Genomic DNA, 43,587 nt, shown 5'->3' on the forward strand with positions numbered 1-43,587 from the left:
GCCCGTTAAAAAGCAATAGCTGCCTTGTAACTGCAAACCATAACTGCTGAGATCTTGGTTAAGTTGTACAAGCTTAAAATCATCAAAACGCAGTTGATACAAATACTGCTCAGCCAGCAAATGCTGACAGTCGATATAGTCTAGGGAGCTGCTTGCGTCTGCATGGGCTGCGCACACTTGCTCTAATAATTGCACAGGATAAAAAAGACTTTGCCCTTGCATTTGAAAGGTTCTGATCAAGGTCGCAAAGGCTTGGTATTGCAAGTCGGCGGGTAATTGTAAAAATCTGCTTAAATCAAAAGGTAAAAACAGAATTTCAAGCAGGATGAGATTTTGTGCATGATCAACAACTTGTGGGTTTTTATTAAACTCAAAGGCCGCAGCAAACTTGTCAGTAAAGTTCAAAAAATACAGATCGCGAATGACTCTGTGCCTATCGACCACTTTGTTTTGCCAATTATAACTATTCACCACCGGCACAACCTGTTCGGCGGCTTTGATAATCTCGATAAAGGTCGACGGGGTTTTACTCTGCCTTGCTAGGGCAAATAAATGAGAGTATTGCTCAATCTCTGCGCTTAGACGGTTTGCCAGTAACTTATTGAGTTGCAAACCTTCTCGGTTAGGGATCAATAAGGCGTGTTTGGTGAGTTTTTCCTTGCACGCTTTAGTGAGTAAAAAGTCCTTTTTTCCCCCAATTAAAAAGCCTCTACTGGCTAAATTATCGATAAGCAGATCTAACTTTAATTGCCCAATAGGTTTGTACACCACAGCCAATATAATTAAGGTCGTTTGTTCAGCTTCAGTAAGTGTTGAAAAAACCTGATATAAAGAGTCAATTTGTTGATTGATGGTTGGCTGAATTAAAGCGGCAAGTTTCATTCTGATTTGATTCTTAATACATAGCGTTTTTTAAGGAATGGAAATTACCAAAAATGCCGTAGCGAAACAATTAATCTCAACAATACAAAATAAGTCTTTTTGACTTAAGATTGGGAATTTAATCTAAACACTAACCCCGCTTTCACCGCTAACCACTCACTGTTAATAATGGAAAACACCACGGTATCTCGATAACTGCCATCGGCCATCACTTGATGATTACGCAATATGCCATCTTGTTTCGCGCCTAAACGGGCAATGGCATTACGTGAATTTTGATTATGCCAATGAGTCCGAAACTCTACCGCTATGGCTTGTAGCGCTTCAAATGCATAACTCAACAGCAGGTGTTTACATTCAGTATTAACCACCGTTTTTTGAAAGCTTTTGGCGTACCAGGTATAACCAATTTCGACTCTTCTATTGGCGGGATCCGCATTACAAAAACGTGTCGAACCAATGATTTTTTGACTGGCATTTTCAATCACTACAAAGGCAAGTGCCCTACCTAAGTTTTGTTGCGCTAGGGCAAACTCAATATAGCTTTTAACTGAGTTTTCCCTTGGCACACTGGTATACCATAAATTCCATAACTCGCCATCAGACGCGGCGTCGACTAAGGCTGCAGCGTGGTCGCTTGTGAGTGGAACTAGCGTGACATTTTTTCCCTGTAGTTCAACAGCAGCAAGCCATGGTTGAGCATTCATACTAATTTCCCTTTTTTATAGTTTACTTTTATTAACTAAGCATGAGCTTAATTCGAGTTTGTTATATTTCCATATTTCCAACTCATCGCAAAGAGGTAATCTATGTTTGCCTATTAGGACGAAAATGGGAGTTGAATTTATTATCGAGATAATGCCCCTTCCCTATTCGATAATGAGCAAAATAAATCTTCTTTTTTGCCAAGTGTATTACTACATGCAGGGTGTAGCAGCCAAAGTTGAGCTCAATTTATGACTTAAAGCAGCTACAAAAAAATAAGCTAATGTTATAACAATATAATATTTACTTGAAAGCGTCGCCTACTTGATTTGTAATGGTCTTACTAAAAAGATAACAACTGGGGATAAACCACGTGATTTCACTGTTAAATTTAAGCTTTGCACTTATTGATCTGTGTTTATTAGTGTATTTGTTAAAAATGCCACTGCCCAAACAAGCCATCATACAACTGCCTCGCGTATTTATCTGTGCTCTGCTGTGTGGCATGACCTACGACAACCTCGTGGTCGCAAGCGGTTATTGGTTTATACAAGAAAGCTGGTTTGCCACCATTAATATTCCACGTTTTTATCTACATGTATTAGTGCTGCCGTTTTTGAGTTTATTTACCTACGCGATTATTCGCCAAAGTGGCATCGCACTTGGAAAAAGCCCCCTGTTTTTTGCTTTTTGTCTGCTCGTCACCATTAGCGCTTTGGCGTATGGCATCAGTCATGAACTCGTCAACTTACAACTAGTGGAAAAAAGCGCCTTTGGCATCACTCGTATGTCTAATGCCAATTCATCTGCGCCTATGGCTACCATAGTCACGAATATAGTGACTTTGATACTGGCAGGATATTTATGGCGAAAAAGTGGCTGGAAAATACTGTTTTTAGGCGCGCTGTTTATTTTTGTGGTCAATGGCGCATCGGCCACCCAAGCCTGGGGATTTCTTGCTGGTAACTTTGCTGAAATCATCTTTGTTTTGAGCCTGATAACAACACTTAAGCATTTTTCGACGAGCACAACAGGAGCGACACAAGAGGCTACAAAATGAGAGCCAGGCAGATTATTACCTTTCCTTTAAAGCTGCTAGCCATCGTCGTTGTTGTCTATGTTTTATGGGTATTGATTGTTTACCGTGATATTCCTGTTGACGAACTTGAACGTCGTTATGGCGGTGATAACTTGCAAACCGTTGATATCGACGGGGTAAAACTACGTTATAAAGTTGAGGGGCAAGGCCCTGTCTTAGTCTTGATCCACTCCCACTTTTATACCATGCGCCAATGGCAACCTTGGGTTGATGTACTCAAACATGATTTCACTGTTGTGCGTTTTGATTTGACTAGTCATGGTCTGACGGGACCTGATCCCAGTCATGACTATTCTCGGCAGCGTAGTAGTGATTTAGTCGCTGGTTTGTTGGATCACTTAACCATTCAACAAGCCAGTATAGTGGGCTCATCGACCGGCGCAGGGATAGCTTACACCTTTGCGGCAGCCCATCCTGAACGTATACAAAGCCTAGTATTAATGAATGCACCGGGCATGCCTAAAACCTCTAATAAATACATGGATCGTACCTTACCCAGTTGGGGTGGTTTTATTTTCTATTTATTGCCAGAGGGACTATTTGAAGCATTTCTTAAAGCTCCCATTATCGACGATAGCTTAGTCACCCCAGAGCTACTGACTGAATTTTTTGATATGTATCGCCGCGACGGTAATCGTATGGCTGAGTATGAACGCATGAGTAGTTACGATAAAAATGACATTACACCTTTGTTGGCGCAAATAACGGCACCCACGCTAGTGATGTGGGGTGAAGAAAACCCACAATTACCGGTTGAGCATGTTGCGCTGTTTATGAAAAAACTCACTGCTAGTCCTTCAGTACAAAAGATTATTTATCCCAATATTGGCCATGTCATCCCGCTAGAAATCCCTGTGCAAGGCGCGCTGGATCTCGCCACATTTGTACAAGCTCAAACAGGTAATAGTCATCCATAAGGCACTAACTCCATGTTAAAAACTGCAATAAAAACGAGTGTCGCCCTATTCATTACTTGCTTAATTGTGGCTTGTAGTGAGCCCGTATTGCCAAGCGCACAAGCTCTAGACGCAGACCAAAAACAACTGGCTCTCATTCCTCATATAGAGGTTGGCCCTTTAACTGTGGTTACCGGGCGATCACTGTTGTTTTCTGTGCCTGAATCTAAAAGTGATAATGAACGCGAACTTGAACTTAGTGTGTTTTTTCCTGAGCAAGGGCAAGATTACCCTGTCTTGTTTTTCTCTCACGGCAATTGGTCAACTAAAGATAAATACGATCAATTGATCACTTTTTGGGTGAGTCATGGTTATGTGGTTATCGCGCCAAATCATCGAGATTGCTGCTCAATGGCCAGTGGTATTTTTAATAGTTTACGTTATGGCAACTTTGCTTTGATTGAACACAGAGTCAAAGATTTTACCTTTTTAATCGACCATTACACTCAGCTTGAAACTAGCTATCCTAAGCTCAAGGGCAAAGGTGACATTAACAACATCGCGCTAGTAGGCCATTCCTTTGGTGCCTTTACCGCCCAACAGTTTGGTGGCGCTGGCACCTACAATACCGATGATAAACTCTATCATTTTTATGGTGACGACAGAGTCAAGGCCATAGTGGCGATTTCTCCGCCTGGCCCTATGTTTGAAGAAATTACCGCACAAAGTTGGCAGAACTTAAGTACGCCAACTTTTGTATCTACCGGCACCTGGGACGTGGATAGCCATTTTTTTACTGAATGGCAATTACACCTGATGTCCTTTGAAACTGCCCTGCCCCACGATAAATATGCTTTAGTCACCCAAGGTGCTGATCATTATTTGGGGAATTTGATCTGTCGTCCTGAACGGGATGTCGCCCCTCAACAAGACGCATTAACCATGTTAAATGCCAGCTCAACTACCTTTTTGGATGCTTATTTAAAAGGTGATGACAAAGCCAAAAGCTTTTTGCAAAGTGCACAACTTGAGCAGCTCACTGGCGGTTTTTCGGTGCTTAGATACAAATAACGCAGCGACAAGCTAACTAGCTTAACAAAAACGCCACAATATGATGTGGCGTTTTGTTTTTAACAATGATCTATTAGGCTCAGTTCATTATGGTAGGACAGAGTTTTTCAAGTTGGACTTTGGCGCTTACTTGATCGCCCGTTAATGCAAAACCTAAAACTTGCTCTCCTTGTCGGTAAACCGCTTTAATACCCCGTTCAGACTGCTGCTCTATTACCCAAGTTCCAGCCACCAAACTGCCGTCGCTTTGTCTGGCAGGTGGATTAACCACCACCGGAAATAGCGTGGTTTTTACCATCACCGGCATGGCGGGATAACTCACTAGAGTTTTTTCACCCGCTAAGGTTTTAGCTAAGGCACGCACCTGAGCCATTAAGGGCAAGATGTAAAACAACACGTGATTTTCAACTTGGGCACAATCACCAATGGCATAGACGTCGGTAACACTGGTTTGCAAGCTTTTATCGGTCACAATGCCACGTTCTACGCGAATGTTAGCCGCTTTTGCTAGGCTGATATTAGGCCTTACACCGATGGCGGATAACACCAGATCAGCTTGAATTTGGGTATTGTTTTCTAATGTGGCGATGATGCCGGATTGGTGTTGCTCAATTTGCTTAACTACGGTACCAAAATGGAAATTGGCGCCCGCTTTACGTAAGGCATTTTCAACCGATAGTGAGGCCTGCTGGGGCAATAAACTTGTTAATACGCTTGGCATAGGATCAACCACATCAATCTGATAACCCGCTTGCAGCAAGTCGTTGGCGTATTCACTGCCAATTAAACCTGCACCAATGATCAGGATCTTTTTCTTATGTTTAGCAATAGTTCTAAATTTTGCGTAATCCAATAAATTGTTAACGCTATAAACATGCTGCAAGCCATTGCCTGTTAGTGGTGGCTGAATACAACTTGCCCCAGTGGCAAACACGAGTTTGCTATAGGCTTGTGAGCCATTTTGCCCCACAGTAATGGACTTGTTTGTGGTATCAACCGCAGTCACTTGGCTGAAAATATGAATTTGCACTTTGTACTGCTCAGCCATGTGTTCGGCGCTTTGACTGGCAAGTTCAGCGGCTGTCTTGTTTTTAGCAAAACCGGTAGATAACAAAGGCTTAGAATAAAAGCTGCCGTCATCGATGGTATACAAGTAAATCGCGGTGTTTAGCTCAGTTTTACGGATCTCTTTAACCAAGTTATAGGCCGCGAGTCCACTACCAATAATTACAATAGGCGCTTGTGATGGATCAAAAGCGTTTAACTCTGACTCAGCGCTAACGGCGACTTCAACTGTGGAAACTGAAGAGGCAGCGTGTTCAGTTGTGACTTGCACCCGTTTAGTTTCGAGCATTTCAAAATCTGATTTTTCAACCCCACACTCCGGGCAGACCCAGTCTGCTGGAATATCTTGCCACTTAGTACCAGGAGCAATGCCATCTGCTGGCCAGCCTAATGATTCATCATAAATCCAAGCACAAACCTGACATTCCCAAATACTGTATTCATACACCTCATTGGTTGCAGTCACAGGGTTTTTAACTATAGAACTTGCTGGAATGGCGTCACTGATTGCTATCATCTCAAAATCGCTTTTAGCGACACCACATTCAGGGCAAACCCAATCATTAGGGATGTCTTCCCATCGAGTACCAGATGCTAAGCCTTCTGCTGGACAGCCTTTGGCTTCATCGTAGATCCAAGCACAAACCTGACATTCCCAAATTTTATATTGTGACATTACTACCTCAGTCTAATTATCGCTGTTCAGTTTTTATCGCCATACACTGTGAGATAAGCTTGGGCGAAGTACTGCAAAATTTTATATTGTGTTAAACAGAGTGCGGGATAATACCCAAGCCATCGGCATAAAACAAATGACATATAATTATATCATTGCATTCATAATGAAAAACAGCTTCACTTGTTTTAACAAGCAGTCTAGCCAGATAATTCTGCCAAATGTTTTGCTAAACCCGGCTCAAATGATATATTATTATGACATTACATCTAATTACTTGTAACTAGCTAACTATCACTTAAGATAAATGAGCTTACGAAGATAGTTTGTACAAAATTAATATTTATAAAAAGTGCTAAATCATTAACACATATGTATACAGAGATTTAAGTCATTATAATTAAAATTTACGTATTACGAGCCACCTACTGTGGCAAAACGTAGGATACAAAAAACTTAATAATTAAGGGGATAGCGACCATGTTAATGAACTTGTGGTACGTTGCAGAATGGTCAGAAACGGTTAAAGACAAACCCGTAAAAACCAAATTAGTGGGGCAAAATCTGGTTTTATTCCGTGATCTAGAAGGCAAAGTAAAATGCATGGCCGATGTTTGTTTGCACCGCGGCGGCTCCCTCTCTGGTGGTTGGGTTAATGAAAAACGCGACTGTGTGGTATGTCCTTATCATGGCTGGGAATATAACGGCTCAGGCAAATGCCAAAAAATCCCTTCTGAAGGTGACGAGTTCCAAGTACCTAAACGATTCAAAGTAGATGCCTACGACGTAGAAGAAAAATACGGCATGATTTGGGTATTTATGGGCGACTTACCCGCTGAAGAGCGCTTCCCTATTCCACCCTTACCAGAATTTGGTGATGAAAATTGGCGCGGACTAAAAACTGAATTTAGCTGGAAAGCCGAAGCCTCTCGTGTGGTTGAAAACGGGATTGATATCGCCCATGCCTCTTTTGTACACCCAGTATTTGGTTACCCAAGTACCGCTGAAGACAACTTTATTGAAGATGTGGAAAAACATGAATGGTGGGGAAAATCCACTAACGTTATGTATCCGCCACAATTAAAAGGTGGCTTTTTAGGCTGGCGTAATTTTTTACGTAAAGACAAACAAGAAACCAAAGTTCATCCCGAATGGCATTTGCCCGGCATGATAGTCAGAATACAAATTGATATCCGACCTGGTTGGCACATTGTTATGTTTGATGCCAATACCCCAGTTGATGAACATACCACCCGTACTTTTGCGTGGCAATTCAGAAGTTTCTTTAAATCAAGATTGTTTGACAAAGGTTCATTAAAACGTCTAAAAACCATCTTGTTAGAAGATGCCACCATAGTGCAAGACTCTCAGCCCTATTATTTACCGGAAACCTTGGCCAACGAGGTATCAGTGAAGTCAGATAAATTTATGAGTACCTTCCGTATGGCGCGACGTAAATTGATCGAAGAAAAAGGTTGGCAAATTGATACTAAAGCTCGTGACGAACATCAGGGCAAAAAAGTGTTAACCATTGCCTCTCCGGGCAGACGACAAGCCCTAATTGACGGTGATGGTTGGGTATTTGAGCAAATGCCTACGGTTGCACCAATCAAAAAAGCCAGTGTTAAAAATGAATTTGAACAACAGGTTGATACCTTAACCACCGACTCGGTTAATTCAAAAGACGTGATTATTGCCTAATTAAACAGGTATATAACACCATATTAAAAGCACAAAAAAACGCGATTTAGTCGCGTTTTTTTATGCTCTATCTAATGGTTAAACCAAGTGTTGCCAAATACTGGCTTGAAACTGCGCTTCATGTACATCGCCCACTAGCCCTCTGGGATCTAATTCATGGCGCTTAGTACAGCTGGGCGACAAACGCACCCCTTTCGCTGTCAGCGTCCGTGTAGCTTGGCCATTGCGATATAACACAGTATGGCGAGTACGATGGCCAGGTGCGGTTACTATAATAAAGTCAGGCTCCATATAGACATTAGTTGCCTGATTTAGCTGTCTGGCAGTAAAGGTTAAAATTCCCGGCCCGCCAGACATACCGACATTCTCATAACTACCCGGCCCCATAGGATCAAAGACTAATAATCCATCGACTAACTTACCGGTAAAAGTCTTGGCTAGCGCCGGACGTCCACGAAAATGCACATTAGTGATTTTAAAATTTAAACCATCAAAGTCGATGTACACAATATTATCAAAAGGCGACAAACCTGGTGTGCCACTACCCGCTTGGGTATCGTCAATTAAGGGTGAGCCGTCTAAATTAAACAACTCAACACTATCGTGCCAAGTACCGCGTAATTGCATTAGGGTGTGAGCCACACTGCCCACTGGAAAAACAGTTGTCATTAGTTGTCCTATGGAAAATTTACACTATCACCAAGCTTACATTTGTATTAAAGTTATAACAATAAGTATCTTACTGGCACTGGTACCAATGTATTGTGCCTAAACTTTTTACGGAGCAAAAATGAAAACAGTCATTATAACAGGTAGTACCCGTGGCATTGGCCGAGGTTTAGCTGAGAATTTTTTGAAACGCGGCTGCAAGGTTGTGATCACTGCTCGTAAGCAAGATCAAGTTGATGCTGTCGTCGCTGATTTAGCTAGCCAATATGGCCAAACTAACGTCACTGGCATTGCCTGTGATGTTCAGCAACATGAGCATTTAGAGGCACTGTGGCAACATGCCGTGAAAACCTATACTAGTATCGATATTTGGATAAATAATGCTGGTATGAGCTTGCCACGTAAGCCTTTGGAACAGCAAGCCGTCAGCGACATCAGTAATATTATTAATACTAATTTAACTGGCGTGATCCTCGCCACCAGTGTGGCACTTAAAGGCATGAAAGCCCAAAATCATGGTCAAATATGGAATATGGAAGGTTTTGGCAGTAACGGCGCCACTCAACCAGGTATGGCGATTTATGGTGCCACTAAACGCGCGGTCACTTACTTAAATAAATCCCTGCAAAAAGAAGTAAAAGGCACTCAAGTGCAAGTCAACACCTTAAGCCCAGGCATAGTGGTAACCGACTTGCTGATCGGTGATTACGACACCGCATCGCCAGAATGGTTAAAAGTGAAAAAGATATTTAATATCCTCGGTGACAAGGTTGAAACCGTAACACCATGGTTAGTAAACGGCATTCTTGCAGCCAACAAATCTGGTGCAACAGTAGCGTGGTTAACGGGGGGCAAAGCCTTCTGGCGTTTTATGACAGCAGCATTTAACAAACGTGATTTGTTTGCTGATGTAGGCTGAGGTATTGGTTGGAAATCAAGTTTATAGGCTGCTTAATGCATTTGCCGCTCTACTTGTGACAGTTGCCAAACGATCCCAATTAGTATGAAGGAGACGTTCAACCTGGAACAATAGCAAGTTTGAGCGTTAAGTTGTGGTTCAAGTATGGTTAGGTTGGATGTTTCCTAAAAAAACGACATTTTATAAATTTCTGAAAATTAATGAACTACCTGCAGTGTATGGTTACATAAGGTCAACACTAATAAAGGAAATTTAAGATGAAATTATATTGTGTAGCCATATTAACAAGTATTTTGACAATGAATTCACTACCAACTTTAGCTAATGAAGTTTTACCTGAAGGCTGGTTTAAGGCAGGGAGTGCTCCGACTGACTACAAAATGGGTGTAGATGTAAATATTACTTTTGATGGTGGTAAATCAGCATTTATTGAGTCTGATAACGCCGAATCAAACGGTTTCGGTACGTTAATGCAAAATTCTAGTGTTGAAGATTATTTGGGTAAACGTGTTCAATTAACGATTTATATAAAAACTCAGGATGTCACTGGATGGACAGGAGGCTGGTTTAGAATCGATGGAGAACAAACTACTACACCATTAGCTTTTGACAACATGAACAATAGAGCAATTAAAGACACCACAGATTGGTCAAAATACTCTTTGGTTCTCGACATACCTACCAACGCTAAAAATATGGCTTATGGTGTATTACTTAATGGGAACGGCAAAGTTTGGTTCGACAATCTAAGTTTTGAAATTGTTGATAAGAACACCCCTTTAACTGATCTTTACGCATCGAAAAATCAAAAAAAAACTAAAAACTTGAGTTTCGAGAACGAATAATGAATTCAGTGTTTAAAAGGGAGGTTGATAACACTTTAAAAGTAACACCATTAGCAACTCAAATTTCGTCTGAGCCATCAGACGAAATGCTCATTTCTCAATTTGTTAAGGGTTCAAAGAGTTCTTATGAACTTCTTGTACAGAGATATAAAAAAAGGGTTTTTGAATTTATCTATTTTCAGATAAAACAACATCGTCATGATGCAGAAGATTTAACTCAGGATGTATTTGTTGAGCTTTACAAAAAAGTTGAAAATTTTCGACATGAATCAAAATTTTCGACATATTTATTTTCAATAGCAAAGAACATTGTGCTTAATTATTTTCGCTCAAATAGTCGGTTCTTTTCTTTCTCTCAGTTGTTAAATAAATCGGAAGATGTAGAGATTATTAATTTGCATGACCAATTGAGCAATGAGGCTGAACAAAAACAGATTCTGCTTGCTATCAATAGTCTAAGCGCGGATGAGAGGCAAATAATCTACTTATGTGATAAAGAAAATTTCAGTTATTTGCAAGTGAGTGAAATTTTAAACATTAAATTAGGTACGGTCCGTTCTCGACTAAGTACAGCAAGACAAAAAGTCATTAGCGCTTTAAGAGATAATTGAGATGAAATGTAACGATATCCAGATAAATTTAGGTGAATTCATGGATAACGAAATGAACCATGAAAAAAGCTTAATGATTAAAAAACATGTACAAGAATGTAAGCAGTGTTTTAATCAAACACAAAATATTCTCTTTTTAAAACAGCAGCTTGAAAGTCTGAAGGGGCCATCATTAAACAGTGACTTCGAAATAAAGCTGCAAGAGCGTATAAAAAAATCAAATACTAAAAGTAATTATAGTAAGTTTTTAGCACTTGCTGCATCAATAGCATTGATAGCTCCTTTAGTTCACTATTTAACATTTCAGCCACAATTAAATGTGCAGAAACAATTTATAATTGAACTTGAATCAATAGGAAAAACTGCATTTGATGAGTACGAAAGTTTCCATAAATGGACTCAAGTAGTGAGTTCGGAAGAAAGCTTGGTTTGTGGTGACGCTATGTCAAAAAGGTATTGTTCTCTAGATAAACAATATCTATCTAGAATATAAAACTCTGGACTTAACGATAATTATCCAAAACACAGTTTAAATTCTATATGTTGACTGAGCGCTTTTCTTAGTAAACCAACTATTGCCGTGAAAGTAGTCGACTGTCTCCTGATGGCTCTTAAATGACAGGGATAATAGCTCACAACCCTTGAGTTCAAAGCGTAAATCGGATTTGACCTACGACAACAAAACAAATTCTCCAACTCAACGCTCAGCTAAAAACCCAAGCCCTGCAAAAACCCTAGGCTATGACTAAAAACTTGCTCGGCTTGTACGTCAGGGCTGAGCAAACCTTGTTGTTTGGTATTGTCGGCTGAATAAGAGCCAAACTGCCAGTGGTTAGCATTTTCGATAACAACGTATTCTGTTGTTGCAGGTAACTTGGGGGCATTCGCTGAAATTTTTGCCGGAGTTGATTGCAGATCTTTGGCGCCAGAAATGGACATTACGGCAACATTTAAGCCGCTAATATCACTGGCCGGATAAGAAGCCAATAACAGTAAACCTTTTACCTTGGTTAAATCAGCGCCTTTTATGTATTCAGTTGCACCTACCCCACCTAAGGAATGGCCAGCGATAACCCATTGTTTGACTGCAGGGTAAGCTGCCATCACATCGTCTGCTTTATTAATACCTAAAAAGGCGGTTTTAAGAGGCATAGGGGCAATAACGGCTAGATAATCTTGTTCGGCAAAACGACGCATAAAAGGAGCAAAAGTCGCAGCACTGGTTTTACCGCCAGGATAAAAAATAATGCCACTTTGTGGAATATTTTGCGCCGGGCTAAAAACGAGAAAGTCACCCTGACTGACGGTAACGGTAGCAGAGGAGATTAAAGCGTCACTGGTTTGTTGTTGGTTGTAAGAAAACGGAATACTCATCCATACAGCCGTAGCGCCAACCACTAATACGATCAGGGCCACAAAGCCCAACAACACCTTTTTCAACATAAAATAATCCTCTGTTAACGCAACATTTTAAACCCGCACTTAGATAATATTTGTCTCAGTCGAAAAACTCTAAACCCATACACCTAACACTTAATCGTGTGAATAGAACTGACCATTACGTTCTTCGCCAGCCAATATTCTGACTAGTCGATCAGCTGCTTCCTGCCCCACTAAACGTGCGGCTATGGGGTTGGCTGGATCTAAATAAACGATATTTTTACGTTGTTGGTAATCACGATGACGACGTTTAGCGCACTCGGCAGCATCGCTGTCTAGCTTGGCATTTTTTACCAAATTAACCCAATACTCCACCATGGCCATAATTTTGTCTTCAGCGTGTTGTTTATAAAAGGCTAAAGGCCCTACTCCACAAATACCACAAGGACTAATACTACTGCGGATAAAGGGCATGGCAGCATGAAAAGGTTTAACCCCTTCTTGATACAAAGCAGTCAAATGTTCCATGGCCAGTTGATTCACTGGTGCATAGTATTTTTCAACGTGCTCTGGATGGCAGACTAATTCGTAACGTGGCATGAGATCGGCGTAATAAAAGGCTTCTGGCAGCGTACCAAAGGCTAGGCCTAAATGGGGGATGTCGGTATTGTCTTTCATCCAAAAGGTTAAATGGATATTGGTAAAGGTATTTTCTGGAGAACCAATATTCGAATGGATAACCCAATCCACAGGATTATCACCTTGGCCGCTAAAATTGCGCATACGGCCTAGTGGATTACCACTGAGATCAGAAAATTCATGGATATCAGCACAGCCTAAATCCTCAGTAAAACTGAGCTGTGATTGCACATAATCCCAAATACGATCGCGCAGCGCCAATACCTCATGATAGGTTTCACTGGTGTCTATTTTTTGGCCGCTATCTAAATGGCGGGCAAACTCAGCTGTCATCGTGGGTTTAGTTTCAATAGGCATTTGTGTCATGATTTTACCTTGTGTAATTACACTTATTGTTCTGTTGATTTTAAATTTGATAGGCGCCTTGATAAGATCAGACTCCAAACAAAAACGACTAAATTCAGTACGCCAAATAATACAAATGGACTTGATGGCGATACATGTCCAAACAAATAACCTCCGCCCGTAGTGGCAAGTAAAATACCTACGGCGCCGGCAACCCCAAATAAACCTATCACTGCACCTTTGCGATCTTTGGGCGCTTGCTCACCCACTAGCGCCTGACTGGCTACAAAAGCACTGATTTCAGCTATGCCCATGACAAACAACAAAGGAAATACCCAACTGGCGGTCGGATCACTAACAAAATACATGGCGCTATAAACACAGCCAGCTAAGCCCGAGGCTATTGACACAGCGGAGATACGGGTAACCTTATCACTGATATATCCGGTTAATATGGAGCCCACTAAAGCCCCTCCAACCACCATTAATATGGCTGGCACGGCCAATTGCGCCATGGCATCGCTGGTCGACAACTGCAAGGTCCCGGTGCCAAATTGGACCAACCACAAACCCATAAAAGCGCCAGTTACCGCTAAATCACCACGAGAAATAAAAGCAGCGCCATAGGACAAAGCAATGGCTGGATTTTTTGCCGCCTTGGCGCCTTTACTTAACATCACCAACAAAGGCTCTTTGGTGCTTTGCACCACAGTACCAATCATTTTTGATAAACCAATAAAGGCCACTACGGCAGCCACTGCGCCTAGTGCACCCGCTATGGCAAAGGTGGCTTGTTGAGCCGTGGCTTCTGAGTAGCCGGACGTCACAAAGCCTTTGGGCAAAGCTGCCAATATGGGCGGAATAAATGCGCCAAAGGTTGCAACTGCTCCTTGCATGCCATTGGCTTTGCCACGGGTAGTATTGTGTGAATAATCGGCCACCACAGTCACCATCATGCCCACTATGGCGGCGGAGCCAAAAGCGACAATCACCCTATACAAAATCAGTTCTTCAACCGAAGTTGCCGAGCCATATAAAGTGAAACCAATGGCGGTTAGGGCCAAACCAAACACGTATACCACTCGCCTACCAAAAAGGTCAGCCAATACACCGTAAAGGCCCATCATTACTATAAAAATGGCTTCTTGTAGGCCACCTAACATACCGGTTAAGGTGGCTTGCTCTGCATACGGAATACCAATAACTTGCAACAAACCAGGTTGTAATATGGATAAGGCTCCGGCATAACCCGACGAAATAAATACAGCGAATAAATAAGCCAGCCAATTCCGTCGTTTTAAACCATCAACCAGTTTTACACCCAAAAATGTTACTTGTGGCATATGCTTAAACTCTTAGTGTTTTCATTGTTTTAGTAATTAATAGTCAAATATAAGTGCGACTATACATACTTTTTATTGGCATCAATTTGTTGTTTACCCATACGCATTTCGATCATTTTTTCTACTTCGTCTTGACCAAAAACATTGGCGGCTAACTTGTTCATGGGATCACGGCGATAGCCCATTTCACGAATAATATGGTCGCTGCGTTGCAGCTCTGCGCGCTCTGATTCAGGCACAGGCGTGGCCTTGTCTAACCAAGATAACCAGCGGTCAACCATTTCATGTAGGTAGGTTTCAAAAATACTGATGTTTTGATCATTTAACTCGCCCATCAAACTTTGGGTGGCAGGATTAATTAAGGCACGCATATAGTTGCCGTGGCTTACCGACCAATGAAAATTAGGGTGTGAGCGCAATTTCATATACCAATCGTTAACTTCTTGACCGTAATATTTGTCGAGATAATCTACATTGGTTAACAGGTTTTTGCGGGGCGTGTAATCGCAATAACAGAATAATTGCGGCACAGTACCAAACACGATCACTAAGTGTGGTACGTCGGTTTCTTGCCCTAAAAATGCCGTGGTATTCATATCCAAAATACTGGCTTTACGATTACCTATCCACGAATTAACCAGCCATTCAACACCGTTGCCTGTCCAAGCAGCATAAGAGCCCTCAAATTCGCCATTGGGTGAGGTGTAATACTCACGATCAAAGGTCGATGGATGCTGGTCTAAATGAGGAAATTTAGTGGTAATTTTGTTTTTAAGGGCGGTTAAAATCCCCCAGCAACGTTCCCAATAACGACTCACATCCACATTGGGGTTTTCCGCTAGAAATTCGTCTAAGGTTTTGGTTTCTTTATTTTTAGTCACTGACATCTTATTTCTCTTTTATTGACTGTTGTATTAGAAATAGCTGAGTTACAAACCAAAGCGGGCAAATTTATCCGCAGGCTTACGCCACATTGAAATCAACATGCGACCACTCATTTTTAAGGGATTTAACCAACGAATTTTTGCGCCAGTTTTATTAAAGGCTAAAATTTCTTTAACGAGGAAAGGCGCCACGGTTTCCACGTGATCACACAAGACGTTGGCGATTTTTCGGCGTTTTTGAAAGTTGTCCCAATCTTCTTTGGCTTCACGGATCACCCCCTCGGTAATGATCATGCCCGGGCGAATTTTGCCCACTAAGATGTTGTCGCTTTTTAGTTCTTTGCTTAGTGCATCGGTGAAATAATTAAGGGCGCGTTTGGTGGTACCATAAATACCCATGCCCGCAAAATACTCACCGTCACTGCCGCCGCCTAACATATTAAATATCTTAGGTTTATCGTTTGAACGGCGCGTGCTTGCGGCGAGTTGCATACCACGAGCAGCCACTTTGCAACCATTGATCGTGCCCAAAACATTGGTACTAACCATTTTTTGAATTTCACCATCTGGGGTATCTAAAATTGACCATACCGTACGAGCTAAACCTGCATTATTGAGCCAAATATCCACCTGGCCAAAGTGCTGGATAGCAAACTGCCATAAAGCTTCTACTTGGCTTTTATCTGTCGTGTCACAGGCCAAACCAATCACTTGCTCTGCTGGATAGGCAAGTTCACTAATGGCGTTATCAATATCACTTTGCTGGCGCCCGCTAATAACAACCTTGTGGCCTAAACGCGCAAATTCATTAGCCAAGCCCTTGCCTATGCCTTTGGTACTGCCGGTGATAACAATATTAGCCATGTGCCTCCCCCTTAAACCGAGACTCTGGCAACAACATCAGCATTTGGATCAGGATGTTTGACCTGATAGCCAGTAGCATAAATTTTAGCGGCCGATATTTTGCGTTTCGGGGCTTTGATTTGATCTAAAAACTCCAAACGTGGCCACGCATTTTCATCACAGATAGCATCAAATACACGTTTATTGGTGGCGGGCACATTATCGTTATCACAAACATTAAAAACCCCGGTAAGTTGGGCGCTGATCACGTGGTGAACAGCATTAACCACATCTTCAAAATGAATGGCATACAAAGGGGCATCAGCACTAAAGATGGCTTTACCTGCAAAGTAATCCATGGCCATCTTTACCCGTTGGGGAAAACTAAAATCACCCGGTGCACCATACATATCAGGAAAACGTAATACACAGCCCTGAGCTGACTTAAGTACTTGCTGCTCGGCTAGTTGATAGTATTTAGAAGAAGGCTCTTGGTGGTTAGCGGTAGGGGTATTTTCATCAATGGCTGCACTGCCCTCGCCGCCATCGCCATAAACTGAAAATGACGACAAAAAGATCACTCGTGGGCAAGCCATGTTGGCGCTTGCACAACTACGTACTAATACCTGCTCATAATGAATTTCGCGTTCTTCTTTGGTACGTGTGTTTCTAACATTGGGCGCGACAGTCACTATGATGGCGTCACAACCTTGCGCGGCAGCCACTACTTTTTCGCTCTCTTCACCTTTTAAAACATGTACTGAATCAACTAGTTTTTCCAGCTCTGCTACTTTTTCAAGGGTAGTCGTACTGCCAGACACACTATGGCCATCTGCTTTGAGTTTTGATGCTAATGCTTTACCTACATGGCCTAAACCGAGAATAAACAATTTCATTTAATGCCTTTTGTATTGTAAAAAGAATGTCATATAGACATAATGTATTAATATTATATCATTTAGTCAAACATAAGATATAAAAAGCCTTTTAACAAACAAAAACAGCAAGTAGATAAGATAAAGATAGGAAGAGCTTGAGTGACTAAGTAACAGACTTTTAGCACCACACAATAATCGGCAAAGACCAAGGTAAAACAATGAATGGAATAAAACAAAGCTTAGCAGAACACATTATTGGCTTTCAGCATGTGGGGCATATTGTGGCTGATTTGGCAGCCAGTATTGCGGCCTTTAAAAATCTGTATGGCATCAGCGACGACAACATCAAGGTTATACCACCCTTTACCCAAACCGAAAATGTGCCGACTCGCTTTGCCTTGATCCAAGTACAAGATACCGAGTTTGAATTGATTGAGCCTATTTCAGAGCACTTTAAACAACTACTAGTAACACCCGGTGCCAGTGGTAGTGCAGGTATTAACCATGTGGCCTGGCGTGTAAAAGATATTGATGGTGCCATGATAATACTTGCAAAAAACGGCATTAAAGCAGGCCACGTAACACCGAACGGCGTCATCACTATGACTAAAACCTCAAGCACCGCTAAAAAGATGGTTTATCTCGATCCGGCTACCACAGGTGGTATTTTGATCGAGCTCATAGAAGTCATTGATCATGGCTGAGCAACAACAGCGCTTACATAAGCTACTGCTACCACCACTGCCTACTGGCTTCAACATAATTGAAAGTGGCCACTATGTTTATTGGCTTAATGGAACTGCGGCAAAAGTCGTAGAGCCGTGGTGTAAAGCGCAAAATAGCCAGGGACAGGTACTTGTGCATTGCGCCCGTTTTGCTGATGACTATGGCATTACAATTTTGGTCAAGCATCACACTAGCCCAGCAGCTAAGGGCAACAATGACTTTTCGACTCACATTAGTTGGCAGCAGCAAGCTCAGTCAGATATTTGTGCCCAGTATGTTTATAACGCTGAGCAACAACAATTTAGCAGCAACCTTACCTGTGATGGACAGCAACTCATTAACAGCCAACAACGTGTTGATAAATTCCTATTTTTCCCTTTAATGCGGGTCTTTAGTGGCGACATTATCCAAGAGCTGACGCTGCAAGGGCCACTACTTACTGTGGTGCCTGACATTCAAACACCGCAGTTACGCACATCCCTTTTGCACCCTACAGAAAGTATACGCAGTGCCAAAAAGTTTGGCGATGAGCAAATATTCATAGCTGGAAAACAATATGACACTAGTCGATATGCCTATTTGTCTGAGCGTTATCAAAGTGAAGATGAGGCGGTGTTCTGGCTTAATTCACAGGGTTTATTGCTCAAATATTGTTGGCAACAAAGCCCGGCCCAACATTGGCAAATAGAACTGCATAATTACCAACAATTTTCTCCAATAGATCGCTAGCAGCAGGACACCCTATGTTAAACATTTTTATTGTCATACTTGTCGACATGATAGGTTTTGGCATCATGATCCCCATTTTTGCCTACTATGTAATGCAATTAGGCGGCGGCCCAGAAACAGCCACTTTGCTGATGGGTTTATATTCGTTGGCGATGTTTATCTCTGCGCCATTACTGGGGCGTTTAAGCGATTATTATGGCCGTAAACCCATATTGATGTTGAGCATGTTTGGTGCTTGCCTTGGCTATATATTATTAGCCTTTGCCGATACCTTGTGGATGATTGCTTTGTCGCGTTTACTCAGTGGTTGTATGGCCGGTAATATCGCTGCAGCACAAGCTTATATCGCTGACATTACCGACGATAGTAACCGTGCAAAAGGCATGGGCATGATAGGCGCCGCTTTTGGTTTAGGTTTTGTTATTGGCCCTGCGGTTGGCAGCATTATGGCAGGTGATGACTTTGCTAACGCCAACTTCTTTTTACCGGCATTAAGCTCTGCCGCCCTGTCATTAATATCATTTTTAGGCATCGTCTTTTTCTTAAAAGAAAGCCTGAGCAAAGAAGACCTCGCAAGCTCAAAACTAAAAACCAGAGTCACCCAATGGTCAGCCATTAAAACCATTTTATCACGCCGTATTTTATTACTTATTATTGGTTGCGGGGTGTTATTCAACTTGGCTGCAGGTTTGTTTGAAGCCATATTCCCCATCTGGACCAGAGACTTAGGGCTTATTTCTGGGCCCCAAGGGCTCGCTCCTATGTTGCTGGTATCAGGTTTAACCCTAGCCGCAGTACAAGGTGGTTTAGTAGGTAAACTAAGCAAAAAATTTGGCGAACATAAGCTGCTCAAATTCAGTTCGTGGCTGTACGCAGTGTCTATGCTGTTGATGATCTATACAGGCTCCAAGCAAATTTATTGGGCGGTGTTAGTGGCGATGTCCATGCAAGCCGCATCGACAGGTTTGATGACTACCTGTATTCAAAGTCTTATTTCGCAAAAAGCCGGTGCCAATGAAAAAGGCAGTGTGATGGGCGTATTTTCATCACTAGGCACTTTGGCTCGTACTATTGCGACCTTTTCAACGGGTTTTATCTATGTGGGATTTGGCATGCAGAGCCCCTTGATACTGGCTATTTGTAGCATCATTGCGTTGTTTTTTGTGGCATTGGCCATCCAACGTCAATGGTTTGCCAGCAATATGCAAAATTCAAGTCTCTAAGATGCAAACAAATCTACTATTGCTTTGTTAAAACAACACTATAAGATAATGATATAGCATTAATACAAATATAGAATAACGGGAAAAACTTATGTCACAAGACTACTATGGTTATCGTAAAAAATTCGCACTTTTAGTGCCTTCTACTAATACCGCAGTTGAGACGGAATACCACAAAATGTGCCCAGTAGGTGTGGTACTCGCCACTCGAGGTTGTGTGATCCCGCCCTTTAAAGTGACTAACGAAAAAGAATTTGTGGAAATGGTCCAAGCCATAGGTAATGCCACTGAACAAGGTTTGCTTGACTCACTTACCTGTCGCCCTGATCACGTCATTTTTGGTTATTCCGCCGAAACCTTTTGGGATGGCAAAGGCCGCTCCGATCGTGAATTTAATAAGTACAATGACATCGCCCAAGCCAAAGGTAAGTGCAATATTACCTTTGGTGCGCAAGCTATTGTGGATGCACTGAAGTGCTACCCCAAAGTAAAAAAAATCGGAGTAGTTACACCCTATATGCCAGTGGGTGATAAACAGGTGGTTAAGTTTATGTCCGACATTGGATATGAAGTGGTCCGTATTGCTGGCCATTGTTCACAAGGGCCAGTGGAGATAGCTAACGAAAGTTTTGCCAAAACTCGCCAACTGGTAGACGAAGTCAATGGTGATGACGTTGATTTGATCCTACAAGCAGGCACCAATTTGTATTTTGTCGAACTTGCCGCCCAGCTTGAAAAAGAACTAGGTAAACCTGTGTTGGCCATTAACGCTCTGACCTTTTGGCATGCGCTACGCAGCAATGGTATCCAGGATCGCATCCAAGGCTTTGGCTCTTTATTGGCCGAACATATTTCCATTCCAGAGTAACGATAAAATTTTATGTTAAAACACTCGATACAATTACAACAGGCGCTGGCTAAACCCGGCATCATTAAAGCGCCAGGTATTTTTGATGGTTTATCTGCTCGCTTAGTTGAACAAGCGGGTTTTGATGTTGGTTTTGTATCGGGTGCAGGCATCGCTTTTTCTCGTTTTGGTGTGCCAGACATTGGTTTAGTCACCATGACTGAAGTCGCCAATACCATTGAGTTAATTCGAGAAATCACAGAGTTACCCTTGATCGTTGATATTGATACCGGTTTTGGCAATGCGCTAAATACTCAACGTACGGTTAAAGTACTGGAGCGTGCGGGTGCCAGCGCCATGCAGATGGAAGATCAGGTCATGCCTAAACGCTGTGGCCATATGCGCGGTAAAAACGTAGTACCTGCTGCCGAAATGGTCGGCAAGATCCATAGCTTTTTAGACGCCAGAGAAAGCGAAAGTACCCTGTTAGTCGCCCGAACTGATGCCCTAGGAGTGAATGGTTTTGACGATGCCATGGAGCGTGCAAGATTGTATCTTAAGGCAGGCGCAGATTTGTTGTTTATTGAAGCCCCACAAACTCTCGAACAAATGCAGATCATAGCCAGAGAATTTGGTGCCAAAGTGCCACTTGTGCACAATTTAGTGGAAGGTGGAGCCAGCCCCGTTGCCAGTTCCAATGAGCTAGCCGAGCTAGGTTATAAAATCGCCCTCTATCCTGTAGCCTTATTACACGCCTTTGTGCCCAAAGCCCAGGAATTACTTAGGCACATCCAACAAACTGGCGACACCCGCAGTTTTAATCAAGCCCTTATGGACCTTAATCAAATCAACGCCATACTTGGTGCCGATTCACTGCTCGAACAAGCTAAAAAATACGGTTCAAATTAGGCGCTGCCAATTAAATCCCTAACTCAACAGGTAGTTCATACCTATACAAGAAATTGTCAAATTTTGAGCTTTGGTTTGAGCCTACCAAAGGCTGAAGCGGTCGTTAAACTACCGCATTCTATACGACGGCAGCTCAGACAAACGGATCTATCATTTCCTCAAACCACTCGCTAATAATTTATACAGGTATAATAAGATTTTCTTAAAAACCGCCTTTTCCCTTCCTATTAAATAAATTTAATAGGTCTCACTTTGTTTTTCCCATAATTGCTAAGTTATTAATTTAATTATGGAAAATATTCTACACATGGTTTTTAATAAGAAGCGAAAAAAGTCTCGTTAAAGTCAGGCTCCTTTTGCTTTTTAGATCAAACGCAGCTTTAGTTTAATTGAAGTGAAAAATACCTAATAAAATCATAAGGTAAGCACTAAAAATGACGAATAAAATAATCAAACCGAGCAGTTGCAAATGCGCTTTGCTCGTTAATAAGCGTTATGTTTCTAAGGAGGAATCATCATGGAATTGAAAAATTTTATTAGCTCTACGATAGAGGAAATATCTAGAGGTATATTGGAAGCAAGCGAAAACCTATCTGATACAAACGCTATCGTTAGTCCGAAAGACTTCAAAATCAATTCCAAAGAATCTCAGGCTCTTGGCAGAACAAAGCCTGAACATATTCCAGATCATGTTGAAAAAGGTACTCGAGTAGTACAAAAAATTGATTTTGATATAGCGGTGACTGTAGACGAAACAGATAAAACCAAAGCGGGTGGAAAAATATCAGTGTTATCAATTGGTCTTGGTGGAGATCTAGAGACATCTTCTAAAACAGGCACCAATTCTAGAATCAAATTTTCGGTTCCAATAGTATTACCAAGCAAAGAAACATAACAAGCCGTTTAACGAAAACGCCAGCAAACAACGCTGGCACGGACTCGCAAACTGCGCTCGCCCGTTAACGGAGCGTTAGGTTTCTATTACAAGGAAAGTAAAACTTGGTAGAGAATAAGTACACAAAAATCGCAATTGTAGCTTTGATAGTTTCGAGTTTCCTTGGTGCTTTGTTACTCGGTAGCATTTATTGCTATTCAAACATTCCTGTCCTTACTAGAGTGGGGTTTAATTAAGTGAGTGCATATAACAAAAACATCATGGTGGGAATTTTACTCGCTGAAACAGCGCTCCTAAAATCCCCATATGTTAAGCGTTAGGCGTACCTGATGAGTTCGAAATACCAACAATATCGACTCTGTTTAAACGAATTACATAATTTGCTTCTTGCTTACAATGAAAGTCACTGGGCAGATTATTTTATGAAATCAATTTGTCTGTTGAAAGAAGGTAAACCTCATAAGAGCATGCTTCACTGTCTAAGAGCTTATGGAGGGATGGGCAGCTTTAATGATGAGCTCAACTTTACTGGTGCAAAACCTGAAACAGTTACAAGAGGTATCGAGTTGCGTACAAAGCTGTGGCAACTTTGCCACAATAATTACAATTGGCTTAAACGGATGTTTGAATGGTAGCGCCTAACGAAACAATAAACATCATTCGCTTTGCTCACTGGGAAAAATCCTCGCTGCAACTTCGTTGCAAAGCACTCAGTTTTTCACGTTATTGCAAGCGTTATGTTTAAGTACGAATTAGGGAGTGCCCTCAATGTCAGAAAAAGGTTTAAATTCTCTAATACCGGCTTATAAGAAAACTTTCGCTAGCGGAGAAATTCAAAAAACATACCAAAGCTTAGTCAGTATCGTTCAGAACCTCAGAACTGACTTTTCAAAAATATTTGAAAATCAATATACGGTTGCAAATGTGCTGCACGGTTATATTGACGTTACCTATTTTTATTTGCAAAACGATTATCTCAAAGATCGAAAGCTTAAGTTCGCCATTGTATTTAATCATCAGCAAGCTCACTTCGAGCTTTGGCTACTTGGCCAAACAAAGAATGTGCAGGTCAGTAACTGGAAAAAATTAAAGGGCTCAAAGTGGGTAACTGGTGAGGTTATGCCAAAATATTCAATTTTCGAAATTGTCTTATTGCCTAGTCCCGACTTTGAAAATTACAAGAAATTATCAAAGAACATTCATACTGCGTTTGACTCGGTTTCGAAAGAAATATTTAAAACGCTTGAAAAATAAGAACAATAGACCATAACAATGCAATCAAACAGCGTTATACATCTAAGAGTAAATTATGAGTAAGGCTTATATAAATTACTATTCAGAGATAAGTCATTTACCTGTCGATGAGCAAGAGAAAATCTTGGAAAAAGCCCGATATGAAGCGTTTGTAAATTTAAAACTCTCAGGTAGAAGCGCATGCTATCTTTTCGGCTGTCTTAGCCTATTTTTTCTTCCAGTAGCGCTTTCAATATCATTTTTTGGGTTTTTCTCAATACCAACATTATTGTTGTTTGTTATTTCCGTTACTGGGCCAACGTTATTAAATAGATATTTGCAAGGTAAGCTTATCCACAATGGCTTAAACAGCGTTTTGTCGGGTTCCGACGTATAACAAAATATCTTGATGGGAATTTTACTTGCAGAAAAAGCGCTCCTCCCCCCCAATATGTCAAACGTTAGCCCTATTAACTCCTGTATAAAGGCAAATCTAGTAATAAAAGATTAAGTGACTTGTAGATGAAAAGAAATGATTCAATGCTAATACGGCACTTATCGAATTTTGGTATTTTGTCTGGTGCAAAAATTATAGAAATTGGTTGTGGAAATGGTGAGCTTACTCGTCAACTTTCTGATCTGGTAGGCTCTGAAGGAATCATTGTTGCAGTAGACAATAATGGAAAAGCCCTTGAGGTAGCGCAAAGTAAAATCAATACTTTTAAATATAATAATGTTCAGTTTGTTGAAAGCGACATAACAAGTTTTCCTGTGGACATGAGTTTAACTGAGGAAAATTCGTTTGATTTTTTAATTGGTAGACGAATTTTAATGTACTTAGCGACCCCCTCAACTGTCATTAAAGACTTATCTAAATACCTTAAAAAAGATGGGATAGCTATGTTTCAGGAGTCAGATCCTACAATTGTTCCCGCTAGTATTACCCCAATGCCTGCTCATGATAAAGCTGTCGAATTGATAAGAACTATGCTGAAGGCGGAATGTGCACATATGACAATGGGGTTTAATTTACCTAAAACTCTTATAAATTCTGGTCTTGAATTTAAACAGGTTTACGCTGAAGCGGTCATTCAGGGTCAAGGAGAACAGTATATTCTTTCGGATATGATCAAATTATTGACTCACAGGTTGGTAGATAAAGGACTAGCGACTCAGCTAGATATTATCAATTTAATTGAAAATTTAATCGACGAGTCTCATGATAAATCAAATGTTTACATTAGTGACATGAGCTTTTGTGCATGGGCAAAAAAATGTAGCATCTCTTAATACCTAACAAGGTACTTAAAAGGAAAAAATAACAGTTGGCCATCGCTTCGCGATCTTAGCCACCCATTATTTTCCGCTTAACAAAGCCTTGGCTCACACAAAGTCGTCTAGTTATTGTTATAGGTGTTTATGATATGAACCAAACTCTTGCAACCGATGATAGCGGTGCTACTGTCGTCATTACACATCGAATACGCTCGGATAAACATACAGAGTACGAGTGTTGGTTAGGCGAGATTGCTCCGCTGTGCAAAGCATCACCAGGTCATTTGGACTGGCATATAGTACGCCCTATTAAAGGAATTACTGAGACCTATACTGTAATCATACGGTTCGATACGACGGTGAACCTTAAGAAGTGGATGTCTTCGAGTGAACGCGAAAGACTTATAACAAAAGTTCAGCCACTGCTTGCTGGAGTCGATGAATTTTATATCAGCAGCGGGCTGGATTTCTGGTTTACTCCCGCCGGCGCCAAAGCAAGGCTCCCTGTGCGATGGAAGCAGTACCTGATTACGTGGTCGGCTATCTATCCATTGGCCTTAGTGGTGCCGCTAGTCGTAGATCCCGGGCTTCGGTTGCTTGGGATTCCAAGCAGCTCACCGCTAACCACGCTTATAGTCACTGGCGTAGTTGTGTTTTTCATGGTTTATTTGGTCATGCCACGCTACACACGCATTGTCCGGCGGTGGCTTTTCAAGTGATATCAAGACCTTATAAGGCAGGCCAGCGGGATTTTTACTCGCTGAAAAGCGCTCTTAAAATCCCTATATGTTAAGTATTAGGTTTCCAATGCGAATTAGAGAAATATCCAAGTTACTGCTGATGTGCATATTTTTACAAGCTTGTGCTGTTGGACGTGGGATTTCGTATGTTCCTGATACTGACTCAATTACTTGTGATGATGTTACGTGGTTCAACCCACAAGGTAGTGCTATTTCTGGCTGGTCTGTGCCTTACTATATTGTTCCTATCTGGTATGAAAAATGGGATAACTCATCTGAAAACTTGAAGATAAAGCTGTATTTCAAGATTGAAACTGAGGTCGAAAATTTATCTAACGACTCCTTCTATATCAAAGACTTTGCAAGCAACGAGTCACTTAGTCCGCTAAATGTAAAACTAACAAGTAACATTCCGTACGAACAATCCCATTTTCTAATGTATGAAGCAGAATTCCCAATTTCGTCCGGAGCATGGACTACATTTGAGCTTCATTTTAATAAGGAAGTTTATGGCTGTGTTATTCCTCCAGTTACATATACTAAAATCGAAGATGGTTTTAATGGCGCCATTCTGTAATAAATCTAACAAGGCGCTCACTGAATAACCGCTACGCTCGTTCTCCTCCATGCAGATTACTTTAAGCACATGAGCTCTTTTTGCTCATTTCCATCCTAAAAGTATAAGCTTCTATTTGCTGTTTGAATCCAACTCGTTTTAACGATTTGTGCAGCAATATCTTAAACTTCGCGAATTCAAAAACATCAGGATAAAACCTTTTGACGCGCTTGATATAACTCGCGCACAGGCCAGGCTATATACAACAAACCCACAATAATCCCTGCTCCCCATGCAATAGAAAAACCCGCTAAAGTTAATAGACTGCCAGCCAGCAAGGGCCCAACCACTCTGCCCCATGCTCCTAATGCACTAGCACTGCCCATCATTCTGCCACGGTATTCTAGTGGAGTACGTTTAGACAAAATGGAATTCATCACCGGCGCACAACTACTGGCCCCTGTGATACACAAAAAGAAACTGGCTATCATCCAATGTTCTTGTTGGGCCTGACTGGCCAACAAAAAACCTAAGGTTAAGGTGGCAATGGCGGTACTTAATACGTTTAACTCACCAAATTTGCGGCTAAGAATACCTATGAGTTTGGCTTGTAGTATCGCCATTAATAAACCCTGAATGCCAAACACAATGCCTATTTGTTTTGGGCCCCAATCCCATTCAGAGCCCATCCACAAGGGGAATAAATACGTCACGGTGGAGACCACCATAGAATGAAACAAAAACTCAATGATCAACCAACGGTTATGGGTTTGTTTAAGTAAGCTAATAAAACTCACTTTACCGGTTTCTTTGCGCCACACTTTATGGGCTTGCCGTTGCTCCACGCCGTGGGACTCACGCAAAAAGAAGGCGGCATAAAGGCCTGCCATTACCGAAAAGCTGGCGGCTACCATGGAAGGAAGAAAAAAGTTGATATCATCACCGGCTAATACTCCCCCTAAAAAAGGTCCGCCTACCATGCCTAAACCAAAGGCTGAACCAATCACGCCCATGCTCTTGGCGCGGTCCTCGGGGTTTGATATGTCTGCCACCATGGCTGATGCCACACCGTAAATACCTGCCACGCTGCCAGCCAAAATTCTGGCCATATACACAGCCGTGAGTGTGTGCGCAAAAGCCAGCATTACGTAAGAAATAGCCGTCACCAACAAACAAAAGATGATCACGGGTTTACGACCAAATTTGTCACTCAGTTTGCCCCACATGCCACCAAACAAACCGGCACAAACAGAATAGGCAATGATGATCATGGCGATGTCAAAGTGACTGGCACCTAGCTGAGGCGCCATAAAAGGCAGGATGGGGATCACCATACCAAAACCGATTAAATCAATTAATACGGTAAAAAATAAAATCGGCATAGCGGATATCCTGACAGAGTTATTTTTCTGATAAAACTACATTACCAAAATGGCGCGTTAATCTAGTGGATTAACCCTTTATTAAGTTGCTGCAGACAAACAACGGGCTTAACGTAAGGGAGTAAAATAATAGGGATGAGTTTGTTTATGTTGCTTTTCAAAGTCCTGAATAGCTTGTTTTTTTAACAAGGTAGTAGCGACATTATCTAAGCCATTTAACATTTTAAAACGACGATTTTCTTCAAGCTCAAAGCTATAAAATTCACCATTAGCCAGGGTTACCCGTTTTTCTTGTAAATTCACCGTTAAGCTCATGGCTTTATCACCCGACAACTCAAACAAACGTTCAATTTGTTCAGGCTTTAATGTCAGCGCCAAGATGCCATTATTAAAACAATTGTTATAAAAAATATCGGCAAAACTAGTGGCAATAACGACTTTAAAACCCATGTCGCGTATGCCCCACACCGCATGTTCACGGCTAGAGCCACAACCAAAGTTTTCTCGCGACAGTAAAATACTGGCACCTTGATAGATGGTTTTATTGAGTTCAAAATCTGGGTTTTTGCGCCGGGTACTCACATCAACATCCACATCACCGGCATCTAAATAGCGCCAATCGTCAAAGGCCCAATCACCATAACCACTTTTAAAAATACATTTCAAATACTGTTTGGGCATCATGGCATCGGTATCCACATTGGATCTATCCATGGGTGCTACCCACCCTTGATGTGCAACAAAAGCAGCCATTAATGTATTCCTTCTAACTGTGCCAATTCAACCTGCCTGATATCGACAAAATGCCCGGCTATGGCGGCAGCTGCTGCCATGGCTGGCGAGACTAAATGCGTACGTCCACCCTGCCCTTGGCGACCTTCAAAATTACGGTTGGAGGTAGAGGCACAACGTTCACCACTGGCTAATGAATCTGGATTCATGGCATTACACATAGAACAGCCAGCAAAACGCCATTCCAGTCCAGCCGCCATAATGATTTTGTCTAAACCTTCAGCTTCAGCTTGTTGTTTCACTAAGCCTGAGCCTGGCACGACCATAGCGCGTTTTATAGTTGATGCGACTTTTTTGCCTTTAACGACCTTGGCTACTTCGCGAATATCTTCAATGCGGCCATTAGTGCAAGAGCCAATAAAGACTTGATCTAAGCTCAAAGAGGAAATAGCAGTACCTGAGTTTAAGCTCATATAAGACAAGGCTTTTTGCCAATCAGCTTGTTGTACGGCGTCTTTAGCAGAACTTATCTCTGGTACTTGTGACGTGACAGCTACAACTTGGTCGGGTTTGGTTCCCCACGTGACTTGCGGCAGAATATCCTTAGCATCTATGATTAATTCTTTATCAAATACGGCATCGGCATCACTAACTAAAGTACGCCAGTATTGTATTGCTGAGTCCCACATTGCACCTTTGGGCGCATAAGGTCTGCCGTGTAAGTAGTTTTCGGTAACCTGATCATAAGCAATCAGGCCACTTCGAGCGCCAGCTTCTATGGTCATATTACATACGGTTAAACGCCCTTCCATGGATAGGTTTTCAATGGCTTCGCCAGCATATTCAATGGCATAGCCTGTACCACCTGCTGTACCAAGTTTGCCAATAATATACAAAATGAGATCTTTGGCGGTGATACCTAAGGGTAAACAGCCGTTAACCAAGACCCGCAAGTTTTTGCATTTTTGTTGCTGTAAACATTGGCTGGCTAATACGTGTTCAACTTCAGATGTGCCTATACCTTGGGCTAGAGCGGCAAAAGCACCGTGGGTTGAGCTATGAGAATCTCCACAAACTATGGTCATACCGGGCAATGAAGCCCCTTGCTCTGGACCCACCACATGGACTATGCCTTGCCGTTGATCATTTAATTTAAATTGCACTATGTTGTTTTTGTCGCAGTTGTCGTCAAGTGTGGTGACTTGCAACAGGGCTAATTTATCTACAAATCCAGCCTTGCCTTTTTCTCGCTCAGTGGTGGGTACCTGATGATCAGGCGTCGCAAGTATAGAGTCGCTGCGCCATATGCTGCGGCCCGCTAGCTCTATGCCTTCAAAGGCCTGAGCCGAGGTCACTTCATGAATAATGTGCCGATCAATATAAATTAACGCCGCTTCATCATCCCCTGACACCAAATGAGATTGCCAGATTTTGTCGTATAAAGTTTGTCCGCTCATAGAGTTTCTTATTGGTTGCACAGAGTATTAAGGTAAAAAAGAGGCGTAATTGAAGTTTTTAGCTAGGCCTTAAAATAAAGCTTTGCCTTTGTCTAACTGTAACTGACGCCAATTATGGGCTCGCCCACCGGTTTGGGTATGGGTCATTTGCCCTGCGAGTTGGCCTACAGCCATGAGTTTTTCCAAATCAATGCCTGTATTAAAGCCCATTTGGTGCAACATCATCACCACATCTTCGGTGGCAACATTACCCGTGGCCCCGGGGGCAAAAGGACAACCGCCTAAACCACCCACTGAGGCATCAAAACGCCGAATACCGGCTTCTAAAGCAGCATAAACATTGGCTAACCCCATTGCTCGAGTATCATGAAAGTGACAAGCCAAACTATGCTGACTATGTTGTTTGCTTAACTCAGACATCAAGCTAAACACAGACTTAGGCGTAGCCGCACCTATGGTATCGGCGATCACTAGCTCTTTTGCACCAAAGCCTGCTAACTTTGCGGCCAGATCAATAACTACTTTAGGCGAGGTTTTACCTTCAAAAGGGCATTCCCACGCCACGGCGATACAAGTTAGTACGTCAATCTTGTCAGTTTTGGCTTGGCTGATTATGTCTTGCGCCTGCGCCAAACCGTCATAAATGCTCATGCGTACATTTTTTTGGTTCATGGTTTCAGTGGCGCACACCACCAATAACACGGCCTCGGCACCTGCTTCTTTGGCGAGCTCATAGCCTTTTTGATTTGGGATCAAGGATTGTAAATAAGCCTGCTTATTGACCCCATCCTTATTCAGGCTAGTCACAATCTCGCTAGCGCCCGCCATGGCAGGCACAGCTTTAGGTGAGACAAAACTACCAACTTCGATGGCGGGTAAACCAGCAACAACTAAAGCATGAATTAACTCTAAACGCTGTGCAGGGCTGAGAATAGTGGCTTGATTTTGCAAACCATCACGGGGCCCAACATCATTAATTCGTACAAATTCAGTCATATTTATTACACCGTTTTTTATAACGAGTGACGATTAAGCCACTATGCCTTTAGTTTTCAATTCGCTAATTTCGTCTTTAGACAGTTTTAATAACTCAGACAAAACTTGCTCTGTGTGCTGACCTACATGGGGAGCCGCAGAAAAACTTTCTTCATTTGAACGTGACATTTTGATGGGATTGCCCGGACCTTGGGTCTTTTTGCCATCAGGGTGAAGCAAGTCAACCACCATATTACGATGACGTACTTGAGTGTCGTTTAAGGCATCACTGAATTTATTGACAGGGGCACAGGGAATACGTGCTTGCTCTAATAAGCCAATCCAATACTGATTAGTATTAGTGGCAAACAAGACGTTGAGTTTATCATCTATCAGGGCCTTATCAGCAAAACGCCCCGGTTGGGTATCGTATTTATCATGCTCAAATTCAGCAATATTCACTACGGTTTTCAGGTTTTGCCAAAAATTGTCGGTGATCACCGCTAAAATAATATGACCATCCTGAGTTTTATAACTGTTATAGGGCACGTGCACAAAATGGGAGTTACCAATTGGATAAGGATTTTCGCCGGATAGAAAGTGCATGGTAGCCATGTAATTCAACATAGATATTTGGCAATCAAGCATAGAAATATCAACATGCTGGCCTTTGCCACTGGTAAAACGTTCTATTATGGCGCCCAAAATACCCATCACGCTGAACATGCCGCCACCTAAATCACCAATGGGAATACCGGCACGCAAAGGATCTTCAATATTGTGGCCGGTAATTGACATACCACCGCCAAATGCTTGTGCCACTTGGTCAAAGGCTGGACGTTTTGCACCCGGACCTTCAGAGCCAAAACCCGTGATAGTACAGGTAATAATTCGTGGGTTATGAGTAGCTAAAGTGGTGTAATCAATACCTAAACGCTCAGGTACACCGGGCCCAAAATTACTGATGACCACATCGGCTTCTTTAACCAATTTATAGAAGACTTGTTTTCCTTCTTCGGTTTTTAAATCCACAGCTATTGAGCGTTTGTTACGGTTTAAGGTAATGAAATACGCACCAAAACCGTCCAATGAATTATTGGGATCACGAGCCAATAAACTGCGTGTGCCCTCACCTTTTAGTGGCTCAACTTTAATAGTATCTGCCCCCATATCGGACAATATCATCGAGCCGTAAGGCCCAGATAACATATGGGTTAAGTCTATAATTTTAATGCCAGCTAAAGGTTTGCTCATATTTAGATCCCATAATGCAGAGTCACATGTTGACGCAATGATATAACTTTATATCATTAATGGTTGCCCAGCAACATTTATCTGTTTTATTCGTCATGAGTTTTGCGGGTGGAGACTTATTGGATGAGGATTTTTTTGGCTAAGGTATTTGAATGCGAGAGAAACAAACAATGATTTCCCGCATTGCAAACAACGTTTATTTACTGTTTGTTAGTATTACGTAGATTGCTGAGGCGATAGATGAGACTGCCGATAAAAAATAAGCCCAACATGATAAATACCCCGCCATAGATTGCGGCAGGAATGCGAAAAATCTGTGTGGCAGAGGCGATGTTGTTTTGATAATAAAAGCCAACCAAGACAGCAAACAGTAAGGTTAAACTGTAGATCAGCGGTTTTTTTAAACCTAATCCATAGATTTGGGTGACAAAAAATATCACAGCAAAACCAAAGGCAAACATGGATACGGATTCACCATGTACCGAGGCATACGCCACCAAAGCCCCATGCAACAATACAAAGGTTTCGAGTAACAAGGTCCAGTATTTATTGCGATGAAAACGGGTGAAAAACAAACTACCCTGCAGCATCAACATAAAAGTATAAAAGGTACCTAACAAATGCCCCAGTGTGGTTTCGATGGGGTGAAACCAAAAGGTATAGATAATCGCCCAAGCGAAATAATAACCGTGATAGTCCTTCACTAGGGCATAAGTACGCTCAAGCACTTTGACCTTTTTGCCAAAAAACAATCCACGACGTTGATGTTCAATCATCATCACCATCACCAGTAAAATGATCACTGAAAATTGCGCGCTTAAGTTACTCACGTCTTGCGCCAAACCATCGTAAAAAATTTTGGTTTGTACGATATGTAATAAGATAAAAAACAGGTTAAGACCTAAGGCGTAAATATTGACTTTATGTAAACCAAAGGTTTGATAACTGGCAGTGTTAGTGGCTGTATCCCTAGCTTTAGCAGAGTAACTTTGTTTAGCTGAGTAGATTAACCACCAAATGGCAATTTGGTGGCAAGTATAAAAGCTCCACGCGGTAAAATGTGTCCAAAAACTAGGATTGGGCAGTTTCCAGTAATACCACAAAGCTCCCTGATCTTCGGCAAAAGTGATGTCGGCGTTATAAGGTCCCAATAGGTAAATCAAGGCTATTAACCCAAAACAAGCGGCGATACCCCAAGGTAAACTAAAACGCATAGCCACTCCTTTAAGCCTTTAGTTAAAACAGCCTGTATTTGCTTTGGCTCGAAACCAATTTTTAGAACTCTTCTAATAAACGGCCCATACCGGTAATTTTGTCATTAATGCCACAAGCCCTTAAGGCATGCCAGATAGTCGCGGTATTAATGGGTAACATGGGTTTACCTAGGATGTGTTCGAAACTTGGAAAAATATCCACCGTGGATAAATTAGTACCACATTGAATAATGCAATCCACGTCATCTGCATCTACTTCGTGAATAGCATCAACCACTTGTTTGATGCTAGTTTCCGCTATGGCGGTGGCTGAAGGACGATTAAGCCCTTTAACCTTATGCACCTCAAAACCAATATCACTAAAAAAGCGGATAACGTTTTCGTCGCCTACTTGTGGATAAGGCGTGATCACCGAGATTTTTTTACATCCAAACTTTTGCAAGGCATCTTTAGTGGCACCTGCCCCAGTGGTTAATCCTAAATCGCCGATTTGATCTTTAATTTCCTTCTCAAAAGCGATATTGCCTTCGAGCCCGCCCCAAAAGGTTTCAGCCGACATACCCAACATAATGTGACTGACTTTGGCACTTAATATATTACGGATTGAATAAGGAATTTCGCCGCGCATAATTTCCAAAAAGCGTTCAAAAACCTGATTGTCTGATTCACCTGTTTTGGCCACTTCATCAGCCCAATTACGTAATTCAATAAAAAACCGCGATGGATGCCAAGTTACCCCATCAATGCGAAGTTTTTGCAGATCGTATTCAACACCAGTATTGGTTGAGGGAATAATAACGCCGATTTGCGCACGACGAGCTATTTGGTAATTATCCATGTTGATCCTTAAAGTGAGGCATTAAATTGAGACATGCGTAGTATGCCATCCGCATTTTGACCTAATGCTATATCATTAGCTGCATTTATTCAATATTGCTTAAGGTCGGCGATGACGATGTGTCATCCCAATGATTTTGGCTATAGAAGCGGGGTTGATAAAATCTGTTTGCGACAGTAATTGATTATCCTGCTGAGTTTGTTATATTTGTACTATGCCTATAACATACAAAATAACCATTTTTTGTAGCTTAGGTATTTATAGATTAGATTAAAGTAACTGGCTTAATTGGTCTAAAATCCTAAGCACTCTCCTTAAAGTAGACATGACATTATGACATTTGAAGAACTGTTAAAAGATCCTCGTTTGAAACACGCGCTAAAAAGCGATGTGCCAACGCCTTTGTATCATCAGGTTTATTTATTTTTAAAAGAAAAGATTCACTTAGGTGAGATCCCCTTCGGCGACAAAATGCCAACAGAACATCAATTATCTGATGTGTTTGGTGTTTCTAGAATTACCGCTAAACGCGCCATGGATGAGTTAGCCGAAGAAGGCTACATAAGTCGTCGTCGTGGCAAAGGCTCCCATGTCACATACAAACATCGAGCAGAACAACTCGCTGCGCCTATTTCAGGTTTATTAGAAAATCTGGCCGTGATGGGCCGCGAAACCCAAGTGCAGTCGTTGATGTTTCGCAGTGCAATTCCTCCTCTTGATATCCAAGAGCGTTTTGGCATCGATGGCAATACTGAACTCATTCAATCTCAACGTATTCGTTTATCAGACGGTGTACCCTTTGGATATTACGGCAGTTGGACCAGAGACATAGGCGGTTTGTACTGTGAAGAAAACTTATTAAAAATGTCGCGTATGGAGATTTTTAGAAAGTCAGGTATTGAGATTGAACTTGGCAAAGTAAAACAATCTGTTACTGCAACCTTGTCCAATGTGGATACCGCCATGCATTTAAGCATTCCAACGGGCAAACCCTTGTTAGTGCTTGACCGTTCAATGTATGACAAAAATGGCGAATTATTTGATCACATGTATGCGGTTTACCGCCCTGACCAATATCAATTTGAGATGGAATTTTCGATGAAATAGTAGCGTATTACACGCAACTTTTTTCATTGCTTGAATTAGTGTTGTTTGGCTACTTGTTATTGTAATAGGAAATATTATGAACCTTAAGTTTAGCCTACTAACAGGCAATGTTTTGGCGCTTAGCCTACTTTCTACTGGGGTTTTTAGCCAAAATATCAAGGTTAATTTAACCGAAGTATTATCGGAAAAAGGTCAACTAATGGTCGCTGTCTACAATAAACAGGATCATTGGTTGTCAGACAAACCAACAGAAATTTTTGCACAAAAAATTATTTCGCTGGAAGGTCAAATAACAAATAAAACGCTGCAATTTACCCTTGAGCTACCAGAGGGCGAATACGCCCTGTATTTATTTCAGGACAAAGACAATAACGGTGAGCTTAAAAGCAATTGGATAGGCATTCCCAAAGAACCCGTTGGCACCTCAAATAATGCCAAGGGCACCATGGGGCCACCTAAATATAAAGATGCAAGCTTCCAAGTTGCCGCAGAGGATATTGTGCAAAACATCACTTTGGCTAATATGGATTAAATCGCCAACAAAGATGCAGTTTCAAGCGGACCTCGCGCGGGTTGAAAGGGTTACAAAAAAGCCACTAAACTATATGAGATTAGGGGCTTTTTAATTTTCTACTCGTGCTTTCTACTCACAGTCTTTACTCGCACTTTCTGCTCACACTCTCTACTGTCCAATAGGGCAAGTCTAATCTGCTAGTTAGTTTGGAATTATTTTGCTATCACTTGTTCGTTCAATGGAATGATTTTGTGTCTCACAATTAAACCCCACACAAATACGACCAAACCACAAAATCCTACAAATACAAAGGGCCCTGAGTGATCCCAGTGATCATACAAATAACCGCCGACCACACTAGAAACTAAGATACCAATCGCTCCACATAAATTAAAAATACCAATCACAGCGCCGCGTTTTTCTTTGGGTGTTTGTTGAGAGATTAATACGCCCGAGGTGATAATGGCGCCAATTTCACTTAAACCAATAATCACTACCACCACTATCATGCCGCCACCAAAAGGGTCATTAACCAAGTAAGTGCTGCAATAACCGATAAAGGTAATACACAAGGCTATCAATAACGCCGAAACTCGATTGATCTTATCCGTTAAGATGCCAAAAAATGGAGCGCCAAATAAAGCCACACTTTGCGCAATCGCCACTATGATGCCAGCTTTTTTGAGTGCGTCGGCCGCTGACATGCCCGCTTCTTCAGTACCATAATTAGATAACCATAAGGTCATAAATGCCCCCACTATGGTTAAATTAGCGCGAGATACAAAGGCCGCACCGTAAGCTAAGGCAATACCAGGTTCGCGGGCGGCTTTGATGCCATCTAACATCATCGTCGAAATAGCTTGTTTGTGAACGTTGACGGCAGGTTGATGGGCTTTCAAACCACGAATGGATAATAAGCCCACCACAACGGCAAAAACTGCCACGATGATATAAGTTTTATGACCTGCATCAATAGCCGACATGCCCTGTTCTTGAAATACCGCAGGTAAACGTAACAATACAAACAGGGCAATAACTGCTCCAATGCCGTTACATACACCTTGCAATCCAGCTGCTTTACCGCGATTAATGTCCTTAGCGTAATCAGCCAGTAAAGTAACAATCATGCAGGTGCCAGCGGCAATACCTAGACCGTAAATAATACGGTAAATAATCAGCTCATTAACACTTTTGGCCTGTGGGTAGAGATAAAGCGCCGCGGCAACTAATAAAAAACCAATGACAATAATGGTACGGCGACCGATCTTATCCGATAAAGCTCCCCATATGCCCACCGAAAAAATGATGGCCATTTCGCCCCAAAAATTTAATTTTCCGCTGACAACACCTTGCTCTGCCTTAGGAATATTCATGATTTCGCTAAACAAAAAAGGCTGGAAAGCATTAATAAAAGTGGCTAACAAAATACAAGCAATACAGGTCAAATAGAAAGTCGACATATGCCACGAATTGACCCCCTCAGAGAGTTGGATCCCGAGATATTTTTTTTCTATTCTTGAGTCAGACATGGTATTTCCTAGTGTTACAGCTAAGTGATAAACGCGTATGCATTCCCGACTTAATCAATTTTTTTATGTTTTTTATAAAGTAAGTAAGCCGCAACTAATAACGCACCTTGTGTAAAGGCATTAAGGATCTGTTCTATCCATTGAGTTGCTTCATCTTGATGCCCTGCCCGTGCTAAACCAGCAAGCGCAAACACGCCGACCAAATTAAGAATAAACAACAGCGCACTCGGTTTGAGTTTTTGTTGCCAACAATGCCTTACCGCATGCCAAATAAAAACAATGTTAGCCAAGGTGACTAAGGTTAACAGCGCAATAAACCACAAACGTTTTTGTGGAAATTGCACAGCAAGATACCCTGCTGCGCCAGCGCATAGTGCAATAACCAGTAAGGGTAAGAATATGGCGTATTGAGATACCACTCTGTGTCTATAAACTTGCCTTGCAGACCACAAATAATAAGTTAATAGAGTAAAACCGGGTGCCATAAAGATAAAAAAGCTATTGTTCAATACTGGGTAATGCACGTCAGTGCTAGCAATGAGAAACTTCCAAAACACCTTACAAAAACCACCGATAATGATCAGTATGGCAGAGAAGAGTGCGAACTTTTTAACCTGAGGATTGATCAAGCCAATGCTTAAGGCCACCAAGATCAGGCCAACGCTAGATAACAGCACGGGGATAAAATCAAACAAAGCTAATCCAATACTGTATTCAAATTCATCTACCATTAATTACTCCTGCCATGAACATTTTTGCTGATTTCCTTCAATATATGATATATTGTTATATCAATCAATTAGTCATTACTGAATAGATAGTTTAATGTCATTGCTTTATAACAAATAAAACATGTAATGACAGAAACGTTGATCTACCTTATCAAAAAGGAAATAGCATGATCCGAGTTGCAGCTGCCCAATTTGCCGTTACCAATAATGTGCAAGACAATTTAAAAACCTGTGTGCGCATGATACAAGAAGCTGCAAAGTGTTCACCTGACCTGATCGTGTTACCTGAATTTATCAATCATAATTCTTGGTATGATAATCAAGAGCATTGTTTTGATGTGGCGATAGCCTTGGATGGTGAATTTTTATCTAGCATTAAAACCGCGGTTATCGCCGCTAAAGCCTATGTGGTCATCAACGCTACTGTGCAACGCCCTGGAGTTGGACAACATCAATGTACTGGCACCAGTTTATTAATTTCTCCCCAAGGTGAGTTACTCGGCCAAAACAACAAACAAGTCTTAGTCGGTCATGAAAATGACTTTTTAGACATTGCCGACTGTGAAGGCCCCATTATTGATACGCCTATTGGCAAGTTAGCCATGTACTCCTGCATGGACGGGGTAATCAATGAAACTCCGCGTGGTTTGTCTTTACGTGGTGCACAAATTTTATGTAACAGCTTAAATTCTTTTGCCCTAGATGAAGGTGATTTACATATTCCGGTTAGAGCGGCAGAAAATAAAGTTTTTATTGTTGCGGCCAATAAAGTTGGGCCACTTATCCCCGAGCCATTATTGGCTCCTGTATCAGAAGCCACCAATATTCCAGTACACTTTTTAAATGGTGCTGGCGACAGCCAAATTGTTGCACCAGACGGCACTGTATTGGCCATTGCCGGTAAATCAGAACAAGTCATCTGGGCCGACATTGATCCGCAATTAGCCGATAGTAAAACTCGTCCCGATGGCACTGATATATTTAAACAGCGCCGCCCTGAGCTTTATCAAAGCTTGGGTGACGATCCTGCCAAACAAACTCTAGCTGAATTTACAGGTGCCATCGATTTACAGGCCTCGGCCATCAGTATTATGGCTAAAGGGCACGCCGCGCTAGATGAAGTCGTGGCCGCGATTACCGCACTACCAGAGAGTAAATTAATCTGTTTGCCTGAATTATTTTGGCTAGACGATATAGCTCAAGCCCATAAAGAACTTGCAATGAGCTATGAGGTCGTCAAACGCATTCAACAAGCCTGTGTTGACAACCAACTAGTGGCAACCAGCATAATTGGCAAAATTAACAATCAACTGGCCCACTGTGCGGTATTGATTAGTCATCGTGGAATAGAACTTCAGCAAGGCCAAGTACATTTTAGTCAGCGTTTTTCGTGGTCCGCCTTGGCCGATAATTTTGTCACCTATCAGAGTATTTATGGCTGTATCGGCCTAGCCTTAGAAGACGATGCCATCTATCCCGAAAGCTTTCGTTTGATCGCCATGCAAGGCACCGAAGTGGTACTGGCACCTGTGTCTCAACAAGAAAAATGGCAATCCACTACCGGCTTGCTTGAACGTGCCTCAGAAAACCGCGTGAATATCATCTCTGCCAGTCAGCATTCACAAGATAATGTCATTTGTAGCCTGCAAAAAGAATTTACCATTATGACGCCATGGCAAGAGCGTAAATTTGACGGGCTGTTAAGTGCGGGAGTGCAAGTCAGCGGTGTGCAGGATTGCAAGATCACCAGTGCGCAAATTCACCCGCAAGCGGCGCATAACAAAGTATGTTCACAAAACACGGATTTAATTGCCAATCGCCCGTGGAAACTCATGCAAGCCATGCTGTAACACACACGCCAATTTTGTTAAGACTTAAATAAAGAGAATAACTATGTCACAACTATCTTTACCCAGAGAATTATCCGACAGCACAGTAGATAAAATCGTCACTAAGTTTGCCATGCAAGAAGTCCTCGAAGCTGACGGTGGTGCTTATATGACCTTGATTAGTCACATGCCCATGGCCCAAGGTGAAGTGGGTAAAGTCAGAGTGTTTGAAGGTGGTCCACTGCAAAAATTGGTCACTTGCTCAATAGTGGTGCCACAAATTCACTTGGACTCACACATGTTGTACGGTTTTATGCCAGCAAATAGTGCAGTGCCCCACTTCACCTTAGATTCGGTAAAAGCCGGTGAGCATTATGCTTTTCACTTAGATATGACTCCTCGTGTCGATTTGGGCGCCCATACCGATTATATGAATGAAGTATTTTTGCCACTGACCGAAAAATTTGATGCGGCTGAAGCCATTGCAGGCATAGAGCGCGCGCACATTTCTCCGCGCCAACGCGCCATTATGTCGCCGTGGATGTTAGTGCATCGCGCCAGTGAAGAGGCCTTCAAAACTTTGTTTTCCCATGCTGAAGGTTACCTGCATTATTGGTACGACTTAGTGGAAAACGGCGTAACCAGCCCAGTATCTGGCGACGAATTAGCTGCCAGAGATAAGGCCAACCGCGCTGCCATTTTCAATCCAGAAATCGATCCCGTGTGGGCACGTGTCGGGGGTTTAATTGGTAGCGATGCCAGCGAACAATTGCGCGCCTTACTGCGTGGCGAATAAGCAAGATAAAGTAACAAACTAGTTAACCATAAGAACTAAAACGAGTTGGGGAAAAATATGAAATTAACCGCCGAATATTTTGTCGATAATATGAATGCCGATGAAAAAAAGCGCGCACAAATAGTCGAAAGCGTATTGCCTGCAATCAAGGCCGCAGCAAGTGAAGTAGATCGCAGCGGCGAATTTCATTTACCTCATGTTAAAACCCTTAGTGATTCTGGGCTACTCGGTTTGATCATTCCTAAAGAATACGGCGGTTTAGGTGGCTCCTTGCGTGATATGGCCGCCGCGACTTTTGCTTTAGGTAGCGTTTGCCCTTCCACTGCCATGTGTTTCTTTTTTCATTGCTCTTCTGCCTCGCGCGGACTCTTAGCCTTAGAAGCCCTCGAAGCAGGTTTATTCAATTCAGAAGATGCAATTGCCGTTAAAGCCTTTGCGGAAAAAGTGCTCTACACCATGGGCCGTGATGGCCGTTGGTTAGCCAACTTTGCCAGCGAAGCGGTTAAATCTGAAACCGCCGCTATTACCATATCCACTAAAGCCACAAAAGTGCAAGGTGGTTATCTGTTAAATGGGGTTAAAGCCTTTGGTTGTGCGACCGGCATTGCCGATCAATACCTAGTGACTGCCAGCCTTGATGGCTACGAAGATGCCAGTGGCTTAGCCACCTTTTTTGTTACGCGTGATGCTGCCGGTGTCAGCGAAAGACAAAAGTGGGACGCCATCGGCATGCGTGGCTCTGCCACTCACGGTTTAATTTTAAAAGATGTATTTGTCGCCGATGTTGACTCTTTAGCTGTGCCGGCCGCTTTTGTACGTTGTATGCAAATGAGTCGTGGTAGTTTTGTCGGTAATCAATTAGCCAGCATTGCTGTGTATTTAGGTCAAGCTTGGTCTATTTACCAACAAACCTTAGCCACTATAACGGCGGCTAAATTTGGTGACTCAGGTAAGTCCATCGCCAGCTCACCCATGCATCAACAACTTATAGGGCAAATGATGTGCGACTTAGAAACCGCCATGTTGTGGTTACGTCGTCAACTCGAATTAGAAACCGCTCAACCTGAAATTTTACCCAAACAAGAAGTGGTGAAGCGTTGGAGATTGTGTAAAGGCGTAGTGTCGGAAGCAGGCTTTAATATCGCCGTTACCGCGCTCAAATGTACGGGTACTACAGGCACCGGATTTTCCAACCCAAGCGCTCACGGTTTACGTGAAATGGCCATGGCCTTGGTGCAAGCATTTCCAGCCGAACGCGGACGATTAATGGCAGCGCAAATGGAAGTGGAAGGTGCCGAACAAAACCAATTTGGCGTAAAAAGCTAAGGCTTGTCACATAATTTAATCCAAAATTAAAGGTAGAGGCTTTAACTTGATAACTGCATTACCAGAACAACAAAATTACATCGACGGACAATGGCAACTGCCTAAGCTCGATTTGCACAGGGCTTTATGCAACGCCAATAACGGCCAGCCCATAGGCCAGCAATTGAGTAGTGATGAACAGCAAATAAACAGCGCTATTCGAAGTGCCGCTGCAGCCTTTGTCAATTGTTCGTGGTCTGAGTTGAGTTACACCGAACGTGCTGACTATTTAGATAAAATCGCCTCAAATTTAAGCCAATATGCTGAGCCAATAGCCATTGCCGATGCCCTACAAACTGGCGTCATTATTAGCCTGACCAAACAGTTTGCCAAGGTTTGCGGGCTGGCTTTTAGTGGCGCCGCCGCTTTGTTGCGCTCTTTACCAGAAGAACAAGAATTAGTGGGTAACACTAATAATAAAATCATAATGCAGCGTTTGCCCTTGGGTGTTACGGCGATTATCGCCCCGTGGAATGCGCCTTCTGGTATTGCTTGTCACAAATTAGCCAGTGCTTTAGCTGCCGGTTGTACCGTCATTTTTAAACCCTCTGAATGGGCGGCGGGTTCAGCCCAAGCTATTGCACAGGCCATAGTCGCCGCAGATTTGCCCCATGGCGTTTTTCAAATGTTACAAGGTGATGGCGCAGTGGGTGCGACCTTATGTGCCGACGACAGGGTGGCTGCGGTCTCTTTTACTGGCGGCGCTTTGGGTGGCCAAGCGGTTGGCAGTAGCTGTGGCGCCAAAATTAAACCAGCGCAACTCGAACTGGGCGGTAATAACGCCTTAGTGGTCTTAGCAGATGCTGACTTAGACGCTGCTGCCGCAGGTGTGCTCACCGGGCTAACCACCTTAAATGGTCAGTGGTGCCGTGCCTTAGGTCGTTTGATTGTGCACGAGTCGGTATATGATGAACTGCTTAGCTTAATCAAACAAAAAATGGCGCAGATTGTGATTGGTGAATCTACCGATACCAGCAGTCAGATGGGGCCGTTAGTGCACCAAGGGCATTTACAGCATGTGCAACAACGTGTGACTGACTATGTCAAACTAGGGGGCAAAGTACTGCAAAACACAGTCTTACCCGCGCACCTCACAGGCTGGTTTCATGCCCCTACCCTGATCACTGGTTTAAGTGGAGAGCAATGCTTAGAAGAAATTTTTGGCCCCGTAGCCACGGTACATACATTTACTGACGATCAACAAGCCACAGCTTTGGCCAATCAAACCGTTTATGGTTTGGCGGCTTATGTCTTTGGTGCAGAACAACACGCTTGGCAAG

The 43,587-nt window shown here is 42.3% G+C and carries 43 protein-coding genes and 1 pseudogene; 25 read left to right on the forward strand and 19 right to left on the reverse strand.

The window, feature by feature from the left end; all coding sequences use genetic code 11:
• Together AX660_RS23280 and AX660_RS07715 are read right to left on the reverse strand one after the other, a co-directional pair.
• Positions 1 to 882, reverse strand: a pseudogene (locus AX660_RS23280) (DEAD/DEAH box helicase); the annotation flags it as partial.
• A gap of 104 nt (positions 883 to 986) precedes the next feature.
• On the reverse strand, positions 987 to 1,589 hold the full coding sequence (locus tag AX660_RS07715; RefSeq protein WP_068374841.1) for a GNAT family N-acetyltransferase: 603 nt from the start codon (positions 1,587 to 1,589) through the stop codon (positions 987 to 989).
• A gap of 371 nt (positions 1,590 to 1,960) precedes the next feature.
• On the opposite strand from AX660_RS07715, the gene AX660_RS07720 reads away from it, so the two are divergent.
• Genes AX660_RS07720 through AX660_RS07730 form a run of 3 tightly spaced genes read left to right on the forward strand, consistent with a single transcriptional unit; the run spans position 1,961 to position 4,653 of the window.
• A complete protein-coding gene (locus tag AX660_RS07720) occupies positions 1,961 to 2,647 on the forward strand; it encodes a hypothetical protein (RefSeq protein ID WP_068374844.1) in 687 nt (228 codons plus the stop codon).
• Positions 2,644 to 3,603: an alpha/beta fold hydrolase gene (locus tag AX660_RS07725; protein ID WP_068374849.1), complete on the forward strand. Its 960-nt coding sequence runs from the start codon at positions 2,644 to 2,646 to the stop codon at positions 3,601 to 3,603. Before AX660_RS07720 ends, AX660_RS07725 begins: the two co-directional genes overlap by 4 nt.
• 12 nt (positions 3,604 to 3,615) lie before the next feature.
• Positions 3,616 to 4,653, forward strand: a complete 1,038-nt coding sequence (locus AX660_RS07730; protein WP_068374851.1) for an alpha/beta hydrolase family protein — start codon at positions 3,616 to 3,618, stop codon at positions 4,651 to 4,653.
• Between the two features lie 79 nt (positions 4,654 to 4,732).
• Here the strand turns inward: AX660_RS07730 and AX660_RS23460 are convergent, their stop codons facing one another.
• The gene (locus tag AX660_RS23460) at positions 4,733 to 6,394 is read right to left on the reverse strand and encodes an FAD-dependent oxidoreductase (RefSeq protein ID WP_082768779.1); all 1,662 of its coding nucleotides are present in this window, start codon (positions 6,392 to 6,394) and stop codon (positions 4,733 to 4,735) included.
• 480 nt (positions 6,395 to 6,874) lie between these two features.
• Between AX660_RS23460 and AX660_RS07740 the strand changes: the two genes are divergently transcribed.
• Positions 6,875 to 8,095 (forward strand): aromatic ring-hydroxylating dioxygenase subunit alpha, encoded by a 1,221-nt coding sequence (locus AX660_RS07740; RefSeq protein ID WP_068374856.1) that lies wholly within the window; start codon positions 6,875 to 6,877, stop codon positions 8,093 to 8,095.
• Between the two features lie 78 nt (positions 8,096 to 8,173).
• Here AX660_RS07740 and AX660_RS07745 read toward each other — a convergent pair whose 3' ends face one another.
• On the reverse strand, positions 8,174 to 8,764 hold the full coding sequence (locus AX660_RS07745; protein ID WP_068374859.1) for a hypothetical protein: 591 nt from the start codon (positions 8,762 to 8,764) through the stop codon (positions 8,174 to 8,176).
• A gap of 121 nt (positions 8,765 to 8,885) precedes the next feature.
• On the opposite strand from AX660_RS07745, the gene AX660_RS07750 reads away from it, so the two are divergent.
• From AX660_RS07750 to AX660_RS07765, 4 genes are all read left to right on the forward strand, one after another.
• A complete protein-coding gene (locus AX660_RS07750; RefSeq protein WP_068374861.1) occupies positions 8,886 to 9,683 on the forward strand; it encodes an SDR family NAD(P)-dependent oxidoreductase in 798 nt (265 codons plus the stop codon).
• Positions 9,684 to 9,940: 257 nt separating this feature from the next.
• Entirely contained in the window at positions 9,941 to 10,528 is a 588-nt protein-coding gene (locus AX660_RS07755; protein WP_068374864.1) for a hypothetical protein, read from the forward strand.
• The gene (locus tag AX660_RS07760) at positions 10,528 to 11,139 is read left to right on the forward strand and encodes an RNA polymerase sigma factor (RefSeq protein ID WP_068374871.1); all 612 of its coding nucleotides are present in this window, start codon (positions 10,528 to 10,530) and stop codon (positions 11,137 to 11,139) included. The genes AX660_RS07755 and AX660_RS07760 overlap by 1 nt, the downstream gene beginning before the upstream one ends.
• Positions 11,140 to 11,179: 40 nt before the next feature.
• The gene (locus AX660_RS07765; RefSeq protein ID WP_131811764.1) at positions 11,180 to 11,632 is read left to right on the forward strand and encodes a hypothetical protein; all 453 of its coding nucleotides are present in this window, start codon (positions 11,180 to 11,182) and stop codon (positions 11,630 to 11,632) included.
• 215 nt (positions 11,633 to 11,847) lie between these two features.
• Here AX660_RS07765 and AX660_RS07770 read toward each other — a convergent pair whose 3' ends face one another.
• From AX660_RS07770 to AX660_RS07795, 6 genes are all read right to left on the reverse strand, one after another.
• Entirely contained in the window at positions 11,848 to 12,582 is a 735-nt protein-coding gene (locus AX660_RS07770) for an alpha/beta hydrolase (RefSeq protein WP_082768780.1), read from the reverse strand.
• 90 nt (positions 12,583 to 12,672) lie between these two features.
• Complete coding sequence (locus AX660_RS07775; RefSeq protein WP_068374873.1) at positions 12,673 to 13,524, reverse strand: hypothetical protein; 852 nt, start codon at positions 13,522 to 13,524, stop codon at positions 12,673 to 12,675.
• Positions 13,525 to 13,547: 23 nt separating this feature from the next.
• Complete coding sequence (locus AX660_RS07780) at positions 13,548 to 14,846, reverse strand: MFS transporter (protein WP_068374874.1); 1,299 nt, start codon at positions 14,844 to 14,846, stop codon at positions 13,548 to 13,550.
• 59 nt (positions 14,847 to 14,905) lie between these two features.
• Positions 14,906 to 15,733 (reverse strand): hypothetical protein, encoded by an 828-nt coding sequence (locus AX660_RS07785; RefSeq protein WP_068374881.1) that lies wholly within the window; start codon positions 15,731 to 15,733, stop codon positions 14,906 to 14,908.
• A gap of 42 nt (positions 15,734 to 15,775) precedes the next feature.
• The gene (locus AX660_RS07790) at positions 15,776 to 16,594 is read right to left on the reverse strand and encodes an SDR family NAD(P)-dependent oxidoreductase (protein WP_068374884.1); all 819 of its coding nucleotides are present in this window, start codon (positions 16,592 to 16,594) and stop codon (positions 15,776 to 15,778) included.
• 11 nt (positions 16,595 to 16,605) lie between these two features.
• A complete protein-coding gene (locus AX660_RS07795) occupies positions 16,606 to 17,469 on the reverse strand; it encodes an NAD-dependent epimerase/dehydratase family protein (protein WP_068374887.1) in 864 nt (287 codons plus the stop codon).
• Between the two features lie 200 nt (positions 17,470 to 17,669).
• On the opposite strand from AX660_RS07795, the gene AX660_RS07800 reads away from it, so the two are divergent.
• The 11 genes from AX660_RS07800 (at position 17,670) to AX660_RS07855 (ending at position 26,605) form a co-directional block, all read left to right on the forward strand.
• On the forward strand, positions 17,670 to 18,155 hold the full coding sequence (locus tag AX660_RS07800; protein ID WP_068374890.1) for a VOC family protein: 486 nt from the start codon (positions 17,670 to 17,672) through the stop codon (positions 18,153 to 18,155).
• On the forward strand, positions 18,148 to 18,906 hold the full coding sequence (locus AX660_RS07805; protein ID WP_068374893.1) for a hypothetical protein: 759 nt from the start codon (positions 18,148 to 18,150) through the stop codon (positions 18,904 to 18,906). Before AX660_RS07800 ends, AX660_RS07805 begins: the two co-directional genes overlap by 8 nt.
• Positions 18,907 to 18,920: 14 nt before the next feature.
• Entirely contained in the window at positions 18,921 to 20,129 is a 1,209-nt protein-coding gene (locus AX660_RS07810) for an MFS transporter (RefSeq protein ID WP_068374896.1), read from the forward strand.
• Between the two features lie 91 nt (positions 20,130 to 20,220).
• Positions 20,221 to 20,997, forward strand: coding sequence for a maleate cis-trans isomerase family protein (locus AX660_RS07815; protein WP_068374899.1), 777 nt, complete (start codon positions 20,221 to 20,223; stop codon positions 20,995 to 20,997).
• Positions 20,998 to 21,009: 12 nt separating this feature from the next.
• Complete coding sequence (locus AX660_RS07820; protein ID WP_082768781.1) at positions 21,010 to 21,885, forward strand: isocitrate lyase/PEP mutase family protein; 876 nt, start codon at positions 21,010 to 21,012, stop codon at positions 21,883 to 21,885.
• A gap of 517 nt (positions 21,886 to 22,402) precedes the next feature.
• Complete coding sequence (locus AX660_RS07825) at positions 22,403 to 22,780, forward strand: trypco2 family protein (protein WP_068374903.1); 378 nt, start codon at positions 22,403 to 22,405, stop codon at positions 22,778 to 22,780.
• Between the two features lie 329 nt (positions 22,781 to 23,109).
• Positions 23,110 to 23,415: a DUF6966 domain-containing protein gene (locus AX660_RS07830; RefSeq protein WP_068374906.1), complete on the forward strand. Its 306-nt coding sequence runs from the start codon at positions 23,110 to 23,112 to the stop codon at positions 23,413 to 23,415.
• A 133-nt stretch (positions 23,416 to 23,548) separates the two neighbouring features.
• Positions 23,549 to 24,034 (forward strand): DUF7000 family protein, encoded by a 486-nt coding sequence (locus tag AX660_RS07835; RefSeq protein WP_068374910.1) that lies wholly within the window; start codon positions 23,549 to 23,551, stop codon positions 24,032 to 24,034.
• A 55-nt stretch (positions 24,035 to 24,089) separates the two neighbouring features.
• A complete protein-coding gene (locus AX660_RS23095; RefSeq protein ID WP_131811765.1) occupies positions 24,090 to 24,410 on the forward strand; it encodes a hypothetical protein in 321 nt (106 codons plus the stop codon).
• Positions 24,411 to 24,535: 125 nt separating this feature from the next.
• A complete protein-coding gene (locus AX660_RS07845; RefSeq protein WP_068374920.1) occupies positions 24,536 to 25,303 on the forward strand; it encodes a class I SAM-dependent methyltransferase in 768 nt (255 codons plus the stop codon).
• A gap of 792 nt (positions 25,304 to 26,095) precedes the next feature.
• Positions 26,096 to 26,605, forward strand: coding sequence for a hypothetical protein (locus tag AX660_RS07855; protein ID WP_068374923.1), 510 nt, complete (start codon positions 26,096 to 26,098; stop codon positions 26,603 to 26,605).
• A 185-nt stretch (positions 26,606 to 26,790) separates the two neighbouring features.
• On the opposite strand, the gene AX660_RS07860 is transcribed toward AX660_RS07855, so the two are convergent.
• The 7 genes from AX660_RS07860 to AX660_RS07890 all read right to left on the reverse strand — a co-directional run bounded on the left by AX660_RS07860 (position 26,791) and on the right by AX660_RS07890 (position 34,436).
• Entirely contained in the window at positions 26,791 to 27,966 is a 1,176-nt protein-coding gene (locus AX660_RS07860; protein WP_068374924.1) for an MFS transporter, read from the reverse strand.
• A 108-nt stretch (positions 27,967 to 28,074) separates the two neighbouring features.
• Positions 28,075 to 28,719, reverse strand: a complete 645-nt coding sequence (gene leuD, locus AX660_RS07865; protein WP_068374928.1) for a 3-isopropylmalate dehydratase small subunit — start codon at positions 28,717 to 28,719, stop codon at positions 28,075 to 28,077.
• Entirely contained in the window at positions 28,719 to 30,155 is a 1,437-nt protein-coding gene (leuC, locus tag AX660_RS07870; protein ID WP_068374930.1) for a 3-isopropylmalate dehydratase large subunit, read from the reverse strand. Before leuC ends, leuD begins: the two co-directional genes overlap by 1 nt.
• Before the next feature lie 69 nt (positions 30,156 to 30,224).
• Positions 30,225 to 31,151: a hydroxymethylglutaryl-CoA lyase gene (locus AX660_RS07875; RefSeq protein WP_068374931.1), complete on the reverse strand. Its 927-nt coding sequence runs from the start codon at positions 31,149 to 31,151 to the stop codon at positions 30,225 to 30,227.
• Between the two features lie 33 nt (positions 31,152 to 31,184).
• Positions 31,185 to 32,384, reverse strand: a complete 1,200-nt coding sequence (locus AX660_RS07880) for a CaiB/BaiF CoA transferase family protein (protein WP_068374938.1) — start codon at positions 32,382 to 32,384, stop codon at positions 31,185 to 31,187.
• A gap of 200 nt (positions 32,385 to 32,584) precedes the next feature.
• The gene (locus AX660_RS07885; protein WP_068374940.1) at positions 32,585 to 33,598 is read right to left on the reverse strand and encodes a hypothetical protein; all 1,014 of its coding nucleotides are present in this window, start codon (positions 33,596 to 33,598) and stop codon (positions 32,585 to 32,587) included.
• A 61-nt stretch (positions 33,599 to 33,659) separates the two neighbouring features.
• Entirely contained in the window at positions 33,660 to 34,436 is a 777-nt protein-coding gene (locus AX660_RS07890; protein ID WP_068374943.1) for a maleate cis-trans isomerase family protein, read from the reverse strand.
• Between the two features lie 333 nt (positions 34,437 to 34,769).
• On the opposite strand from AX660_RS07890, the gene AX660_RS07895 reads away from it, so the two are divergent.
• On the forward strand, positions 34,770 to 35,543 hold the full coding sequence (locus AX660_RS07895; protein WP_068374946.1) for a GntR family transcriptional regulator: 774 nt from the start codon (positions 34,770 to 34,772) through the stop codon (positions 35,541 to 35,543).
• 76 nt (positions 35,544 to 35,619) lie between these two features.
• The gene (locus AX660_RS07900; RefSeq protein WP_068374951.1) at positions 35,620 to 36,075 is read left to right on the forward strand and encodes a DUF2141 domain-containing protein; all 456 of its coding nucleotides are present in this window, start codon (positions 35,620 to 35,622) and stop codon (positions 36,073 to 36,075) included.
• Positions 36,076 to 36,269: 194 nt separating this feature from the next.
• Here AX660_RS07900 and AX660_RS07905 read toward each other — a convergent pair whose 3' ends face one another.
• Both AX660_RS07905 and AX660_RS07910 read right to left on the reverse strand, forming a co-directional pair.
• A complete protein-coding gene (locus AX660_RS07905; RefSeq protein WP_068374953.1) occupies positions 36,270 to 37,586 on the reverse strand; it encodes an MFS transporter in 1,317 nt (438 codons plus the stop codon).
• 50 nt (positions 37,587 to 37,636) lie between these two features.
• Positions 37,637 to 38,317 (reverse strand): hypothetical protein, encoded by a 681-nt coding sequence (locus AX660_RS07910; RefSeq protein WP_068374955.1) that lies wholly within the window; start codon positions 38,315 to 38,317, stop codon positions 37,637 to 37,639.
• A 167-nt stretch (positions 38,318 to 38,484) separates the two neighbouring features.
• Here AX660_RS07910 and AX660_RS07915 point away from each other — a divergent pair, with 167 nt between their 5' ends.
• From AX660_RS07915 to AX660_RS07930, 4 genes are all read left to right on the forward strand, one after another.
• Positions 38,485 to 40,167 (forward strand): nitrilase-related carbon-nitrogen hydrolase, encoded by a 1,683-nt coding sequence (locus AX660_RS07915; protein ID WP_068374957.1) that lies wholly within the window; start codon positions 38,485 to 38,487, stop codon positions 40,165 to 40,167.
• Between the two features lie 43 nt (positions 40,168 to 40,210).
• A complete protein-coding gene (locus tag AX660_RS07920) occupies positions 40,211 to 40,942 on the forward strand; it encodes a hypothetical protein (RefSeq protein ID WP_068374958.1) in 732 nt (243 codons plus the stop codon).
• A gap of 57 nt (positions 40,943 to 40,999) precedes the next feature.
• Positions 41,000 to 42,268 (forward strand): acyl-CoA dehydrogenase family protein, encoded by a 1,269-nt coding sequence (locus AX660_RS07925; RefSeq protein WP_068374959.1) that lies wholly within the window; start codon positions 41,000 to 41,002, stop codon positions 42,266 to 42,268.
• Between the two features lie 46 nt (positions 42,269 to 42,314).
• On the forward strand, positions 42,315 to 43,587 hold a 1,273-nt coding region (locus tag AX660_RS07930; protein ID WP_068374962.1), incomplete at its 3' end, for an aldehyde dehydrogenase family protein.

It is taken from the genome of Paraglaciecola hydrolytica (assembly GCF_001565895.1).
In the GTDB taxonomy this organism is placed as follows: domain Bacteria; phylum Pseudomonadota; class Gammaproteobacteria; order Enterobacterales; family Alteromonadaceae; genus Paraglaciecola; species Paraglaciecola hydrolytica.

Excerpts from the sequence above, each read along its gene's own strand:
- AX660_RS07830 (WP_068374906.1), top strand. The coding sequence starts at position 23,110 with ATGAGTTCGAAATACCAACAATATCGACTCTGTTTAAACGAATTACAT.
- AX660_RS07805 (WP_068374893.1), top strand. The coding sequence starts at position 18,148 with ATGGCTGAGCAACAACAGCGCTTACATAAGCTACTGCTACCACCACTG.
- AX660_RS07755 (WP_068374864.1), top strand. The coding sequence starts at position 9,941 with ATGAAATTATATTGTGTAGCCATATTAACAAGTATTTTGACAATGAAT.
- AX660_RS07820 (WP_082768781.1), top strand. The coding sequence starts at position 21,010 with ATGTTAAAACACTCGATACAATTACAACAGGCGCTGGCTAAACCCGGC.
- AX660_RS07920 (WP_068374958.1), top strand. The coding sequence starts at position 40,211 with ATGTCACAACTATCTTTACCCAGAGAATTATCCGACAGCACAGTAGAT.
- AX660_RS07790 (WP_068374884.1), bottom strand. The coding sequence starts at position 16,594 with ATGGCTAATATTGTTATCACCGGCAGTACCAAAGGCATAGGCAAGGGC.
- AX660_RS07910 (WP_068374955.1), bottom strand. The coding sequence starts at position 38,317 with ATGGTAGATGAATTTGAATACAGTATTGGATTAGCTTTGTTTGATTTT.
- AX660_RS07815 (WP_068374899.1), top strand. The coding sequence starts at position 20,221 with ATGTCACAAGACTACTATGGTTATCGTAAAAAATTCGCACTTTTAGTG.
- AX660_RS07855 (WP_068374923.1), top strand. The coding sequence starts at position 26,096 with ATGCGAATTAGAGAAATATCCAAGTTACTGCTGATGTGCATATTTTTA.
- AX660_RS07880 (WP_068374938.1), bottom strand. The coding sequence starts at position 32,384 with ATGAGCAAACCTTTAGCTGGCATTAAAATTATAGACTTAACCCATATG.
- AX660_RS07770 (WP_082768780.1), bottom strand. The coding sequence starts at position 12,582 with ATGTTGAAAAAGGTGTTGTTGGGCTTTGTGGCCCTGATCGTATTAGTG.
- leuC (WP_068374930.1), bottom strand. The coding sequence starts at position 30,155 with ATGAGCGGACAAACTTTATACGACAAAATCTGGCAATCTCATTTGGTG.
- AX660_RS07845 (WP_068374920.1), top strand. The coding sequence starts at position 24,536 with ATGAAAAGAAATGATTCAATGCTAATACGGCACTTATCGAATTTTGGT.
- AX660_RS07915 (WP_068374957.1), top strand. The coding sequence starts at position 38,485 with ATGATCCGAGTTGCAGCTGCCCAATTTGCCGTTACCAATAATGTGCAA.
- AX660_RS07765 (WP_131811764.1), top strand. The coding sequence starts at position 11,180 with ATGGATAACGAAATGAACCATGAAAAAAGCTTAATGATTAAAAAACAT.
- AX660_RS07810 (WP_068374896.1), top strand. The coding sequence starts at position 18,921 with ATGTTAAACATTTTTATTGTCATACTTGTCGACATGATAGGTTTTGGC.
- AX660_RS07835 (WP_068374910.1), top strand. The coding sequence starts at position 23,549 with ATGTCAGAAAAAGGTTTAAATTCTCTAATACCGGCTTATAAGAAAACT.
- AX660_RS23095 (WP_131811765.1), top strand. The coding sequence starts at position 24,090 with ATGAGTAAGGCTTATATAAATTACTATTCAGAGATAAGTCATTTACCT.
- AX660_RS07890 (WP_068374943.1), bottom strand. The coding sequence starts at position 34,436 with ATGGATAATTACCAAATAGCTCGTCGTGCGCAAATCGGCGTTATTATT.
- AX660_RS23460 (WP_082768779.1), bottom strand. The coding sequence starts at position 6,394 with ATGTCACAATATAAAATTTGGGAATGTCAGGTTTGTGCTTGGATCTAC.
- AX660_RS07860 (WP_068374924.1), bottom strand. The coding sequence starts at position 27,966 with ATGCCGATTTTATTTTTTACCGTATTAATTGATTTAATCGGTTTTGGT.
- AX660_RS07725 (WP_068374849.1), top strand. The coding sequence starts at position 2,644 with ATGAGAGCCAGGCAGATTATTACCTTTCCTTTAAAGCTGCTAGCCATC.
- AX660_RS07925 (WP_068374959.1), top strand. The coding sequence starts at position 41,000 with ATGAAATTAACCGCCGAATATTTTGTCGATAATATGAATGCCGATGAA.
- AX660_RS07715 (WP_068374841.1), bottom strand. The coding sequence starts at position 1,589 with ATGAATGCTCAACCATGGCTTGCTGCTGTTGAACTACAGGGAAAAAAT.
- AX660_RS07905 (WP_068374953.1), bottom strand. The coding sequence starts at position 37,586 with ATGTCTGACTCAAGAATAGAAAAAAAATATCTCGGGATCCAACTCTCT.
- AX660_RS07800 (WP_068374890.1), top strand. The coding sequence starts at position 17,670 with ATGAATGGAATAAAACAAAGCTTAGCAGAACACATTATTGGCTTTCAG.
- AX660_RS07825 (WP_068374903.1), top strand. The coding sequence starts at position 22,403 with ATGGAATTGAAAAATTTTATTAGCTCTACGATAGAGGAAATATCTAGA.
- AX660_RS07750 (WP_068374861.1), top strand. The coding sequence starts at position 8,886 with ATGAAAACAGTCATTATAACAGGTAGTACCCGTGGCATTGGCCGAGGT.
- AX660_RS07760 (WP_068374871.1), top strand. The coding sequence starts at position 10,528 with ATGAATTCAGTGTTTAAAAGGGAGGTTGATAACACTTTAAAAGTAACA.
- AX660_RS07900 (WP_068374951.1), top strand. The coding sequence starts at position 35,620 with ATGAACCTTAAGTTTAGCCTACTAACAGGCAATGTTTTGGCGCTTAGC.
- AX660_RS07875 (WP_068374931.1), bottom strand. The coding sequence starts at position 31,151 with ATGACTGAATTTGTACGAATTAATGATGTTGGGCCCCGTGATGGTTTG.
- AX660_RS07785 (WP_068374881.1), bottom strand. The coding sequence starts at position 15,733 with ATGTCAGTGACTAAAAATAAAGAAACCAAAACCTTAGACGAATTTCTA.
- AX660_RS07895 (WP_068374946.1), top strand. The coding sequence starts at position 34,770 with ATGACATTTGAAGAACTGTTAAAAGATCCTCGTTTGAAACACGCGCTA.
- AX660_RS07740 (WP_068374856.1), top strand. The coding sequence starts at position 6,875 with ATGTTAATGAACTTGTGGTACGTTGCAGAATGGTCAGAAACGGTTAAA.
- AX660_RS07745 (WP_068374859.1), bottom strand. The coding sequence starts at position 8,764 with ATGACAACTGTTTTTCCAGTGGGCAGTGTGGCTCACACCCTAATGCAA.
- AX660_RS07780 (WP_068374874.1), bottom strand. The coding sequence starts at position 14,846 with ATGCCACAAGTAACATTTTTGGGTGTAAAACTGGTTGATGGTTTAAAA.
- AX660_RS07885 (WP_068374940.1), bottom strand. The coding sequence starts at position 33,598 with ATGCGTTTTAGTTTACCTTGGGGTATCGCCGCTTGTTTTGGGTTAATA.
- AX660_RS07775 (WP_068374873.1), bottom strand. The coding sequence starts at position 13,524 with ATGACACAAATGCCTATTGAAACTAAACCCACGATGACAGCTGAGTTT.
- AX660_RS07730 (WP_068374851.1), top strand. The coding sequence starts at position 3,616 with ATGTTAAAAACTGCAATAAAAACGAGTGTCGCCCTATTCATTACTTGC.
- AX660_RS07795 (WP_068374887.1), bottom strand. The coding sequence starts at position 17,469 with ATGAAATTGTTTATTCTCGGTTTAGGCCATGTAGGTAAAGCATTAGCA.
- leuD (WP_068374928.1), bottom strand. The coding sequence starts at position 28,719 with ATGGCTGCTTTTGTTGCACATCAAGGGTGGGTAGCACCCATGGATAGA.